Origin of the sequence: Paenibacillus amylolyticus, assembly GCF_003719335.1 — a bacterium.
Classification (GTDB): domain Bacteria; phylum Bacillota; class Bacilli; order Paenibacillales; family Paenibacillaceae; genus Paenibacillus; species Paenibacillus amylolyticus_D.
In genome coordinates this window covers 346,029-403,699 of the sequence record NZ_RIAS01000003.1, presented here as the reverse complement: position 1 = coordinate 403,699, position 57,671 = coordinate 346,029, and the positions used below count along the sequence as shown (strand labels likewise).

The following is a 57,671-nucleotide window of genomic DNA, read 5'->3' as shown; positions in this document are numbered from 1 at the left end:
GGATGGCCGCCGTCTGGAGGATGTGTTGTCGGCTGATGGGCTGATGCAACTAGCGAAGCGACATTGCTTAAACGACCCTTTGAGTTCAGACATGCAACCTGAGCTTATCTTCGAAGCGACACGAAATGGAGAGGTTTGGGCTATCGAGATTATAAAAGAGTACAGTCAGATGATCGCTTGGGCGCTGCGTCAGATGAGTACGTTGCTCGCTCCTGAATTAATCGTGCTTGGAGGCGGCATTGGTGGAAATGGCGATGTATTGTTGCCTTTGCTAAGGAACGCTGTTGACGAGCAATTTCCGGTGCAGCCACAGCTGATATGTTCGGATCTAGGAGAACGAGCGGTCGTTACAGGGGCCGTGCAAGTGGCTTTGCAGCATACATTGATGAAGCTTAAACAAGGAACACTTGAAGAGTAGAAGAGTAAAAGAGTAGAAGCCAAGGGGATTGAAAGTTATTGAATCCTTTTACTACAAATAATAAAGAACAGATCTGCCAAGGAGGACGTGTAATGACAGAAACAGTTCAGGGCAACGCGGCAAGTCAGCACACAGAGCACCAAAGTAACATGAAGCATGCACAGCTTGAAGGGTTCGACACGAAAGGTTCATGGGTTGCCGGTGTTGACATTGGAGGTACCAAAATACTGATGTTGTTATCCCATCAGAACAGTGGTGGAGAAGTTCATGAGCGAAGATTGCCAACGCAATCCGCGGAGCAGCCGGAACTATTTTTCCAGTGGTTATTCGCGGAATTAAAAACGTTCAGTGCAGAAGTTGGATGTGATTGGGATCAACTCGCGGGTGTGGGGCTAGGTTTCCCGGGTGTTATTTTGCAAGATGAAGCTGTGCTTCGGAACGCTCCCGCATTTCAGTGGCCCGAAGAAGATATTCGGCCGATCATCGCCAAGTATTACAGTGGAAAGATCGTTCTGGATAACGATGTGAACATGGCGGCCATGGGAGAAGTGGATCAGGGGGCAGCCAAAGGACATCGTCATAGTGTAATGGTAACTGTGGGTACAGGCATTGGCGCTGCGCTCGTTCTAAATGGAGAATTGCACAGTGGACAGCACGGGGCGGCCGGTGAGATTGGACATTTTATCACCGGTGATGAGGGACTAAATTCCGAATATGTAGCAGATGGTGATGCCTTCGGTGTGTTTGAACAAGTGACGTCTGGTACAGGCATTACAGAGCGGGCGAGACATTATTTTAAATCGGGTAAGGGAAGTGAACTATCTCTGATCTGGAGTTTGGCCGGAGGTGAAGTGGAACAGATTGAAGCAAGACATGTGTTCAGAGCGGCTGAGTCAGGCGATGTAGCTGCACTTGAAATTCTGGAACTGCCTATGCGTTATATGGCAAGAGGACTCGCGAATATTACGGCGCTGCTGAATCCTTCGATTATCGTACTCGGCGGCGGAGTAGCTGCATCCAATCCAACCTATTATCTGAATGAAGTTCAGGCCAGACTCAAACGTTATGTTGTGCTCCCGGTTCAAGTGGTCATTGCTGAGCTTGGCAATAAAGCAGGGGCAATCGGGGCGCTCGCTTCCATTAGACGTCACCTTGAACGTATATAGAGGCTAGAGTAATAGGAGTAAACCATACACAGAGACTACAGAAATAAAAGGATGGAGATCCGGATGAGTGATAGACATATGACGGCTAATACAAAAAAAACAAAAGCCGAATTCAATGAAGCAAAAGCTGTATTAATTAAATTGCAGGGTTTATATCTGTTTATGGGACTTGCCGGAGGCATATTTAACCCTTACATCAATCCGATTTTGGTTGCTCAGGGTTTTTCGAGTAAGGATACTGGATTCATCATGGCATTCGGAACATTAATATCCATCATTCTCCAGCCTGTCTGGGGGATTCTGGTGGATAAATTCAAAAAGACACGCCTTGTATTGGTGGTCAGCCTGCTTGTTCCGGCGGCGTTAGCGTATTTTTATAATATTCAGGTATACATTATTTTAATTTTGATCTATACTTTATGCACTATATTTCAAGTGACACAGATACCTGTAGCTGACTCCTATGCGGTAACGGCAGCAAGAGCGGCGAATACCTCTTACGGTATGATTCGGCTGTTCGGAAGCCTGGGGACAGGGCTTGGCGGATTCGCTGCAGGGATGTATCTCTCCCAGTTTTCCATTCATATGTTATGGTTGCCCTTTCTGCTTTTTAACATCTTGAGCGCGATACTGGCGGGCACACTCCCCAAGCAGACGAGCATTTCCTCGTCCTCGGTAACTTTCTCCGTAGGTTTGGCAAGATTACTTCGAAATCGCACGTTCCTTCTCTTTCTCACGGGTTGTTTTCTGGTGAATCAGACACTCACAGCATTTAACTCCTTTTTTGTTATTTCATTTCAGATGGCTGGTGGCTCGGTTGCCTTGACGGGTACAGCTCTTTTGATCGCTTCCATCACTAATGTACCCTCCATGCTGGTAGCCGCTTATGTGTTACGCAGGTGGGGGCATGAACGAACCATGTTGCTGGCGGCGGGAGCTTACATGTTGCGTTGGGGAATTCAATGGTTGTGGCCGAGTCCCGAAGTGATGATTGGTGTTCAGGTGTTGCACGGATTGTCGTTCGGATTTTTCTATATCGCGGCAGTGGAATATGTAGCGTCTGTTACTGGACGTGAAATGCAGGCGACAGGTCAAAGCTTATTTAACATGGTGTTTGCAGGACTCGGAGGCATTGTGGGGAATATGCTTAACGGCTACTTACTGGATACAGGCGGTCCGTCAATGATGTATCTGGCTTGTACGATCAGTGCGGCAATGGGGGCAATCATTCTGTACATCGTCAGCCGACAAGCCAAGGAACAGAGAAGAGCCTACCCGTTAGCGTAGAAACAAGTGTAGAAATAGACTATAAATAAACTACAGATAGATTAGAAACTAAAGTGAAACGGAAGGAACTGAGGCCTGTGAAGGTAAATCTAAAGCGGACTTGGCACACCAGGTTGATTTATTCATATTTCCCCCTATTTCTGCTTACGATTTCCATTCTGATCTTTCTCTCCTTCCTGATTGTTAACGAACTGTCACGAAAAGAAACCAGAAAAGCAGATATGATCTCCACCCATTACATTGTCAGCACATTGGAACGTTCGTTAGGCGATATCGAGATGAGACTGCTGGATGAAATTGTAACGAACAAAATGTACAGTCGTTTTTTGGAAGCCGAAAAAGGACAATTGTCCAGTCAGTTTATTTATGATGCAGCTAGTGATCTGAACCGTATGGTGGATCAACAGGGGATGGTGCAATCGATTTATCTCTACCGAATGTCGGATTCGAGCATTATTACACCTAGAGGAATGGTAAGTCTTGAGGATTTTGAGGATAAATCGTATATCGAACAGGCGTTGAAAAATAAACTGAATCTGGGCTGGAATCAACCCAGATCTTACAAAGAACGTTCATTTGATGTCCCTTCACAGGTCATCAGTATGAATAAATGGCTGCCACTGCCTTGGGGCGGTGAAGGTCTGCTTGTTATTACAGTACGGTTGTATGCCTTGGAGAGGCAAATTGACAACATGACGGATGCGAATCTCTCTTTTCTACAGGTGAAGGATACGCATGGGGATCTCGTATATTCGGCTCATCAGATTCACTCTTCAGAGGGGAATGTCCTTAATCAGGTTAAGGCTGAAAAGCTAGGGCTTACCTTTGAGAGCGGCATTCAGACAGGTCAGTTGTATTCATGGGTATCGCTGGTGTCCTATGTGTGGATTGGGATTGGTGTTCTCACCATTGCTGGTGCAGTCGCAGGTCTGATCTATATTACACGTAGAAACGTAAAACCCTTGCAGCTGATGATGAATCGCATTCAGGCGCTGCAGCCCCGTGTGCATGAAGAGAATGCCGCACCTTCTGTCAAAAACGAGCTTGCACTGATCGACCGGGCGCTGGAACATCTCATTGCTCAAACGGTAGATTACGAAAAACAGCATCATGAGAATCTACTGATTCATCGCAGGCAGTTGCTTGTGGATTTGATGGAGGGTGAACGTATAGATTCTTTTCGTCAGCGTCTTCGTCACTTGCAGCCGCTTGAGGAAAGGTTTCTTGAACCGCAGTGCGCCGCTGTATTGGTAGCGGAGATGAATGGGACAGATCTGCCCGCTCATTCCAATACGTTGAAAATGGCACTGATGAATGTGTTCAAGGAACTGGTGCAGAAAGAGAGCAAGTTTGGTGCGTGGGCAGAATGGTTTGGCAATCGTCGTCTGATCGTTGTGGTAGCCTCCAATGAAAAAGAAGGACTGAGCCGTGAACTGTTGATGGATTTGGCTAAACAGCTGCATATGTGGATTGCTGAGCATTTCCGGATTCGGTTTACATTCGGAATTGGGCAGACGGTAAATGGCTGGGAAGAAATCACTCGATCCTATAGCAGTGCAGACACAGCTCTGCGACACCGGCTTACCCTTGGTCAGAATGCCATTGTGCTCAGTGAACAGCTGCCAGGCCACATGGAACTGCATTCGTACAAATATTTGCAAATGCTCGCAGACATCGTTCGGGAGTTCAGGCTTACGGGGGATGGCTGGCGAGCGCAGCTCGACCAGATGTTTATTGCGTTTAACGAAGACCAAATGAACGATAAGGATATTCGTATGCTCTTGCAATCGCTGATTCAGATGTTAGCGCGTGAGTTTGGGGAGTTATCCGAACGTTTGCAGAACCAATTTGATGAGCCCGTTTTGGTGCGGCTTCGCTCGCAAATCCAGGAAGTCGACACACTCGAAGACATTCGGGGGATTTTGATGGAGTGGCTCAAAGAAGTCTATCGCAATTATGTTGCCGTTAACGAAACGAAAAGTCACCGTGCGATGATTAATGAGCTGCGCGTATATATTGAGGAGCATTTCGATGATCCGGATCTGTCGCTGAAACACCTGAGTGACCGTTTTCAAATCTCGGGTAAATATGCGAGTTATTTATTCAAAGAAGAATTCGATATGAAGTTCGTTGATTTTCTTGTGAAATTGAGAGTAGAAAAAGCATGCCGAATGCTGACTTCAACGGATACGGCTATTCAGGATATCGCCCAGCAGGTGGGTTACGCGAATGCGATCTCGTTTGGCAGAGTATTCAAACGTGTGATTGGCGTGACTCCGGGGGATTATCGCAAGCAGTATGGCAAGCAAGAAGAACTATAAACCGAAATAGGATGTTAGGTGGAGTGGAATAAATCTGTCGATTATGATATCGATGATCTCTTGCTCTCAATAAAATAAGATATTATTGAAAACTCCTCTATATGAGCAGATTTTGCTGCTGCGTAGTGGAGTTTTTTATGAGGATAAATAGGATAATAACTTAGAAACACAGTTAGAAGATAAACAACATGTTCTAAACTATACATAGGGATTCATGATGATCAGAAGTTGAATGTATTAATTCTGGAACATCTTGATAAGAGTAAAGGGTATGTGCTGAATGAATTCGGAGGAAGTGCAGTAGATCCACTTTTTGGAGAAGTACGTTTTAATCTTGCTCCAAGAAACTAGGCAAATAATATCATCATAGAGTGTTTAGAAATGACCGCGGATCAGGCGGTCTTTTTTATTTACACACAAAACGGGAAAATAGATTAGTGTTTGTCGTTGATTGTCGAATTAGGGAGAATTACCATCTGAAAAAGAGTGAGAATAACTCAAAAATGTGTTAGCTTATATAACATAATTGTTGTGAAAATAGTTTATTGTCAGGAATTTTGTTTAGAAGATAGGTTATTTGACGTATAAAATAGCTTTAACCTGTTTTGAAAATAGTTTATTGTCGATTTTCAGAAAATCATGTAATAATTAATGACATTCACAGGTGCAGCGAGTTGGACAACCATAACGGAGTGGCGTTCATGTGAATCATTACAGAATGAGTGCGAAAGGGGAAAGGTCAAATGAAATTATTTCAAAGACGCAAGGCAGGAAAGGCAAGTTCGATTCTCGCAGCGGTAACAGCATTCACTCTATTATTATCCGCGTGTTCTTCAGGTAGTGAATCATCAACTTCATCATCCGGGGAAGCGGGTGCGGGGAACAGAACCACGTTGAAAGTAGAAATTTTTGACCGGGGAAATACACCGGCAGGTTACACCATCTCCGATAGTTATCTGACACGTTTCATTCAAAAGGAATTTGGTGACCCGAACAATATTGATGTTCAATTTGTTCCCGTTCCCCGCTCAGAAGAAGTGCAGAAGCTTAACGTGCTCATGGCAAGTGGTTCTGAAGTGCCCGATATTGTATTCACTTATGATTCCGGTACATTTAATCGTTATGCCTCACAAGGAGGTTTGACAGAGTTAACCGATCTGCTGAACAAAGAAGGAACCAATCTGAAAACATTTTTGGGTGATGACACGCTGGCATACGGCCAGTATGATGGGCAACAATTCGCAGTTCCCGGTAAACGTCTGGTGTTAGGGAAGTACGCTTCTTATGTTCGGCAGGACTGGCTGGATGCACTTGGACTGCCTGCACCTCAAACGGCTGAAGAATTGCACACCGCCCTGAAAGCATTCAAGGAGAAAGATCCGGGCAAAGTGGGCTCAGGACTTATTCCTATGGGGATGTCGATCGCTTCGGCCCAATATGAGCCATTGATCTGGTCTTTCATCCAGCCTCTTACGGAAGAACAGAGATATACACTGACTCAGCAGCTAGGCTCTAATGATTATCCAACGTTGCTGCCTGGCTTCAAAGATGCACTGAAATATATGAACACTTTGTATAACGAGGGATTAATGAGTGCAGACTTCGGGCTGGATAAAGACAAGAAAAAACTGTGGGAAGATGTATCCAACGGCAAAGTAGGTTTCTACAGTGAAGATGCAGGAGAGATTTACATCTCAGGTACGTATAAAAACCTGCAAACGAATAAACCTGATGCGGTGATGACACCGATTGATGCGTTCAAAAATTCGGAAGGTAAATTTGCAAAGCCGGCATATGCACCAAATGCCATGTATGTCATGATTCCAAAAACAAGTCAAAACGCAGAAGCAGCCATGAAATATCTGGATTGGATGGCTTCTGGCAACAACCTGTTTGACCTGCAATACGGCGTGAAAGACGAAAACTATCAGCTGGTGGACGGTGTACCACAGATCAAAGAAGATGCTTCGCCTGAAATTGCTGGTCGGATCTACAACTCCGGTGACATTGCCATCATCGTAAACGGCAAATATGTGGGAGATGAAAATAAAAACGAAGAGGCTTATGTCGTTCAGGTGGATTCCAAATATCGGGATGATATGCGCAAATCGGTAGCCATCTCCAATACGGACACGATTCAACCCGTACGTTTCTCCAAACCCATTGAAGCGGAATCTCGTTACGGTAACGGCTTAAAAGATAAATTCTCGGAGTTTATTGTAAAAACAACGATCTCCAAACCGGCTGATTTTGAAGCCGTATATAACAGCATGATGAGTGATTATATGGCAAGTGGAGGCCAGGCCATTCTTGATGAGCGCACGGAGGCTTACAAAGCGATGAAGTAATCATCGTAAGGCGCAGGTTGGACAGGTCTGACCGCATTTGAACAGGACATTTCATGAGGGCGATGTAAAGATCGCCTTCCATGAGACATCCTTCACGACTTGGGGGGAGCGTTATGAAGACAGGCACTTATTTCCGCAGAAACTGGCAAATGTACGCATTACTTGTACTGCCAATGGTATACTTCATCATTTTCAAATACGGTCCAATGTATGGGGTACAGATCGCGTTCAAGGATTTTAACTTCTTCCAAGGGATTGGCGGCAGTGAGTGGATTGGATTCGATGCATTTAAGGAAGTGTTTCAAAATCAGGGATTCTACACCGCCTTGCGCAATACAATCGTTCTGAATTTACTCGACTTGCTTGTCTCCTTTCCGGCACCGTTAATTCTCGCTATCCTGCTCTTTGAATTACGGGTCGCCTGGTTTAAAAAGATGGCACAGACGCTGCTTTACATTCCACACTTTATTTCCTGGGTCATCATAGGTGGTATCGTATTGCAGGTGTTTGGCACTCAATCTGGCTTCATTAACAATATGTTAATGAGCATGGGGCTTGATCCGCTTCCGTTTCTATCGGATAAAAACTATTGGATCTTTACGTATCTCGCCGTAGGGGTGTGGCAGAGTGCAGGCTGGGGAACGATTTTGTATCTGGCTTCCCTTACAGGCATTAACCGTGAGCTCTATGAAGCAGCCGAGGTAGACGGAGCCAGCCGTTTGCGCAGAATTTGGCATATCTCCCTGCCAGGAATCAAAACGACGATTGTTACCTTACTAATCATTAACGTTGGCAATATGATTTCCATCAGCTTTGACCGGCCGTTCATCATCGGAAATGTAGCAGTTCGCGAATACTCGGATGTACTCAGTACGTTTGTATACCGTCTGGGTCTGCAATCCGGTCAGGTGACACTGGCGACCGCAGTGGGACTGTTCCAAGCTGTCGTTGGACTGATTTTCATCCTCGGTGCTAACTACGCATCTAAAAAATTGACAGATGAGAGCATTATGTAACGGAACGAATGCATCTGCGGCAACACGGTGTCCATCTATGATCTGTAAGGAGTGAGTGAGATGTCGGAAAACACGGCAAATCGAATATTCAACACAGTAAATGTAACTCTGATTGTCATTGCGATGGTATTATGCCTTGCACCATTCATCCATATCATTGCGATCTCGCTTAGCTCGAATCGGGCCATTGGTTCGGGAGAGGTTTCCTTTTTCCCAAAAGAGTTGTCCTGGGAGGCCTATGGTAAGGTGTTTGGTGATGGTTCCATGATTCGTTCCCTGATCTACACGATCTGGCTGACGGTTCTGAGTACGGTGCTAAGTATGCTTATGACGATTATGGCAGCATATCCCCTTGCCAAAAGCAGTCTGAGAGGACGAAAGTGGTTCATGCTGGTCATTGTTGTGACGATGTTTTTTAGCGGGGGCATTATCCCGGAGTATATTTTGATCAAAAATTTGCATCTGCTTGACAGCACATGGGGATTAATTCTTCCCGGCCTGATCAGCCCGTTTTATATGATTATTCTGATCACCTTTTTCCGAGGCATCCCGGAGAGTCTGGAGGAGGCTGCAGATATTGATGGCAGTACGCAGATTGGAACGTTGATTCGCATTATTTTGCCGTTGTCTCTTCCGGTAATGGCGACACTCAGCCTGTTTTACGCTGTAGGACGCTGGAATGGATTCCAAGATGCATTAATGTATATTACCAAACCGGAATTGTATCCGTTACAATTAAAGTTATATCAGATGATTCAGCAAAACCAAATCACCGAGCTGATGCAAAACGAAGGTATTGGCGCGGTTCATGTGTTACCGGAAAGCTTGAAAGCAGCCAGCGTAATATTTTCGACGTTGCCAATCCTGTTTGTCTATCCGTGGCTGCAGCGGTTTTTCATTAGCGGTGTAATGGTAGGTGCTGTAAAAGGTTAACGTCTCAGGAGGTCATAGGCATGACACAACCGATGGTTAAGAAGATGTCCAAGGAGCAGCAGCATCTAGTACACCAGTCCATGGTCATGATGGATCGTTTTTATGACGATGAATTCGCATTGCTTCGCAGCTTTGAAGACGATGCATCCGAGCACGGTACACGAGGCAGTGCACATTATGCGCTGGGCTTGCTGATTCGTCAGGAGCCCGGCGATGTGGAGCGGGCTGTTCGTGTACTACACAAAGTGCTGGATTATCAATATGATGCGCCGGAAGAAATCTATCACGGCACCTTTGCGACCCAGACAAATGAAGGGCACCCACCTGAGGGTCATTATGCATGGAAATCATTTGCGCCAGGCACAGCCTATTTCCTGGAACGCACCTTTGAGAAGGTGTCTGCGCAGTTTATTCATAATCTGCAGCAAGAGAATGATTTGCTTAAGGAAGGCGCAGACGCCAAGCAAATAAAAGAGCTGTTTTATGCGTCCGTGAACGCTGTTTTGCCCCCGGTCTGGATCAGTTATGATCCGAATTGGCGGGAATTTATCGCATGTGTGTGTGCTATAGCGACAGCCGAGTTTGCAGAAATGCTGCCGGGTAAGCTTATTCAGCGGATGGATGAAGCGATGGAACGAGCTGTTCAGGGCTCCGTGGAGCGCAGACGGTCAGATGTGATTCCGATGAACACCAACATTGAACTGATGCATATTTTCATTACCCATTATTATGGACATCGGTTCCAGCAGGCGGATTGGATTAAGCATGCGGATGAACAAGCCGAAGGTCTGTTACAGGAGTTTGAGCAGTACGGCGGCACGTTTGCGGAATTCAATACGACGACCTATTACGGGGTGGATCTCGCCGTACTTGGGATGTTCCGAAAGTATGCCATAACTGAGCGTATGACTGAAATTACTCACCAGATTGAGCATGGATTATGGAACAATATTGCGCTGTATTACAATGCCAATCTGGAGAATCTATGCGGGCCATTTGCTAGGGCATATGATATGGAAATGCGGGAACATAGCTCCATCGGCGTGTTTCTCTATCTTTTACTGGGAGAAGGTTACGAGTATTTAACAGGCATGAACTGTGAATCGGGGCATGATCCGATGATAGCGTTATTGGGTGTTGATGTCCCTAAAGAGGCTGTACCGTATTTCAAAGCCCATCAAGGAGATCGACTCGTGCAAAAACAGTTCATGGAGCTGTGTGAACGCAACGATCCCAAAGCAAACCGGAATTTGTGTACGGCATCGGCCTGGATTGGTGAGAAACGAATGATAGGAGCCATGTCCGGCAGTCGCAACACCAACGGTCAGATGCATCCTGCGACCATTCATTGGCAAACCGAGACAGGAGACCGGTATTACCTTCGTCTGATTCGGCGTGAAGCAGGCAGTGACTGGAACAGCCATTTGCGCGGCATTATTTTTGAAGCGGAAGTCACAGCGGAGTCATTGAATATCGAGGTGCAGCTGGATACGGCGGAGGAGATTGAGGTTTATTTTGAAATTAAAGGACCTCACCTGCATCCACAGCATTTACAACCAACACGTTGGACGCTTCCGGGGCTAACCTGTTCTGTAAAAGCCGAAGCCCCAGCGCCGACAGTGTTAATGTATACCGACTATGCTGAAGTAATTTACCGCTATGTTCCGGGCGTGACGGCAAACCGGATGAGGTTTGAACTCGGGATCAATGAATAGATAAAGGATGCAAGACGGTATCACAGGGTTAGGTAGAAGACTATGAGTGGACTTTTTTAGAAGGCTATTAGAAGGGCTATGATAGGGTTAAAGTACGGAAGGAGGCGGGCAGAGTAAATGTACACAGACAAAAAAGAGTACTCATTCTCGACATGCTGGAATATCAAGCGGCATACGAATGGCGAAGGCATGATCGAAGAGATTCTGTCGCTTGGATTCAGACAGGTAGAGTTAAACTATAATGTGACGGATGAGTTATTGCGGACGATTGAACCGATGATTGAACGCGGGCAAGTGGGTGTATCCAGTGTGCATAACACGTTTCCGCATGTACCTGATCCCGATTATGGTACTGATTCGGTGTTGCTCGGATTCGACGATGAGCCGCGGCGTAAAAGGGCGATTCAACTTTTGCTTCGTTCTGCTGAATATGCCCATCGCTACGGTGCGAAGGCAGTTGTTGTGCACCCGGGGGAAGTGCCGTTTGAGTATAACATCGATGAAGCTCTGAAAAAAATCTATAACGAGCAAGGCAAGGATTCACCAGCTTATCAAGCGTTGTGGCAGGAGATGTTGGAGAAGCGGCAGGCTGGAAGTGAACATTACTTGAAACGTATACAGGAAAGTTTGGAAGAGGTATGCAATCTTTCGGAGCAACGTGGATACGGTGTGAATTTTGGAATTGAAACCCGTTCACGCTGTTATCAGATGCCTACGCTACAGGAAGCGGGATCGCTCATTGGTGAGATGAAGGGGGCGCCGCTTGGTTTATGGTATGATATCGGCCACGGCATGATGATGGATCGCATGGGATTGTATGACAACGTGCGTGAAGCGAATGCGCTGATCGATCATGTTGTGGGGGTTCACATCCATGAAACGGTAGGGTTGTCCGATCACTGGTGTCCTTATATTCATAGTCAAGACATGATCTATTTCGATTCATTTCTGGATATCATCGATCGCTCTCCAGTGAAAGTATATGAGCTGAAAGCGGTCTGTACACCGGAAGAGATCGATAAAAGTCATGGATTGATTACGTCTCGCATTGCTGAACGTCACGCGGCGCGTCAGCGCGGATAAGGAGCAACCGCATTAAACATGAATGCACCTCAAAGGAAGATCTTATTGGAAAGTAAACCAACATATAGAGCGGTTCAGAACATACCTTAGGTTGCATTGAGAGGGGTTCTGCCGCTCTTTTGTTGTTCTCGTAAAATGTTCCGTGCTTTAATGTTTCTCAGGGAGTGTTACGTCACCGAGAATCCCTGCCTGATAGCCTTTGACTACAGCACCTTTCAGAGCAGACTTCACTTCAGGTTGGGCGAAGAATTGATTGATGAACGATTCAGTTTCCTGAGGTAGAGGGAGACTGCTCTCTGTCGATACACTGGTTATTGTGGTGAAACTCAGAGATGCAACCAGAAGGATGTTGGCTACGGTACGTTTCCATTTAGGATTAGATTTGTAGCTCTGTAGTTGAGTTGGATAAGTGACTACGTCAGATTTCATGAAATTCTCCTTTGTTTAAAGTTATGTATAATCTCTTACATTTGAGTCACATCTACAATCTATCAGTTCGACTACATTGGCGATTCCGTAGTGCACACTTATTTTTGCGTGATCCCGCAAACGTAGAGGATGCCAGAGTGCGTTTCGAATGATCTTAAATATATGAAAAGAGGTATTTGTCATGATGGACCCAACAGGTGTCTCGACAAATACCTCTTTTTGTTCCACCTCTTATTTTCTAAGGGTAGCTTTACAGTGCGAAGGGATCGGTAGTTAGATATGTAAGCTACTCATACATCCGTCGTTCAAGTTCCGCATAGGCGATGGCTGAGTCATTACTGGAATTGTTGATATAGGCGACGGATGAAGCAGGGAGTGGCCAGGCCACTTCCTTTCGGACGAGAGAAGCTGTGAACGAATCCCAGTTGGCTAACTTCCATTCATCTAATGGAGATTGTCTCGCTGTGATTCGCTTGTGATACAATGCTTCATTTTCCAGATATATATAGGCCACACGCACATCCGTATCATCCAGGGTACGTCCGATCTGTGCAAGTTCCTGAGCAATCCAATCGATGGTTCCAATTTCTTTGGTAAAGGGTCCTACAACGATGGTATCAATACCCAACTGAACGTTATCCAGAGCAGCGTCCATCGTAATGCGGTATCCAAGATCACGGCACAACTTTTTGTATTCAGGCGAATCTCGATCGGATGGATCAAGTCCCTGAAGGGTCATGATCGCCTCAGCCGCGGGACGAAGCAGAATGTCCATATCGAAGAAAGCAGCTTTATGTTTACGGGAAAGGGCTTTGGCAAGGGTGGTCTTGCCACTTCCGGCCCCGCCGAGAAAGAAAATTAGTTTGCTCATGAATGTAATGCCTCCTCAGTATGTTAGAAGATCGTATGGAATGTAAGTTATTTTGTTTATTTTAGCATAGTTCACATTGTAGTCTCACTTGATTACCTGCGAAGGAAACCAGATATGACGCAGGTTCACCCAGCCCTGGCTGTTGAAAGATAGACCACGCACAGAAGGCAGATAAGCGGTTTCTACCGGTTTCTCGGATAAATGGAACAGTAAGTTCTGACTTACCAAGAATTTCTCAATTTGATCTAATTCAGAAGTTCGATCTGCTGCGGTTGGAGAGGCGACGATGGTTTGCAAAATCTTATGAATCGTTATACGAGCAGAATCTTCCAGATGCTCAGATAACGTGGAGTAGAGATCATACCTGCGCAGTTCTTCGTCCCTGTCCCGAATGAGCGAGAAGAGAATCAGATCCGATTCCAGCCGCAGATTCCCTTTGAACTGCTCCATCGTAGCGGTACGGACGGTACAGGTGAAACCGCTGCGCTCCAATATGGATGCCAAATGTTGAGCATCCCTGCGATATTGTGGAATGGTTGCAATGTGCAGGGAAATGGGACTAGGCCAAGTGAGTCGTTTAATAATATCTCTAAATCCCTCTTGCTCAACCATCCCGATATTCACGGCAACAGAGTCAGTAGCGACAACCTCAGAGTCATACGCATGTCCGTCATCACTATTCATTCCAGCAAGGCATAACTGAAGGTAGGCTCTTACTTCCGGATCGTTTAACGGTCCGGATTTTTGCGTATTACACGTGAGTAATTTTTGAACCATTACACCTGCACTTATTTGTGTCCAGTCTGCACCCTCAGACGAAGACGGATTATGAACAAGATGAAAGAACGGAGTTTCGATATCTTGGCTATCGTCTATTTTTGCCGAGGCACTCCACGGAATTTGCAGGATATCTACACGGTCCATATGTGCTCTACCCTGAAAATACGATGAAAAGGCTTCAAGTCTGCACAAGTGATCATCCCAGGCAGTGACCTTGAACGGCCCCGTCCCGACAGGTTTTTGCATCCCGTGCGCATCACCCGAATGCTTTATCTTCTGTTCGTTTTTTCCGGGTGAGGGTACAATCGCCGCACGACTTGTTGTCAGAAAAGACAAAAACAATTCGTGAGGGTCTTTCAACTGGAAAATCACGGTTAAGGAATCAACCGCTTCAATAGAAAGAATCTGTTTATTTACATCACTGTACAGTGTCCGGCGATCTGTAGATTGCAGTCGTTCAAACGTATGTACAATATCATGGGCCGTCAGCAACTGACCATCGTGAAATGTAATCCCTTTCCGCAAATAAAAGATCCAGGTCTTTCGGTCTGCACTGACATCCCAGGTGTGAGCGAGACATGGAAGAATCTCTCCCTGTTCACCCCGTTGAACCAACCCGTCAAAGACATGGCTGGTAACAAAGGACTCAGCCAACAGATTAATGTACAGCGGATCAAGCGCATGAAGCTGTTGGCGCAGGGGCAGCCGAAGCGTATCAATCTGCTCATTGTTGGTGCCGGCTTCCGTATGATGACCCGAATACCCAAGCAACCACTGGTTTAGATGATCCTGCATGGTTGCTGAACTGGAAAATGCGCTCACCTGCTCGGCAGCTTCCTGCAACTCCCGGCGATTCATGGCCTGCATCATATATTCTGCGGCGATTTGATCAGCCGGAACAAGCAAGGTCAGTGAAGAACGCCGACCCCGGCCACGCTGGGAAACCCAACGAATCCAGTCATGGGCAACCATCTTTTTGACAATTGTTAACGTATTGCGGTGCGTACAATTTAGCAATTCAGCGAGATCGGCGAGTGTAAGTTCATGTTCTGTATGGTGACCGTAATGACGATGCAACAGCAGATATTGCTGATGTAATTTCAAGTGTTGATTCCCTCCTGGAGGTGAACTCTGATGCAATCCTCTAAAATAAGAAGTTTTATCGATTATAATTTCTATTTATATTCCTATTTTATCATCTAGAATATAGCATAGAAAGGTTAATGGAGGTTTTTCCCATGATTGATAAAATAATGTCTTCACCGCAACGCGCTCTAATCACGCTACTGTCCGCATGGATGTTGGCTATCATTCACCAGTATTTATTCTATGGTAATGAGCTTGGCGTATCGTATCCTATCTTTGTAATTCTCTTTTATGTGTTCATGTATCTGTTTGCACGTGACCGCATGAGGTCTTTCAAGTTCATTGATGCATTTGTGGCGGGTTTAGTGCTGTTGTTGTCGCTAACGTTCCTGTTCTACGACAATGAACTGCTGCGTGTTCTTAATTTCCTGGTTGTACCCGGCGTAGTTATCTTACATATGACGTATCTGATGGGCAGAAAACGGAAGCAGTGGTGGGAAATAGGGTTGATCGGTACGGCGATTGACCATGTGCTGCCTCAAGCGATACGTCATTGGGGGACGGTTGCGGCCATTGCTGTGAGAGCAGGCGGGCGCGGCATGGGCAAATCACAGAAAACGGTTGTTTTCAAAGTGTTCATTGGCCTTGTGGCATCCTTGCCTATCCTCATTGTAGTTATCGCATTACTGTCCTCCGCTGACGGCGTCTTTGATCAATATTTAGCCGGTTTTCCGGAGTGGTTGAATCAGCTGGCTTTTACTCCAGGGATACCAAGAATCATCTGGATTGTCATTGTGGGTATAGTGCTGTTCGGTTATGTATGGGGATTTGTGCAGCCAATGCAATATGAGGCAGAGAAGAGAGAGAACGCGCATTGGAAAAATGGAGCTGCATCCACGTCTATTACGCGTAATCATATGCAGGAAGTCTCTGCTGTGAACCCGGCTACTGAAGGTCAGTTTACGAATAAGATTACACCCGAGCCCGAACGCCCTCCGGTTCATCAGGAAGCATTTAGATTGGACCCCATCATTGTGGGTACGATGCTGATCGTTATCAACTTTGTGTACGTGTTGTTTGTACTTGTACAGTTTTCGTATCTTTTTGGTGCTGGAGAGGGACATCTTCCGGTAGAACTGTCTTACGCAGAGTATGCGAGAAGTGGATTTGTGGAGTTGATTCTCGTCACAGGTATTAACTTCTTTATTCTTATTGTTGCTTTGCAGTATACCCGTCCGAGTGGCAAAGCGGGTTCCATCGTGCATCAGGTACTTCTCCTGATTCTGGTCAGTTGTTCAGCAATTATGTTGTATTCCGCGTTTATGCGCCTAAATCTTTATGAGCAGGCATATGGATATACGTACATCCGCTTCCTGGTACACGCATTCATGATCTTCCTTGCACTCCTGTTGCTGATTGCTGGCCTTCGTATACGCTATACGTCAATACCGCTGATCCGCTGGTATATTGTGCTTGCGCTCACTGCATATGTTGCTGTGAACTATGTGGGCATGGATAAACGGATTGCCGAGCTGAATATTGAACGTTATCATCAGACTGGCAATATTGATGCAACCTATCTGGCGAGTCTGTCAGCAGATGCAGTTCCGTTACTTCGTGAGTTTGCTCTTGAGGAGTATCCTGATCTCAAGAGGGAAATGCTGGAACATCAAGCATATCTGGATATGGATACATCAGATCGTTCCTGGCCTTCTTATAACGTGGCAAGACACCGAGCTGAGCTAGAAATGTCCAAATTGAGAACGGAATAGCTGAATAGTAGTTGTTTTCACGTACGGATTTATGCAAAAACAATATGTAAGTGTTATAATATAAAAACTAACCTATAAAGGGGGTGAATCCCTTGTTTGAACTGCAGGAGTTATTACCATATTTATTCTCGATTGGACTCATCTTCACCGTCAGTTATGCCTATATTGCCCATCTTCATTGTGGCATGACGGAGTACTGGGTGGAAGGTGGCGCCGGTGGTGGACTTGAACCTGTACTTCCCGCCCTGTGTTTGGACAGACAGCACAGACAGGAAGACTGGAGCCGCATGATTAGACGAAGAGAAGCGCCCGATGAAGATGAACCAGATTGTCATTCCTCGTTGAACGATTGGTCAACAAATCAACGAGGAGGATATATATGGAACATAAGACTAACAAGGGGTTCACTTTTAGATCAGGCAAGGGACGGATCTATGGCCTGATTGCTATTTTGTTTGCAGTCATGCTGCTTGCCGGATGCAGCAATAACGTGTCGGAGATTACTTCATCGACACCGGGATTTTTTAATCACTATATTGTATTTCCGCTGTCGTACTTAATACAGCACATTGCCACCATATTTAGCGGAAGTTACGGGGTCGCGATTATTGTAATCACGCTGGTCATTCGATTAGCACTGTTGCCATTGATGATGCGTCAAGCCAAGTCCCAGCAGGGAACTCGAGTTATCATGAACGCCATGAAACCTGAAATGGATGCTCTCAAGAAAAAATATGAAGGCAAAAACGACCCTGCTGATAAGCAAAAGCTGTCTCAAGAAACGATGGAGTTATACAAGAAACATAAGTTCAATCCGCTAAATATTGGTTGCTTGCCGATGCTCATTCAGTTGCCTATCCTTTCAGGTATTTACACAGCCATCCGACTTACACCAGAACTTTCTTCCCATTCGTTCCTGTGGTTCAAACTGGGAGCGCCGGACTATGTTCTCGCTGTGGTGGTCGCGGTTATTTATCTGATTCAAGCCAAGGTATCACAAGCCAATATGGCACCTGAGCAGCGAAAACAGTTTGCCATTATGGGATATCTCTCCCCATTGATGATGGCATTCTTTTCTCTTTCGGCCCCGGCAGCCATGCCGCTCTACTGGACGGTTGGGGGTTCGTTCCTGGTACTACAGACGTTATTGTTCCGTAAAATGTACCCGGTGGAACACCCGCACGAGCCTGTGGTTGTGGAAGTAAGTCAGAAAAAGAATAAAAAATCGAGTTCATCCAAATCTTCTCGGAAACCTGCAAAGTCGTAATATATTCGGTCGCAGGTGACTAGGAACACATGGTGACTACGGAAACTTGTTGAAAACAAAAAAACTAATGAAGAAGCCTGATCCATATGGATCAGGCTTCTTTTTGTACTATCAAGTTTTCTTTTTTTAGTCTTTTTACGAAAGCTGATGAACAGCATAACGTCCGCTTCCTGTTCCCCAATATCACTTAATGATGATATACTTACCTGATGAAATATGATATTGATAATCAATATCAACTAATGGGTGATATATACATGGGAAAAAGTGAAATGAGGAGTGCGGATAGATGCAAGAGGAAGAAGCAAGACAGGGATTTACACCGGAGATGATTGATATGATGGCCAGCATATGGACACGTTCGATCATTACATTAATAGATGTACGCTTTCAGAACGTAGCGTCACAATACCCGTTGGAGCAATATAAAATGCCTAGTAGCATGTTTATCTATGCATATGGGGGAGAAGCGCAAATCCAACTGAATGAAACCACATTTGCAATGGAACGCTTTGGTTTAATTCACGGCGGCAAGGGGAGCCTGCTCAGTATCACACCTAAAGGGGAGATTGTGGAGACTTTTATGGTGTTTTATAGAGCAGAATCGCCTCTCTTTTTCAAGAAACATCTGCAACAATTACTGGAGCAAGTCAATCCATTTGTTCAACAGTTTGGATACACCCCAAGTAATCCCATTTTGCTACGCGATTGGTTCCAACGGATGATGAATGGCTGGAAACGTGGCAAGGCGATGGATCAGCTACAGGCCAAAAGTTTTTTTTATCATTTGATTCATGAGGTGTACAGGGATTTGGAGGGTGGTGAGATTCGATATCTCCAGCCAGATCCAGCCTGTTCTGCCAAGAAATATCTCGATAAACATTACAGGGAACCGATTATGTTTCAACAAATTGCCGATATGTTTGGGATCAGTGGGGGACAATTGACGCGGTTGTTCAAAAAAAGGGAAGGGATGAACTTACAGGAGTATCTCATTCAGAGAAGGATTGAAGCTGCCTGTCATGACTTGAAACATACAGAAGCGACGGTTAAAGAAATCGCAACTGGAGCTGGTTTCGCAGATGAGAAAAACCTGTTCCGAATGTTTAAGAAACATTACAAGATGACCCCAAGTGATTATCGGAAAATAAACGCACTATCCATGCAGGTTGATGGTATTGATAATGATTCTCAATTAAATTACGATGAGAGGGAACTAGCGAGTCTAGTCAAGTCTTATAGAGATGGGGAATCAATTATGTTTGGATCATTAAGAAGTAAAGAAATGATTTTGGCAGCGGCGATAAGCATGATGATGTTATTGACGGCATGTACGTCAGGGACGCCAGCGAATAATGGGGGAACGGTGAATACAACACCCGCGCAGACACAGCAGACGACACAACAGGAAGGGGCGGAGACAGGAGCTTCGGAAGCAGTCTCGCAGACCAGAACAATAACCACAGTAAAGGGTGATGTTGAGGTACCTAACAATCCTCAGCGAGTTGTAGTCGATTATTTGGTTGGTGATGTGGTAGCCCTAGGTGTAACTCCTTTAGGTGTGGCAAGAGCGGCAAGGGGCGAGATGGAGCCTGTTTATGCTAACCAGATTACAGACTCCGTAAAAGTAGCCATGGAGCCGGAAGATATCATGACGCTTGAGCCTGATCTCATCATTTTGGCATGGAGCGATGAGTCATATGATGATTTATCCAAAATTGCCCCGACCATTTATGTTCCTTATGGTGATATGACTACAGAAGAGCGGATACATTTTATTAGCGATGTTTTGAACAAGCAGGAAGAGGCTAAGGCTGTTTTGAATGCTTATAACGGAAAAATCGAAGAATCCAAGCTAGCCTTTCAGAATGCGGGTCTATCCGATGTGAAGATTACGGTTGGAGAATTCAGTGATAAAAGTAACTACATAGCTGGAGCCAAGCATGCGGTTGGTGAGCTTGTTTACAATGAACTTCAATTGCAGGCACCTCCAAAGGTCCAAACGGATATTATCGATGCGGATAAATATTGGGGTGATGTCTCCATGGAAGTATTACCCGCTTACTCTGGGGATTATATGATCTTTTTAGGAGATGGAAACGTTGCTGCTGATAATGCAGTGTGGAATTCCATACCTGCTGTGCAACATGATCGGATCGTAAAGGTGGATTCTTCGCTATCTTGGTCCACGGACGTAATGACTTCCAGTGCATTGATTGATTATATTGTTAGTCAGTTGCTGGCATTAGCTAAATAAGAGTTGAACGAAATTTCAAATGAGAACTCCAATTATCAAACATGACCAGTCGAATTTATGGACGTTAATTTCCATATTCGTTTGGATTGTCAATAGGTGATGAAAGGGAAACGAGATGAAAAGCAAGCCTGAACAAAAACGCCGTGGGGCGATGAACTTCACCATGTACATGGCTGTAGGGCTTGGATTAACGGTTCTCATGTCGGCGGCATCGATTATGTTTGGTGCCGCTGATATGAGGTTAGCAACGGTATGGGAGGCTATTTTCCGATTTGATCCAATGCTCACTGAACATCAAATTATTCAAACCATGCGTCTTCCGCGTACCGTAGCAGATCTCATCGTTGGGTGCAGCCTTGCGGTATGTGGCGCTATCATGCAGGGGACAACGCGCAATCCGCTGGCCGACTCCGGGCTCATGGGGATTAGCTCTGGCGCAGCATTTGCAATTGCACTATGCCTGGCCTTTCTGCCGGGTTATTCGTATTGGCAGATGATGTTGTTCGCTTGTCTGGGAGCGGCGATCGCCACCGGTATGACTTACTTTACCGCGTCACTGGGCAATCGCGGAATGACGCCTCAGCGGCTTGTGCTGGCAGGTCTGTCTATTTCAATGTTGTTTGGCGCACTCAGCCAGTATTTGGCGATCAATTATAACCTGGGCCGAGCATTGACATTCTGGACGGCGGGTAGTACAGCGGGGGTCAAATGGGGAGAATTGCTGATTATCTCACCGCTCTTTGTTGGTGGTATACTGCTGGCACTGGCGCTATCCCCTTCCGTTACATTGCTCAGTTTGGGTGATGATGTGGCAAGTGGACTCGGCATTCGCAGCGGACTGGTCAAGATTTTATCGACAATTATTGTACTCGTGCTGACGGGATCGGCTGTTGTTGTGGTTGGCCCGGTTGGTTTTGTGGGTCTGATTACCCCGCATATTGTTCGATATATGGTAGGTGTCGACTATCGATACATTATTCCAGCAGCGGCGTTATATGGTGCGTTGCTGACCGTATCGGCCGATTTGGCTGGACGTTTGATCAATAAACCGTTCGAAACGCCGATTGCGATTATATTTTCCATCATTGGTGTACCGTACTTTCTCTTCTTGGCTCGAAGACAAAGGAGGGAATACGAATGACCAAACGGCGTTATACGGTGAAACGAGGCATTATCATCAATGTAGTGTTTATGGCACTCATCGTTGTGTTTGCGATCATTAGCATGAATTCTGGCAAGATGAATCTTTCACCGCTAGAAGTGCTGAACGTTCTCATAGGAAACGGTACCGATAAGCAGAATCTGATTGTGTTTGATTTTCGTTTGCCACGAATTCTACTTTCGATCTTGGTAGGTCTGGGAATGGGAGCGGCCGGGGTCGTGATGCAGAGTTTGCTGCGCAATGACATGGCTAGTCCGGGAACACTGGGAATTAGTTCGGGCTCGGGTTTGTTTGTCCTGTTCTTCGTTGTATTCATTGCACCAACAGGGAAGAGTTCCTTCATTGCTCTGCCTCTGTTGGCTTTTGTTGGCGGACTACTGGCGGCGGGTTTGATCTTCTTATTATCGTATCGCCGCGGACGAGACATCTCGCCAATCGGTTTGATCTTGACCGGGGTCGCGCTAGGAAGCGGGTATGGAGCGCTGACGACTTTCTTGACACTCAAGCTGGATGATTCGCAGATGAACTTCATGCTGTATTGGCTGGCGGGGAGCCTATGGGGCGATGATTGGGGCTATATTTCCATACTGACACCATGGGTCTTGATCTTACTCGGCTATATTTTTTACAAGGCGCGCATACTGAATGCCCTCCATCTGGGCAATCAGACAGCACAGGGGCTTGGTGTTTCCGTGAAGCGGCAGTTTTTGGGGTTGTCAATCGCTGCTGTTGCTTTATCCTCTGGCAGTGTAGCCGTGGGAGGAAGCTTCTTTTTCGTTGGCTTGATCGCTCCGCATATGGCGAGAAAACTGGTCGGTCCCGATCACAAATTGCTCATTCCGGCTGCCAGCTTGGCCGGGGGACTAGTCGTGGTGATGGCTGACACGATTACGCGCACGGTTAGCCTCGTAGGAGATGTGCCGACAGGAATCGTTATTACAGTCATTAGTGTTCCATATTTTCTTTATTTACTAGCAAAAGCCAAATAACACAATCAATGAAATAGTCTTGATATTTTGTGGAAAAAGGGTTGGTATAACTGCACGCTGCGTTTTAAAGCAGAATGCACGGTATCAAAAGTTCAACGATCGAAGTTACCCTGTATTACCGCTATGCTTTTTAATCAATAGGATATAGAAAAAGGATGCCATTACGAGGAATCGTATTGGCATCCTTTTGATTTTTTCTCATTCGATAGTCAATTTGATACTGGGAAATTACTGAGGATTTATATCGCGGGTTTCATCCGACAGTTGGAAACGGGAAACGAAATACCAGATGAGCTCGCGACGTGAGGATACTTTGGTTTTGGCAAAAATGGATTTCAAATGATCCTGAACGGTGTAGACAGAAATATGCATGGCGGCAGCGATCTCTTTGGACGAATAGCTGCGAAGCACATATCCAAGCAGTTCCCGCTCTCGACTGGATAGACCATGGCTCTCGGCGAGCAAGGGAAGCAAATCCTGCGGCATCGCCTGCTCCAAACGGATGGCAATCTGATGCGGTCCCGCGAGCTGTTGCATAAGACTGGCATGAAGTAGGAGGTAACGCCCATCCGGAAGTTGGATACAGACTTTGGAGGGCGAGTCAGGAGCGACCTGAGTATCTTCAGCCCGTTCTGCCCGATTCTTGCGCTGCAAGTGGGAACTGACTGCACGTACCGGACGTGGCAGAACATCCGGCCCTACATGTTCCAGCGTGCGTAATTGGGACAGCCAATATTGAGCCGGGGCGTTCAGCGATAAGAGCTGGAACGTGTCCGATGTGATCAAAATTCCGGGTTCCTCAGGACTGCCACTCGTGATCTCATCCACAAGCGTCAGACTTGTGGACCGCAGCATCGATGCAATAGAAGCAGTCCAGGTCTGAATCAGCAACCGTTCTTCTTCTGTAAAAAAAGAATTCTCAGTCTTGCGGTACAGCGTTAGGTATCCCCAACAAGCATCTCCGCTGACTAATACAGCGCGCAGTTCATCACCAAACCCCGCTGGCTGAAGAATGTTGATATAACGTGGGCTTTGTTCAGGTTGTGCGTTCATGGACGTATGAAGAGTAGCTGTATGTTCACCGCTGCGAATTAATTCAGCGTATTTATGTATATCTTCTTCCATGTATTCATTGATGAATAACCGATCATGTATGGCTTCAATACCGTCCTCTGTCACGGCTCCTGTGGAGAGAAGAGTCAGAGGATCAACGGTGGTGAAACAGTATGCGTCGTAAGGTACAACCGAATGGATCTGCTTCAGAACAGCTTCCCGGTAGGTACGTGAGGTCCAGGTTCGTTTTTCAAGAGAAGTGATAAGTCTGTGGCTCCGATCAATACGTGATGTCAACAAAGTTTCTCCTCTCTCTGTGCGCATATCCCAATCTTCTGGGATTGTAGGCTCGGCGTATCCTTCTATAATGAAATTAGACGAACAACGAGTCAAGTCTAACTTCAATTCAAGAGGAGTGCGGTGTCCATGAATCACAATCCATCACCGATGAGCTGGAAAACGGCAGATGTTCATCGTTACGAACAATCGATAGCCCTGAAAATTCCGGGTTATTCTCATATGCATGATCTAATGGAACGGCTGCTTGCAGCATCGCTTGCGGATAACAACGATATTCATATACTTGTAGCCGGAGCGGGAGGGGGAAAAGAGATTGCTCTGCTTGGCTCACGCCATACGGAGTGGACAATGACCGGTGTTGATCCTTCACTGCCCATGCTGCAACTTGCTGAGAAACGAGTGGCGGAAGCGGGTATTGGCTCCAGAGTGACACTGCAACCTGTCACAGTTGAACAATTACCGGAGGATGTTGTATATGATGGGGCGACAAGTATGCTCATGTTACATTTCCTTCAAGGGATGGAGGCCAAGAGAACGTTTCTTACCAGCCTCGCAGCGAGACTTAAACCGGGTGCACCATTGATTATTGCGGCTGTAAATGCCGATCTTCGTTCACCTGCACATCCAATCATGATGCAAGCTTGGAAGGATCACATGTTGAGTGTGGGAGTGCTTTCTGAAGAGTGGGAGCGTTTTGCTGCTTCCTTGGGCCGTGAATCCGATCCGATATGCTCTGAAGAGATGACTCAGCTGCTGACGGAATGCGGTTTCTCACATAGTACACGTTACTTCGGGGCGTTCTGGGTGGAGGGGTATTATGCAATTCGAAACTAACGTGAAGCCTACAAAAGATCAAATCTGGGTAGTTGGCGGTTATGGTCAAGTGGGGCAGATGATATGTACTCAACTGGGGAAATTGTTCCCGGGCAAAGTATGGGCTGCGGGTACGCGTATGAACCGTGCGGAAGAGTTCAGCAGATCTACAGGTGGTGCTGTACTACCGCTTCAACTGGATGTGACAAAACCTGTAGAGCCGTCCATGTTAAGACCTGTGAAGCTGGTCATCATGTGTGTTGACCAGAGCGATACCCGGTTCGTTGAAGCCTGCGCAGAAGCCGGAACCGATTATATTGATATTTCTGCAAAATATGATTTTCTTGCTCAGGTTGAACAGCTGCACACCAAAATGCAACGTTCCAAATCAACCGCGTTACTCAGCGTAGGACTATCACCGGGAGTGACTAATCTGCTTGTACGTGAAGCAACCATGCATATGGATCAGGTGGAGGAAGCAGATATTACCGTAATGCTGGGACTTGGCGAGAAACACGGGAAAGCTGCCGTGGAGTGGACCGTTGATCAGATGAATGCCACCTACCAAGTGATGCAAAAGGGCAAACCTGCTGAGGTCCAAAGTTTCGGAGATGGCAAATGTATTAATTTTGGAGCAAAACTGGGGCAGCGGAAGGCGTATCGATTTAACTTTTCGGATCAGCATGTGGTTGCTCGTACGTTACGTATTCCAACCGTATCGACCAGACTCTGTCTGGACTCTCGCTGGATCACAAGATCCATGGCAATCTCCAAACGTGCAGGGTTGTTTTCGTTCTTGCGTATCCCGTCTATTCGGAATGGAACGGTTAAGGCATTTGGCCTTATTCCCGGAGGAGAGCCGATGTATGCGGTCAAGGTTGATGCCGTAGGATGGGAAAATGGTGAGCAAATCCGCGTCGAACAACTACTGGTCGGCGCTAAGGAAGCAGATGCAACAGCAGCGGTAGCTGCAGCCGTGGCAGAACGCGTGTATAGAACAGCATTGCCACATGGTGTGTTTCATATTGAACAGGTTCTCTCTTTACAGGACATTCAGGATGCGCTTCATAAGCCTCTAAAGGTGACGACCAAGATCACCTAGTTTCATGTTCTTTTGCTGGCACCCTCCGATCTGCTATGATGGAACAATAATCATAGTATGAATGGAGGGAGATCATGAACTGCGTTGCTGTATTACCTTATTACAAAGTACAGAGAGAAGTGACGGGTCTCACCCAAGAGATTGAGATGAATGCCCGCTCCATGATTCTGTATTCAGATAAAATCGTGACCAAATACCGCGAGTTCAACATCACGGAAGTTTTTGATATGTCTTTTCGCCGGATGGGGGATACAGGTGGGTTTTTCTATCTGCATACGAGTACAGGCGTGTATCCCTATATGGTGGAGATAGATCCCAGGCCATTTATCCAGACATTCCACCAAATGGCGATTGCACGATTAAAATGATTGACCTTGCCGCTGCGTGAAGCCTTACGCTGGATTGGACACAAATCAATAGTTCCAATTCAGAGGAGTGAAAGTACATGAGTATTTTAATTCAGCAAGCAACAATTCTAACGATGCAAGAAGCCGAAGCCCCCTTTACGGGGGATATTCGTATTGAAGGAAATCAGATTGTACAGATCGCCAGTCATATCATGCCTCAACCTGAGGATGAGGCAATCGATGGGCGAAATAAAATAGCGATGCCCGGTCTTGTGAATGCCCACCAGCATTCGCCGATGAGCCTGCTTCGAGGTTTTTCCGACGATTTGAAGCTGATGGACTGGCTGGAGCACAAGATGCTGCCTGCCGAAGCAAGGATGACACCTGAAGATATTTATTGGGGAGCTAAGTTGGGCATTGCAGAGATGATTCGTTCAGGAACGACGGCTTTTGCCGATATGTACATTCATATGAATGAGATCGCGGAAGCCGTCACAGAAACAGGCATACGTGCATCGTTGACTCGTGGTATGGTCTTTATGGAGGATGATGGAGGACGCAGGCTGCAGGAAGCGATCGATCTGGTGCAGCGCTGGTCAGGGAAAGCAAATGGTCGAATCACAACGATGTATGGACCGCATTCTCCTTATACTTGTCCGATGGAACCGCTGCGTGAAGTCATTGCGATGGCTGTTCAAGACGATATTCCACTGCACATTCATCTGGCGGAGACAAAGGAAGAAGTAGAGAAGATTCATAGTCGCTATGGCATGACACCGACGGAATATTTGGAGGAAGCAGGTATGTTTGAGCGAGCACATGTGCTACTGGCTCACGGAGTACATCTGAATCCAGAAGACGTCAGCAGGCTGAAGGGCATGCGCGGCGGTGTCGCCCATAATCCGGTGAGCAACCTGAAGCTCGGGTGTGGCATTGCTCCGGTTGAGGCGATGATCGCTGAGGGGATCACGGTAGGCATCGGCACAGATGGAGCAGGGAGCGCAACGACGCTGGATATGTTCGAAGAAATCAAGGCTGCATGCTGGCTGCAAAAGCTGGACTACGGTGATCCGACCCGGCTCCCAGCACGTCAAGTGATCGATCTGGCGACCCGTGGGAGCGCTAAATTGTTATCGCTTCAACATGAAGTGGGGGTGCTTGCACCTGGATACAAAGCGGATCTCATTCTGATTGACCTTGCCAAACCTCACCTGCAGCCCATTCATAATGTAGAGTCGCTGTTGGCCTATAGCGTGAATGGGGCGGATGTGCACACCACCATTGTAAATGGGCAGATCCTGATGCAGGACAGAAAGTTGCTTACCATAGATGAGGATGAGTTATATCGGGAGGTAAGCACTCGCGCGAGGCGAATTGTGGAAGGAATTTAAAAATATTTTTTTGAAAATTAAATTGAATATGGAAATTTTTTGATGATTGAAACGCTATGGGAGCTTATCCCATGGCGTTTTTTGTCGATTGTTAACTGGTAATAGTTCTATAGACCTGTTCAGAATCGGTTCAGAATAGGTCGTTATACTTGCTATGTATCTATACAAAAATCAGATAAACACGAGGAGGAACATGAATTGAAGGGGAAAAATAAACACAATAAATTAAAGCCGATCATGAAAAAAAGCATGTTGGCCGCACTTAGTCTTGGTATTGCCTTGCCTGTAGCCGGTTCACTTCCTCACGCTCTGGCGGGAGCAATTGAGCCGACCATTAACATCTCACGACCGGTACTTAATGATGATATTTATTGGCTAAGCCATTCGTCTGAGCAAGTGGATGCACTACCTATTATGCCTTCTATGCCAATCGGAGTTGATAATAATACGATCATAATTGATTTGAGTACTCATTTTTCTTCTGATAGGTTTACTCAACTCGGTGCGATTTCAGAGAATACGAATGTCGCTCGTGCTTATGTAACTAATGACAATAAACTTGTTGTTGTTCCTTACCGCAGCGGCAAGATCAACATTCAATTGCAGGCTAAAAATGCACTATCCCCAGAAGGAGAAATGATTAGAGACAATATAGAGCTCTATATCAGCAAAAAAGGAGATCTAAACGGTGACGACAAAGTTGATTCTGCGGATGCAGTTCAGCTATACAATTACCTTCGTAACATGGTAACCCGTCGTGGCTTCTCTTATGTAGAGAAGAACCAAGCGGATGTGGATCGAAACGGTGAACCTGAATTGGCAGACATGAACGCTTTGCTAAGTGGTTACGCTAACCAATCACTTGGTGCTAAGGATAATAGCTATGTGTTAACTTTCAAGCAAGTCGATGACGCTCCTTATGCGTTGAATGGCAAGTTAAATGGGGATTTGAAAGTCGGCGCTACGTTAACAAGTAACATCGAATTCTTTGACCCTGATGGTGATACACCCAGATCGATGCTCTATCAATGGTATCGGGGTTCCGAAGCAAGTGGAGAAGGTAAAACAGAAATCATCGGAGCTACTGAAGCCGTATATAAGATTACTGCTGCCGAGCAAGAGAAATATCTCTTTTTACAGGTTACGCCTCAATCGTATTCATCTGATCGTCCTCAAGGCAACCCGGTAGTCCTTCGTAGTGAGTCAACTGTTGCGGTAAAACAGGAGGATATCGTAAGTCTTTCGCCATCGAATGGTTCTACGGAAGTTAAGACTAATGCGCCATTAGTAATTACGTATAATCGGCCTGTAAAAATAAATATGAACAGTTTCTCCAGCATTATCATTAGGAATCTCACTTCTAATCAAATTGAGGCTAATTATATCTTTTTTTTGGGAAATAATTTCAGAGCAAATGATAATAAGGTCATTATTGACAACCCGGGTTTAAAATACGGTGCTAATTATTCTATTGAAGTCTCAAATGATGCCATCATAGCTGCGGATCCGGATGATAATGCTTATATGCAAGGGACTGTCGTAGAACAAAATGGTGTTCAATGGACATTTACAACACAGATACCACAATAATTTAAAATTCTAGCTTGCTCAAAAATGATATCTACCCATTATTGATTCAGACATGGAGGTTATTAGATGATTCAACTGAAAAAGAAACGTCCAAAATTAAGAAAAACGATGTCAGGCCTGATTATGTTGACGTTATTCTCGTCACTTGTTTTGCCGGGCTCCGCAGGAGCTACACCTCCTCAATCATCACAAGTCGAATTGGCGAATGTGAGTGTACAGGCAGGTCAAACCGTTCATGTGCCTGTTGTTATGAAAGCGACGGAACTTCCGATCAAAGCTTATAATATGCAAGTTGACTATGATACAACATCGTTGGAGATTGTACGGATCACTCCAAGAACGATCAATGCAATCACTTCATCCCCAGAACTAAATACTCCATCCGATTTCCAGTACGTTATTAATAACGAGGAAGGATGGGTGCGGATTATCTGGATGGATCTTAGTGAAGTAGAGCATTGGATCGATACAGGTGACCAAATGTTCGATATCGAATTTAAAGCTAAATCCACTGCTACTCCAGGGCAAAAACAGCTCATAGTGAATCAGGATGATTCAGAACACTTCCATTTTGAAAACGTAGACTATGGTACTGATGCCCAATTGTCTGGAGGAACAATCACCATTACAGCAGCTAGCTCAGGCGGTAACTCCAGTTCGCCTTCAACGGGTTCATCAGGTGGAGGGGGAGCGGCACCATCTGCTGCACCATCTGTGCCGACCACATCTTCCGCTCCAGTGGCTACTAAAGGTGTAGACATTTACGTGAATGGACAGAAGCAGGAGCAGTCTGCAACGGCATCAACATCCACGATTGATAACAAGGTGACTACAACGATTCAAGTAGATAACAACAAAGTGATTAATCAGGTGGGGAACGGACTTCGTACACTGTTGCTTCCGGTTACAGGCACAGGTACCAATTCGGTTGTCGGTGAACTGAACGGCAGACTCGTGAAGACGATGGAAGGCAACAATGCACAAGTTGTTATTCAAACGGATACAGGAACGTATACCCTTCCAGCCAGTCAAATCAAGATAGATCAGGTGGTTAAAAAGCTTGGCGCCTCAGCACCATTGGAAGATGTTAAGTTCCAAATTGCGATTACTCCAAGCAATGACACTAAGAAAGCAGCGATTGCGGCGGCAGCAAGCAAAATGGATAATACAACGGTGATTGCTGCTCCGGTTGATTTCGAGGTCAAAGCCGTTTACCAAGGACAACAGGTCGATGTGAATCGCTTCAATTCTTATGTAGAGCGCACGATCACCTTGCCTAAAGACACCGACGGCTCCAAAATTACCACGGGTGTTGTGCTTCAAGCGGATGGTACGATGTTGCATGTGCCAACTAAAGTGATCAAAGGAACAACAAATGATTCCGCGGTAATTAACAGCTTGACGAACAGCACATATGCGTTGATCTACCACCCGGCAACATTCACGGATATTTCCAATCACTGGAGTCGCACGGATGTTGAGGATCTGGCTTCTCGTCTCGTTGTAGAAGGTGCGGGAGATAACACATTTGCACCGGATCGCAGCATTACGCGTGCAGAGTTCACAGCCGTATTACTCAGAGGTCTTGGTCTGCATTCTCCTGAAAGTGCAGTTACGAGAACATTTACAGATGTGAAGTCAGACAGCTGGTATGAAAATGAAGTTCAAACCGCAATTTCCTACGGACTGATCTCCGGTTACACGGATAACAGCTTCCGTCCGAACGACGAAATATCCCGTGCCGAAGCGATGACCATCGTTGCACGTGCCATGAAACTCGTAGACTTGGCTAAAGCGGATGCTTCCGAGACGGCGAATCTGCTTGGTGGATATATTGACGGTAGCAAAGTCCAAGCATGGGCTGTGGAGCCTGTAGCCTCAGCAATTAAGCAAGGTCTGGTTCAAGGCGCTGACGGGAAACTGATGGCTGATGCTGACATTAGCCGTGCTCAGACAGCGGCGATTGTGAAACGTTTGCTGGCAAAGGCCGGATTGATCTAATTTATTTTCAAATGATTGTTCATTAAAATGTAATCCTAACAACAATAGAACACCTGCCTCTCGTTTAACGTTATCGTTGAGTGAAAGACAGGTGTTTTTTATTTCAAACGAAAGCTTTGTTTAGAGGCAGATCATTTGATAAAATAGAAGGGACGCCTCAGTACACTTTTAATAGAAAAAGTATATTGGCACATTTTTAGTTTCTTTACTGTGAGCCTTGTCGTGCGTCTATGTGAATATATGAACATAATCTATATAGTTTGAACATTTTATTTACACAATAACGGAGAGGACAGAAAAAACCTGAAAAAGCGAAGCGCTCGCCTAAAAGCTTTCTGCAAGAAAGCTACATCGGAAGCATACGCTTATCACCGGATTTTCCCTTAGGAAAAAGGGAATCAAAAAATCTGGGGATAACAGCTACCCTCAAGGTTATTCTGTCATTGGAGTGCTTCGTGTAAAGAACTTAAGTTCAACATAATCTAGCGATTTTTATTATACACAGAATGGAGCCATACGATGAAATATCGCAATATGGAAGATTGTATAAACGATCTGGAGCAGCATGGTCATCTGATCAGGGTTAAGGAAGAGGTTGATCCGAACCTGGAGATGGCTGCGATTCACATGAAGGTGCACGAGGCTAAGGGCCCGGCGCTGTTATTTGAAAATGTTAAAGGTTCCAAGTTCAAAGCCGTATCGAATCTATTCGGCACCGTTGAACGAAGTAAGTTCATGTTCCGCGAGACACTGGAAGGTGTACAGCGCGTTATGGATGTGCGAGACGACCCTATGAAGGCGCTCAAGACGCCGTTCAAGCATATTCGAACAGGACTTGCCGCCTGGCAGGCCTTGCCGAAGCAAAAATCCATCAGCCTTCCGGTATCGGCGCAGGAGATTCAGATTTCCGATCTGCCGCTCATCAAACACTGGCCGATGGATGGAGGAGCATTTGTGACCTTGCCGCAGGTGTATTCGGAAGACCCGGACAAACCGGGCATTATGAATTCCAATCTGGGCATGTACCGTGTACAGCTGAGTGGCAACGACTATGAGATGAATAAAGAGATTGGATTACATTATCAAATTCATCGTGGAATCGGAATCCATCAAGCCAAAGCTGTGAAAAAAGGCGAACCGCTGAAAGTTAGCATTTTCATCGGCGGCCCACCAGCACATACATTATCCGCAGTCATGCCACTTCCGGAAGGATTAAGTGAGATGACCTTTGCCGGCCTGCTTGCCGGACGCCGCTTCAGATATAGCTACAAGGATGGGTACTGCATTAGCAATGACGCGGATTTTGTCATTACGGGGGAGATTTATCCTGGTGAGACCAAGCCGGAAGGTCCTTTTGGCGACCATTTGGGTTACTATAGCCTGACTCACGAATTCCCGCTTATGCGTGTTCATAAAGTATATGCTAAACCGAACGCGATCTGGCCATTTACGGTTGTAGGACGTCCACCGCAAGAAGATACGGCATTTGGCGATCTTATTCATGAAATTACGGGAGATGCCATCAAACAGGAAATTCCGGGTGTGAAAGAAGTGCATGCTGTAGATGCTGCTGGGGTTCATCCTTTGTTATTCGCCATCGGCAGTGAGCGTTATACTCCTTATACCGATGTGAAGCAACCAACCGAGCTGTTGACCATTGCCAATCGAATTTTGGGAACAGGTCAACTCAGCTTGGCGAAGTATCTGTTTATTACGGCTGAGGATCAGCAACCACTGGATACGCATAAAGAAGTTGAATTTCTGACTTATATTTTGGAACGGATGGATCTGCAAAGGGATATTCATTTTCATACGCATACCACGATTGATACACTCGACTACTCAGGTACGGGGCTCAACAGTGGCAGCAAGGTGGTTATGGCGGCTTACGGAGACAAGATTCGTGAATTGTGCAAAGACGTGCCGGAATCGTTGAAGAATATACGGGGTTATGACAATCCGCAACTGATCATGCCGGGCATGGTTTCCATCCAGACATCGGCCTTCACTACGTATGAAGATACTGCGCGGGAGATGCGAGAGTTTACAGATGTTCTGCAAGAGCGTGGGGGACTGGAATCATGCCCTGTGATTATCGTGTGCGATGACAGTTCGTTCCTGAGTGCAAACCTCAGTAACTTCTTATGGGCTACGTTTACGCGCAGCAACCCGTCACATGACATGTATGGAGTGAATAGCAGTTATAATCACAAGCACTGGGGCTGTGACCAGCTCATTATCGATGCGCGGGTGAAACCACATCAGGCGCCGCCGCTCATTCCCGATGCATCGGTGGAGAAGGGCATTGAACGTTTTTTCGTAAAAGGTGCAAGTTTGGAATCCATTAAACTTTAAGAGACGCTCTGGACGGTTGAATCGTTCTCAAATCGTAAGTCGCATTGTAATAAATTGGTCATGAATCAGGGGTCCAAACCATGTGTTGGGACTCCTTTTTTATTAAGGTTGTTTCGTTTTATTTGCTTGGGGACACGTGAAAAAGTTATAAAATCTCGTATACGCGAAATTAAAAACCGGGATAATACCTTATTACCTATGAGGATAAAGTCTTAGGTGTTCATTTTTGTCTAAATGATTAAGGTCGTTTGGACTATGTAGAAAATGCGGGATTCAAACGATATAAGATGTATAAGTATGTCTCGGCCCCGATCATCCGGGGTTGTTAACTATAATCATTTGTTCAGGGGGAGTTCCGATTGAGAATCCATATTATGAACCTGCAAGACGGGGACCGTCTGACAGCGGATACGTTTAGTGATGCAGGACTGCACATTCTCGGAAAGGGGACTGTCATTCGAAGCGAGGATATTACCTTGCTTATGCAACATCGGGTAGATTACGTAGACATTGAATTGCGTGAGGAAGGAATTACCGAAGCAGAGTTTTTCGCAGCTTCCATGAAACACGCATCGGAATCCAGAAGTAACAGTAGTTCTAGCGGGACAAGCACTGGTGAACAACCTCCTGAAGAAGAGATGAAGTCTCAATTCCTTCAGACTGTACATAACTATCAGAATGCATTTCTGGAAGCGCTGACCGTGGGCAAGTTTAATGCGACGATGGTAGATGATGCGCTGCAGCCTATGGTGGACGGACTTGATGAGCAAAAGGACGTTGTACATCTCCTGATGATGCTGGAACGCGATGACGTTAACAACTATACCCATTCCATACAGGTAGGTCTGTTATCCTTCTATATTGCGAGCTGGCTAGGGTATTCTCAGGAAGAATGTTACAAGATCAGCCGGGGAGGGTACTTGCACGATATCGGCAAGTGTAAGGTTTCACTCCGAATTCGAAATAAAACAGAACCGTTGACTGCAGAAGAACAGCTTGAATTGCAACGTCATACGATCTACGGACATGAAATCATTAAGAACTCCATGACAGATGAAGCCACGGCTTTGGTTGCTTTACAGCATCATGAGCGTGAAGATGGATCAGGGTATCCAATGCAACTCGGAAAAGGTGAGATTCATCCGTATACTCAAATTGTGTCCGTAGCTGATATCTATATTGGTATGCGGACCGGTAAACATGGAGCGAGCAATCCGAACCTGATTAACAATCTCAGAGATATCTATGGCATGGGATTCGGTAAATTGAATGAAAAGGCGGTTCAAGCACTAATGCAGCATTTGCTGCCTAACTTTATTGGCAAACAGGTGCTGCTAAGCAATGGAGAGAAAGGCGTTATTGTCATGAACAATGCGTCCGATATTTTCAAACCGCTTATTAAAGTGGAGTCCGAACAGTATCGTGATCTGTCCAAAGAGCGCACTCTTTCCATTAACGAATTGCTGATTTAAGCCCAAAAAAAGAAAACAGTCAAAACGAGCTTCTTGTCATTGAATGAGAAGCTCGTTTTTTGATGAAACAATTTCAACCATTGTTAGTGATCACGCCTCGCTGCAACGAACCGTTCCGACAGACGATCCGCGATCCATACCAGCAAAGCCGTTATACTGACGCCCGCACCTAATATACACACTCCCCTCCAGCCTGACGAGGCATACACTTGTGTAGAAATAATGGAACCAACTGCGCTGCCGATGGAATAAAAGATCATATACGAGGCAGTTAATCGGCTTTGAGCTTCCGGACGGACTTGATAAATCAGACTTTGATTGGTCACATGTACAGCTTGCACAGCAAGATCAAGCAGGATCACACCTACAACCAGAAACCATAATGAAGTATGTAACAAGCTGGTAGGAATCCAGGATAACACTAAAATCATGAGGGAAATACCGGTTGTTTTCTGTCCAGAACCTTGATCGGCTTGTTTGCCTGCTTTGGCGGCAGCGAGTGCTCCAGCAAGGCCTGCAAAGCCAAATGCGCCTATAGCAGCGTGGGATAACGATATTGGGGTCGCACTGAGTGGTAACACAATGGCAGTCCACAATATGCTGAAGGACATAAAAATCAACATGGCTAGCAACCCGCGGATTCGAAGTACATGCAACTCTCTATATAGTCGCAGCGTGGAAGCCAGCAATTGCAGGTAGCCAAGCTTGGACTGTTTGAACGATCGTTGAGGGAGCATGCGCCCTAATACAAATACACTGATCAACGTGAGACTGGCTGAAAATAAATATACAGATCTCCAGCCAAGCCAGTCGTTCATCAAACCGGCCACAGATCGTGCAAGCAAGATGCCAATAACAATTCCACTGGTTACCCGGCCTACGATGCTCCCTCGCTGGGAGTCGGCTGACAAATGGGCCGCATAAGCAACAAAGGTTTGTGTGATAACGGCTAGTAATCCAACCATGGCAATAGCTGCGAATAAAAGGGATGGTGAAGCAGAAGTACCTACAACGATTAAAGCGAATGCGGATAAAATCATCTGGATCAGGATCAGTTTTCGGCGGTTGACGAGGTCTCCGAGTGGAACAAGCAGTAAGAGGCCAAGCGCGTAACAAATCTGAGTAATGGTAATTACGAGGCCAATGGTTGCAGTGGATAGATGAAATTCGAGTGCGATGGAATCCAGCAAGGGCTGCGCATAATAAATATTCGCTACGGATAGACCGCTACACACGGCAAATACCCATGCCAATGCTCCTGTCATGCTCTGTTTTGTTGAAGATTCCTTATTTGAATGTTGCATAGAATGTTGCATTTGTGTCGAATTCCTTTCTCATTTTATTTTGTACTGATTGGTATGTTATAGATGGAATTAACCATATATTTTATCTTTCTGAATGTCAATAGGGCTCCTGATTAGAAAAAGAGGACACGGTTATTGAGCCATTGAAATGTAATGTAGAATGTAATGTAGATTGAAGGGGTAGGGTGAGTTGATGATTGAAATACATTTTGACTTTTCGAATCATTGCGTTAGTATATAACTATACTGTTCGATAAATAAAGGAGGGGTGTTATGGTTAGAAAGAGAGAGTTTAATACAGAAGAAGCACTGGATGCTGCTATGCATGTATTTTGGCTTAAAGGGTTCGAGGCAACTTCACTAACCGACTTAACAACGGCAATGGGGATTCAGCGACCCAGTTTGTATGCGGCTTTCGGAGATAAATTGGAGTTGTTTGAACATGTGCTTCGTAGATATACCACTTTACATGCTGCGCAAATTAGAGCAATGTTAGGTCATGGTAAGTCCGTCCAAGAAGATTTGCGCGCTGTTTTTGACTGGATTACATCAGAGGAGAAGAAAGTTAATGCTAGTCACGGTTGTTTTTGTATCAACACCATGGTTGAACTGGCTCCCCATGATCCAAAGTTTGCTGTGTTAACACGTGAGCATCAGATGTATTTGGCGGTCATTTTCAGAGAAGCACTCGAAAAAGGTCAGCGGAATGGAGAGTTATCAGATGAGTTAAACGCTGGGCTTGTGGCACAAAGCTTAGTCGTTTCGATGATCGGGTTAACCGTGCTAATGAAATCGGGACCGGATCGTTCGTTCATCGAGCAAAGCATTCAGGCGGCGTTATCTATATTGGAGAACAACGACCATAGAAACGAGCCTCTTATTTGAAAATAAGAAGCTCGTTTTTGTATCTCCATCATGGAGCATCATGATTGCTCTCCATTGCAGAACGTAAATTACATATTCATTCAACGAATGGATACTGCGATAATTGTGTACGGATCAGTTTGTACTCATTCTAGGAACGGGTATTGTTTATCGCGTTTGACGAGCGAATCATAGCTACGCTGGACTCGCGGACAATCAAGCGCGGTTCGAACTGGATATGTTCGTAATCGGAAGTGCTCATCTCACGAACCCGTTTAAGCAACAATTCCGTTGCGAGACGAGCGACCTCCTCACCCATGATCGAGACGGAACTAATCTGAGGAGACGACACCGTTGTCCATTGATTGTTATCCACGCCTACCACAGCAACATCCTCGGGTACTCGTACGCCCAACTCTTTAAAGCGGTTCACAAGTCCAATGGCAACCATATCATTGATTGCATAGACCGCATCCGGCATATGGGTCAAACCGTAGAAATAATCCGCTGCACTTGCTCCCGTAGCAAGTGAGAAGTCCTCTCCGAAGTAAACGAGGGAAATATCCACATGACCGACAGCCTGCTCGTAAGCACGATAGCGCTCCTCAATAATATCTTTGGGAGCTCCGGCATAAGCAATACGGGTTCTTCCGATTTTAAACAGATGTTCCATAACCAGTTTTCCTTCAGGTTGCGACAAAGAGACGATGTCGGCATGAATGCCAGGCTCCAATTTTTTTCCGTAGTTAATAATCGAGATTGGAAGAGGTGCTTTGTCAATAAGACCGGGCAGTGTTTTTGGATAGGCAAGCGGCATGAAAATGAGACCATCGACGTGTAATTTCTTCACATTACGTATCGTTTCAAGTTCTGTTCTGGCATTGCCAGCTGTGTTAATCTGCACAACATGGTACCCGTGCTGTTTCGCGGTCTGCTCAACGGACCAGGAGATTTCAGGAATGATGGCGTTACGGATATCCGGAACAACAAGTGCAATCTGATGCGTTTGCCTGATTTTGAGACTCTGTGCAGAGGTGTTCGGAACAAAGCCTAAATCTTCTATGGCACGCATAACCTTTTCTCGTGTTGCACTGCTGATTCCATCCGAGTTGTTAATAGCCCGCGATACGGTAGCAATTCCTACACCAGCGCGTTCAGCGACATCTTTAATCGTGATTTTCTGCTCTTTACTCACTTTATCATTGACCTCACTTCATCGGAAACGATTCCGTATTTTCGGCTTATGTATGTATTGCAAAGTATGCATATAACTTGATTATACCATTGCAGAAACCCAGTAGCCCGTCAACAAACTGAAAATGATGTAAGTTTATGCATTTTTATGTTTAATTTTCTAATTTATCATCAAGAATAAACGAAATCTTAGAAGAACTAAATTGTTTATTCTCCATATCAGCGCAAAACAGCAGATTAATCGACGAATTTACTCACGAGATTGACATATTTATGGAGAAATATGTTTGACAGGGTATCTCAAATGTGACATATTTAATTTACGGAAACGTTTCCGATATTATACGAATCAATTATTTGGGAGATGAATGAAATGAAAGCATTGCGTTGGCACGGTGTCAAAGATCTTCGTCTGGAACATATTTCTGAACCTCAGATTGAACAGGGTAAAGTGAAAATAAAAGTGGAATGGTGCGGGATCTGTGGCAGCGATCTACATGAATACACAGCTGGGCCGATTTTTATCCCTGCTCAGGATCCGCATCCGCTAACAGGGGAAAAAGCACCTGTGGTTATGGGGCATGAGTTTTCCGGACAAGTGGTTGAAGTGGGTGAAGGGGTGACTCGTTTTCAGGCCGGTGATCGTGTGGTTGTAGAGCCGATTTATGCATGTGGTCATTGCGAAGCTTGTAAACAGGGCAGATACAATTTGTGTGACAAGATGGGATTTTTAGGTCTGGCCGGGGGTGGAGGGGGATTCTCCGAGTATGTAACAGCAGACGAGAAGATGGTTCATGCCATTCCCGATTCCATTTCCTATGAGCAGGGCGCTCTGGTTGAACCTTCTGCAGTAGCTCTGCACGCTGTACGCCAGAGTAAACTGAACGTTGGGGATACGGCAGCGGTATTTGGTGCAGGCCCAATTGGACTGCTGGTGATTGAAGCGCTCAAGGCATCCGGAGCATCCGATATTTATGTTGTGGAGCTGTCACCGGAGCGTAAAGCAAAAGCGAAAGAGCTTGGTGCCATTGTGATTGACCCAACCGAGGTTCAAGTGGTTGAAGAGATTCACCAGCGTACGCAAGGGGGAGTCGATGTAGCCTACGAAGTAACAGGTGTGCCTCGTGTGTTGCAACAAGCGATTGACTCAACACGTATTGGTGGCGAACTGATGATTGTAAGCATTTTTGAACAAGAGGCGCCAATGCAACCAAACTCCATTGTGATGAAAGAGCGAACAGTGAACGGCATCATCGGTTATCGCGATGTGTTCCCGGCTGTCATCCGTTTGATGGAGAAAGGATTTTTCCCGGCCGAGAAGCTAGTGACCAAACGAATTGTACTGGATGAGGTTGTAGAACACGGTTTTGAAGCACTGCTTAAAGAAAAAAATCAGGTGAAAATTTTGGTTAAGGCAGAATAGTTCTTCAATTCTTATAGTAGACCTCATATCTTCGGATACGAGCGTCTACTTTTTTTGCTGAAAAGGGCGAAATTTGTTGCAGTGTACGCACCTTTTACATACTATAAAAAGATACAATTTGTATCTTTTTTGAACGTATTTAAAGTGATTATGTTGAAGGAGGATGCGGATATGCAAAGGAAAGCAACCTGGGCAGCGATTGGGCTGGCTCTTATCGCCGGAGCAGGCTGGATGCTCATGGGGAACCCCAAACCCAAGACGAACACACCGGCTATAAGACCTGCGGCTACAGAGCGAGGGGATGTGCAAGTGTCAAATGCCCCGCTCCAATCCGTTGATGTGACAAGCAAACTGGAATTATTAGGGAGGGCTTTTAACAAATCACCTTATGCCAACAACGTATGGGACATGCAACTATACAACGGTAAAATTTATTTAGGTCATGGAAACAGCAGCAATACGGGACCTGCACAAAATGCGGGACCGATCCCTGTCGTATACTATGATGCAGCGAATGCCAAGTTTGAGACACAGGCGGTGACGAACAGTAATCCGAGCATTATACCCTCGACAAAAATGTACGTGGATGAAGAACAGATTGATCTCTATAAGGTTTTAAATGGAAAACTGTATATCCCTGGTCATGACTCCGATGGTGAAAGCTGGGACTTTGGCAACTTTTACCGCTTAGATGAAGGGGTGTGGACCAAATATCGCAATCTGCCCAAGGGTGTTCATGTCTATGATCTCGCATATTATCAAGGCAAGCTGTTTGCTGCACTTGGCACAGAAACCAAGCCGACCGTCTTAATCTCACATAATGATGGGCAAAGTTGGCAGCAGTATGCAACGATCAACACATTTGGCTTTAGAGCTTATACCCTGTTTGAAATCAAGGGGAAATTGTATGCCTCCGGAATGATGTACCCCGCCAATAAAATATGGAATGACAAAACGAATATACTGGAGATTAATGAGCGTTTGGAAAAAAGAGATGTAGCCGTCTACGGCAGCAAAATGTTACCTGGGTTAACCTATCAACAAGGTACAGTTCCGTATAACAAAATCGGTAAAAATATTAATTTTAACAATAAGCTGGTGTACATTGCTGGCGGTGTCTTCAATGATAGTCAACTGTTGCCGAAGTCTTTGAATGTGATGACGGATATCAACCAGGCGAGTCGTGTCAATCTGGCAGATGCGAATGCGTTGCCAACAGACCTACTTGTGCGTGATGATAAAGTTTATGTGTTAACGTACACTCGCAAGCAGGCCAATGTCTACGTGAGCAGAGTCTATCAAACCAATGATCTGACAACATGGAATGAAATCTTACGCTTCACACAGGACACGTATGCCAAGTCATTTGAGGAGCTTGATGGCGATTTTTATTTTGGATTAGGTACAGACCCTGATGTTCTATCCCCCTCATCTGGAAAACTATTACGAGTAAATCGAGTGGATATTCCCGTGAATTCGAATTAAAATAGAAGGAAGATTATGGATTATATACTATGCTGCATCCACATTGTTGGTGACCCGGCGATGTGCTGATGATATTCATCGTGCAGACAATCTGCAGCACCCAGGTCAACGGACAGCGGCTCTTCCGAAGCTGTTCTTTTTTTTTGTGGTTCAGTTTCGTGTGAGAAATTTGTTTGAAAATAAAAATAAGAATCTATAAAATGGATAAAGAGAAATATTCATGACAGTCTACAGGCGTAGACCACTGCTTAATGTATCAAAAGCATGTCACATCTCAAGGTAAGTGCGAAATGTATACTTCACATTGCAAAGGAGACTAAATCATGAACATACCTTTATCATTGTTTAAACCGTTTACATCTGACAAACTTACCTTGCCCAATCGAATTGTTATGGCACCGATGACGCGGGGATTTTCACCGAGCGGTGTGCCAGGGCCCGATGTGGCTGACTATTACCGCCTTAGAGCGGCTGGCGGCGTGGGACTTATTATTACAGAAGGCACAGGGATAAACCATCCCTCCTCAGTAAGTGGTGAGAACATTCCACTTTTTTATGGTGAAGAAGCACTGCAAGGATGGGCGAATGTGGTCAAGGCTGTTCACGATGCTGGCGGGAAAATAATGCCTCAGCTCTGGCACGTTGGCACTGCAAGGCGCTCTGGAGATTTACCTAATGCAGAGGCTCACCCGGTTAGTCCGTCCGGAATCAGTATGGCTGGTGAAGCGGCTTACGAACCATTAACGGAAGAGGAGATCCAAGAGCTTATACAAGCCTATGCTCAAGCAGCGGCTGATGCGAAACGTATCGGTTTTGATGGAATTGAGTTGCATGGTGCGCATGGATATTTAATTGATCAATTTTTCTGGGCGCAGACGAATCGTAGATCTGACAAGTATGGTGGAGATTTAGTACGCCGAACACAGTTTGCAGTCGAAGTGATCGAAGCTTGCCGTGCTGCAGTGGGACCTGACTTTCCAATTGTTCTTCGTTTCTCGCAATGGAAAATGGGCAGTTACGAGGCAAGACTGGTCGAATCGCCAGAGGAGCTGAAACAGTTTTTGGAACCGCTCAGCGCAGCGGGGGTAGATATTTTCCATTGTTCCACACGCCGCTTCTGGTTGCCGGAATTTGAAGGTTCTGATCTCAATCTTGCGGGCTGGACCCAGAAAATAACAGGCAAACCCGCGATTTCGGTTGGTTCAGTAGGTTTAGAGGCAGAGTTTGTTGAACGTGGCAGTGAAAAGCAAGAAACAGGAGATGCGCATCTTGATTTGCTGAATGATAAGATGGAGAATGGGGAATTTGATCTCATTGCACTGGGACGTGTGCTACTGAGTGATCCGGAATGGCCGCTTAAAGTGAAAGAAGGTCATAATGCTGATATCATTCCTTTTACAAGTGAAGTTTTATCCAAATTACACTAAAAAATTTCATTATATGAAAAATTCGAAATAGGAATACTTAATATGTGATTACATCCATAACAACGGGATAAAAAGGAGTTTAAAATCAACAGCAGAGCCGCCGCAGGGCGGTTTTTTATTTTTCTAATAACCATCCTCTTGAACATCAAACTTAATACCCACAATCTTCGATTAATAAATATTTCATTATATGAAAAATTCACAATAGAAAACAGAAATCCGCATTTACTCAGAACATATCCATTACGTTAACGTCCGCGCACTGTTAAAAAGCTATTTATGCCACATCCAGATCCAAGGAGCAAGAATACTTTTCACATCTATATAAGTTGAACTATTCTTTTACACAAAAACGGAGAGGACAGAAAAAACCTGAAAAAGCGGAGCTGAAAGCTTTCTGAAAGAAAGCTACATCGGAAGCATAGGCTTCGCCTTTATCACCGGATTTTCCCCTTTGGAAAAGGGAATCTAAAAAATCTGGGGATAACCGCTACTCTCCAGGTTATTCTGTCATCGGAGTGGGCCGTGTAAAATCTTTAGTTCAACCTATATAAGACCTATTTTGAAAATCATTTACCTTATGGTAAGGTTAGGCCTGAACGAACTCCAAAATTTCCAGAACAGATAAGATATAGGGAGGAAGAACATCCTTGAACATGAATACAAACCTGCGCTTCAATCGGCAGTTCAGATTCGTACTGATGCTGTCTGTGATTGTTGCTCTGAGCCTGTTACTGGCCGCATGTGGACAACCCCCAAAGCCTTCAACTGCAACAGATAACAATAATGGAACAGAAGCGAACCAAAATCATTCACCTTCTGGGAATAACGCCACTCCTCCTCAAGATGAAGTACAAGAAGAACCTCAGGATGACACACCAGCGGAAGAGACTGACCTAGTAAAGGAACAGCTTCAGCAACTAACGCTGGAAGAAAAAGTGGGGCAGATGATTCTTGCTGGTGTGCAGGGAACAACGCTAGATGATCAGGCGAAACAGATGATTGCGGGCCAGAAGATCGGCGGCATTATTTTCTACGCCAACAACGTAACGACACTTCAGGGAACGGCTGCTTTTGTGCAATCGATTAAAAAGGCGAATCAGCAAAACCCGGTGCCCATCTTGATGAGTGTCGATCAAGAGGGTGGCAAGGTAAGTCGGATGCCAGACTCGGTTGAGTCCATTCCTTCCAATCGAAAAGTAGGCAAAACCGATGATACCAAGCTTGCTGAGAAGATGGGAGCTTTGCTAGCGAGACAGATCAAGCTTGCCGGTTTTAATGTTGATTTTGCACCGGTGCTGGATATTAACAGTAATCCGAAAAATCCAGTCATCGGGGATCGATCCTTCGGTTCTAATGCTGACCTGGTGACACGTATGGGGATCGCCGAGATGAAGGGGCTCCGCAGTGAAGGAGTTATTCCGGTAGTAAAACATTTCCCTGGGCATGGCGATACTTCCGTCGATTCTCATCTGGACTTGCCTGTGGTGAACAAATCGGAGAAACAGCTTGCAGCGCTGGAGTGGATTCCATTTCAGGCGGCCGTGAAAGAACAGGCGGAAGCGGTAATGGTTGCCCATATTTTGTTTCCCAAGCTGGACCCCGATTACCCAGCATCTCTGTCGAAAGTAATCATCGGGGATCATCTAAGAGGAAAGTTCAAGTATGACGGTGTAGTGATTACCGATGATCTGAGCATGGGAGCGATCTCGAAAAACTACCCATTGAACGAGGCTGCAATCGCAACGGTTCAGGCCGGAAGTGATATTTTGCTGGTGGCTCATAGTTATGAGAGTGCCAAAACGATTTTTGATACATTAATTAACGCAGTCAAGTCGGGCAAAATCAAGGAGTCCCGTATTGATGAGAGTGTGTATCGTATTCTGGCATTGAAACAGCATTTCAAGTTGTCTGACGACCAAGAGGCCACTGGAGATGTTAAGCAGTTAAACGCAGATATTCGAAGCTGGCGCAAGCAAATCGATGCCCGCTAATCTATCCTGTGTTATGATTTGGCTATGGATAGAGGGGAATTTGCCATCATAACAGGTTAGAGGAGAGAGCTTTTGATGTATACCATTATGATTATCGAAGATGATCCCAAAATTGCGGGACTACTGAAATCACATATCGAGCGCTATGGGGACCGAGCTGTATTCGTCGAAGACTTTGAGCAGGTGACGGAACAATTCAAGCAACTCCAGCCTCATGTTGTATTACTGGATATCAACTTGCCGAGCTATGACGGGTTTTACTGGTGCAGACAGATTCGGACGATATCGACATGTCCGATCCTGTTTATTTCCGCGAGGAGTGGCAAGATGGATCAGGTCATGGCGCTGGAGAACGGGGCCGATGATTATATTACCAAGCCGTTCGAACATGAGATTGTTATGGCTAAAATTCGGAGTCAGCTGCGCCGGGTGTATGGAGATTATGCTGCCCGAGATGAGGAACGTAAGGTCGAACTGGACGGACTCGTGGTGTACTTGGAAAGGCTCGAGATCGAACTCGGCGATCAGAAAGTACAGCTTACCAAAAAGGAAACCATTCTACTGGAAACGCTGATGCGTCGCAGTCCAAAGCTGGTCAGTCGGGAAACCATTTTGGAGAAGTTATGGGATGACTCGTTTGTGGATGATAACACCCTTAGCGTTAATATCACGCGGGTACGCAAACGTCTTGCCGAACTGGGTATTACCGATGCGCTGGAAACGGTGAGAGGCTCCGGATACAGGCTGATTAATAACTGGAAAGTAGCCCCCTCATTATGAAGCTGTTTATCCGAGAACATATCGCTCTGACATGCTGGGTGTTTGCGATCATGTTCACCGTGGTTGCTGTATTTTGGTACGATGGATACGATCATTGGAAGACCGCGCTATATGCCGCAGGACTGGGCTTGTTTTTGTATACTGGTTATCTGGTGTATCGTTACTTGTCACATCGAGCCTTTTACAACCGGATGACACAGCCAGTGTATTCGCTTAATGAATTGGTAGCACTACATGAGACAGCACCGTTATCAGCCTCTTTGGAAAAACTGCTGGATTCCCAGTACGGTCAATATCACGCGCATCTGAGCCGGCTCGAACAAAAACAGCAGGAGTATCTTACGTTTATGAACCAGTGGGTGCATCAGATGAAAACACCGTTATCTGTCATTGAGCTGACTGTGGAAGAGCAGGAGGACGATGATGCTCGATTTCGCAGTATTCGTGAGGAAGCAGATCAGATGCGACGGGGGTTGGAAACGGTTCTATATGTCGCAAGGCTAGATACCTTCGAGCAGGACTTCAGCGTTGAGCCGGTTGAACTCCGAGCGGTAGGTGAAGAAGCGATTCATGAGTTGAAACGATTTTTCATTCGTAACCATGTGTATCCCGAGATGCAAATTGATGCTTCGCTAGTGGTGCAATCCGATGCAAAGTGGGTTCGATTTGTGCTCGTACAGCTGTTATCCAATGCCATCAAGTATGCCGCGGGCAGTGGACAGAAAGTGCATGTGCGCGCCTACGAAGCGGAACATAAGATTGTACTGGAAGTTGAGGATCATGGGATTGGCATACCCAAATCGGACCTGAACCGGGTGTTTAGACCCTTTTTCACCGGGGAGAACGGAAGACATTTTAAGGAATCTACTGGCATGGGGCTGTACATCGCGAAGGAAGTGCTGACACGTATGAATCATCAGATTGAACTTGAATCGGTGCATGGTGAAGGAACGACAGTCCGAATTACCTTTTCGGTTTGAATGCAGGAAAATAATAATCGAACCTGAATTTATATATGAAGTTGAATATGAATTAAGTGTGAATGATAACGACGCCTTTTACCATACTGGGAGGAGGCGTTTTTTTCTTGCGATCTTGGAAGGGTACGAAACCTTACAATATTGTCATGTTGGTGAAAGGTTAACCCATAGGAGAATGAGTGGGGTTTCGGGTAGACTGTAGTCAGAAGGTTAGCTAAGAAGTTGAGTACGAAGAAGTTAAAATTAGACGTTAATCGTTAAAGGAGTTGTACGTATGGAGATATGCTCCGTCAAACAGATCAGCAAAATTTATAAAGGGATTGTATCCTATGAAGCGTTGTCAGGCATTGACCTTAGTATTCAAGAAGGAGAGTTTGTGGGCATTATGGGACCGTCCGGTAGTGGCAAAACAACGCTGCTCAACATGATTTCAACCATTGATCATCCGACATCAGGTGAGTTACGGATCGCGGGTCAGAACCCATTTGATCTGGATTCGGATCAGCTGGCTTTATTCCGGCGCAGAGAACTGGGCTTTGTCTTTCAATCTTTCAACTTGCTTAACACACTGACGGTGAAGGAAAATATCGTACTCCCATTAACATTAGACGGTATTTCCGTTCGGGAGATGAATGCGCGAGTAGTAGAGCTTGCAAACAAATTAGGCATTGAAGGAATTTTAAACAAACGCACGTATGAAATATCGGGAGGTCAGGCGCAGCGTACAGCGATCGCTCGAGCGTTAATCCATTCTCCCAAGCTGATTCTGGCGGATGAGCCGACAGGTAATCTGGATTCCAAGGCTGCCAAGGATGTGATGGAGATTCTTGAACAGCGCAATCGAGAGGATCAGGCGACGATGTTGCTCGTAACCCACGATGCTGTTGCGGCCAGCTATTGTAGCAGGGTCGTTTTCATCAAAGATGGCAAGTTATACAACGAAATTCATTACGGTGATAATCGGGCGGCCTTTTATCAGAAAATTATTAACGTATTATCCCTGATGGGAGGCTCTGGACATGAATTTTCGCCAGTTCGCCATTAATAACGTTGTTCGAAACAAACGGATTTATCTGGCTCATTTTCTAAGCAGTACGTTCTCCGTGATGATCTTTTTTATCTATGCGTTGCTGTTGTTTCATCCGGATTTAAAAGATGGTTTGAAAGGTTCTTCCCAAACGGTGACGGTGCTTGCTAACCAGGGTCTGATGATTGCCGAAATCATAATTTTCATATTCTCTTTTCTGTTTCTACTGTATTCGGTCGGTTCCTTTCTGAAGACTCGGAAGAAGGAATTTGGTATCTTCCTGATCATCGGCATGACTCGGAAACAGATGAACCGACTTTTATTTATGGAAAATATGTGTATCGGCCTAGCTTCCATCGTGGCGGGTATCGGACTTGGACTCATATTTGGTAAATTAGTTTTGCTCATTTGCGGTTCCATGCTTGCGGTGGAGAACAGTCTGAAATTTTATTTTCCACTCAAAGGAATTCTCTTAACAGCTGGAGCATTTCTGTTGCTCTTTGTGGTTATTGCTCTATCGTCGTCGTTGTTGATCCGTAAGGGAACGCTGATTGATCTCGTGAAATCGGAGGAGAAACCGAAGCCTGAACCTAAGGCGTCGCGTTTGCTGTCGCTGCTCTCAGTAGTATTGATTGGTGGAGGATATACCGGCGTATTTATTTTTGCTTGGGGTTCGTATATTTTCCCTTTGCTTTTTGGCAGCGTGCTAAGTGTTATTGCAGGTACGTATCTATTGTTTACGCAGCTTAGCGTGTATGTCATTCGGGCACTGAAAAAGAATGAAGGGTTATTTTTACGTAAAACCAATCTGCTCTTCCTGTCCGAGCTTACCTATCGTATGAAAGATAATGCCGTGATGTTTTTTATGGTCAGTGTTATCTCTGCTTCCGCGTTTACAGGCATTGGCAGCATGCTGACTATAGGTGATCCAAGGCTGTCTTCCATGACGAATCCATATGCTTTTACCTATACGAATTCAGGCTTTACGGATTCAGCGGTTGTTGATCGTCAGATCCGAAAAATTGAAGAGACGCTGGTTAATCGCGAAGTTCCATATGTGAAAGGTAGTTATCAGCCACTTTATGAGAACAATAACAACTACATCGTAAAACTGAGTGATTATAACCGTCTTGCCAAAGCGCTTGGCTATGAAGAACGGGTGCTGGACCGTAATGATCTGGCGTTTAATACAGCACCCAATATAAGTGCGCGTAATAAACTGTTAGATACGAAAGAGGACAGTTACCCATACTCCGCTGACTTGTATGTTGGTGAACAGCAGCATTTACAAATGCAGATGTTGCCACCGGCAACCGATATCGTGTTTCCGATGGATGGTGAGGCGGGCGTCTACGTTGTTTCTGATGACCTGTATTCCAAGATTCGAGAAGCATACATTGCAGAGATTAAGATGGATATTGATTTTTACTCCGATCAGACGACGTTTTTTGTGGTAAAAGACTGGATGTCGACGCGCAGCTTTGCTCCGGAATTGCTGGATACGATTCAGAAAGACCGTCCGGAGAAGGGATATGTTCAGTTCACTTCTCTTGTCGTAGATTGGCTGAATAATAAACAAACCAATGGCATTATTCTCATCGTCAGCGGATTGATCGGTATTGTGTTCTTCACCTTCGCGGCGAGCTTCACGTATTTCAGGCTGTATGCAGATCTGGAGCGAGACGAGGCACAGTATCGGATGATTGGGAAAATGGGACTCAGCCGCCCCGAACTTCGCAAAATCGTAACAAGACAGCTCGTGTTGATGTTTTTCCTTCCGCTTCTGGTGGCTTTGATTCACAGCTCGGTGGCATTTGCGGCACTCTATCAGCTGGTTCAGTTTTCTGTTCTGGAACACAGTCTTCGTATCTTCATGGTGTTTGTCTCGATGCAGGTCGTATTCTTTGCACTGGTGCGCTGGCGTTATCTGCGTCATATGTATTCGAAGCTCGTGTAAAAACAAGCTCACCTTGTATTAGTTGCTTTGAAATTTACACACGGACTCCGATGACAGAATTAGTATTCCACCTTATACATTTCACTGCGTTTTATCAGCCTTGGCCGGTAGGTCAGGGTTTTCTTTTTTTAGTTAAGAAAGATTTAAGATAGAAGGATTAGCAGAAATGAAGGGACTTGATATATAGTAATAATAATATAGAGAGAAAAGAAAAATTCAAAGCAGAAGAACGGCGATATGGAGGGAAATCTATTGTTTAAAGGTAATTCATTTGTCCGGTTCAGTATTGCACTGGCCCTAGTATTGGTTAATATCTATTTATTATCCCGTGTGAGCTTTATCTTTCAGCCGCTTGTCACAATGATTACGGTGATTACCGTACCAATGATGCTGTCCGTATTTTTTTATTACTTGTTGCGGCCGCTCGTGGGTTATTTGGAGAAATTAAAATATTTGAATCGAACGCTAAGTATTCTGCTAATCTACGTTGTGGCTATTATGCTGGGTGTGGCGTTTATCGTGGGGTTGTGGCCTTCTTTGCGAGAGCAACTGGTGAACCTGGTCGAGAATGCGCCTAATCTATTGAACGCACTTAGTCTGCAATTAAAAGATTTGGAGCAGAATGGTGCGATTCAGGCGTTGTTTCCGAACGACTCCACACCATTATCGCAGGTTACAGAGTATGTGAATAAGGGATTTACGTTTGTAACCAACTATGTGAGTGGCTTCATTTCGTTAATTTCCAGCTTTGCAATCATTCTGTTTACGTTCCCGATCATTCTTTTTTACATGCTGAAGCAGGACAAGCTGTTTGGACGCAAATTGGTGAAGATTGCCCCTAAACGATTCCAGAAAGACAGCCGTGAAGTGGTGCTGGAGATTGATCAGGCTTTGAGTGGGTTTATCGTAGGCAGAGTGCTCGTCAACCTGGCTCTTGGTGTACTCATGTATATTGGCTTTCTGTTAATCGGCCTTCCGTACGCACTGCTGTTGACGGTGGTCGCAGTCATCCTGAACTTTATACCGTTTATCGGAGCGATTGTTTCTTCCATTCCCATCGTCATTATGGGTCTGGTTGTATCGCCGTCGGTTGCCATCTGGTCACTTGTAATCATTCTCGTATCGCAACAGATCCAGGATAATCTTGTTGCTCCGTACGTATTCGGCAAAAAGCTGGATATCCACCCGCTGACGACGATTATTCTGGTGCTTGGTGCTGGAGACCTCGGTGGAATCATTGGTATCCTTGTTATTATTCCCGTCTATATGATTGTGAAAATATTGCTGGTTCGAATCTATCAGATGTTTTTCAAAGAGAAATGGCAGAATGCTTAGGGCGTATCTGAAAACGCTGAAGAAAGCAGATTTTGCCGAATTTTCGTTCCAAGCAAGGAAGTTTCCCGCAGGCGTGCCGGGGCACTTCAAGGGGAAGTGACGTAGCAGGGGGCGAAAAGGGGGTAAAAGATGCACTTCAGTAGGTTTCGAGACACGCCCTAGAATCCTTAGGAGAGCTACTCATAGGGCAGAAATGTAACTGCTCGTAAACCATGGTAGAATAGAAGGGATAACATCCATACTTAGAACAACAAAAAAAGATCATAAGGAGAGGAACTTATGTCTGAAATGATTGAAAAAAGTGTAACGGAAGCAGAATATATTGCGCCTCCAGCGGTGCAACTTGGAACAATCCATATTTCTAATGATGTTGTGTCCAAAATTGTTGGCATGGCCGCACAAACCACTCCAGGAGTGTCTTCGATGTCAGTTGGCCTGACGGAAGGGCTTGCCAAGAGCATCAGCGGCAAAAGTCTTCAAAAAGGAATTGACATTCATATTCAAAATGATGAAGCATCGATTCAGTTGCGTATTAATGTGCAGTATGGCCGCAAGATGCACGAGGTCTGCCAGGAACTGCAACATAATGTACAGCAAGCTGTGGAGCAGATGGCAGGTGTAATCGTCAAAGAAGTTAAAGTACAGGTTGTCGGCATTGCCATGCCTGAGAACGTGTAAATCGTATAATCTTATTAATTAGGTAAGCACCTTCCTACACATGGGATCATGAGGGAGGTGCTGTTTTGTGTTTGCGATAGTAAGTGGGAGCTTCACCCACCACTTTTTTGAACATTTTGGAGAAAAGAAGCTGGTCTGTATATCCCACGGAACGGGCAATATCCCCGATACTCAGGTTAAGATCAAGCGTCAGCTCGGCTGCTCTGCGCATACGATAATGGACGAGATAAGATTGAATGCTGCTTCCGATCTGATCTTTAAAGAGGGAACACAGATAACTTCGCTGCAAGCCGATGTGAGAGGCGATGGACTGTACTGTAATGTTGTTGGCATAGTTCATCTCGATAAAATCAATCACCTGGGTCACATAAGCTTCTTTGCCATAATCTGCGGTGGGCTGCGCGTTTTCGTCATGCGCATGATCGATCAGAATCGCAAAGAATTGATACAGCCATCCGGTCATACTAATCTCCCAGCCTTTATGAGTCGTGCGAGAGTGAACGATGCGGTGCAGACAGGAGCGCATCTCGTCGTCTTCGTCACCGAGATCAAAAATGGGGTGTTGTTCCGATAAAGAGGCTTGATGTAAAAAGGAAGCACTGTGCGTGCCCTGAAATGCAACCCAGCTATACTCCCAAGGATCATCTTGATCAGCCTTATAATGTACCACCGAATGGGGCACGATCAGGAAACCTTGGCCCTTTTGTAGATGGTAGGTCTTCCCTGCAACTTCAAACGTGCCTTTGCCGTTCAGAACATAATGAATTTTATAGTAATCTCTCATTGCTGGACCGAAGTGGTGCCCAGGTGTGCAGGCTTCCGTACCATAATGAAGGAGCTGCAACTCCTGAAAATGCGTGTTTTTGAACATATACGTAATCATTGCGTTCACTCCTATGTGAATCAGTTGATTCATGCATTTTAACATATATGAAGATATATATGATATATAAATTAAAGTGTGAGTATAAATATAACAATCATTTTTACATATCAATGTAGTGATAAACCATATCGTTTATGCAGAAAAATGACTAAGATAAAAGAGTGTTAACGGTCTTGCTTAACCAACTTTACAGAAAAGAGTGAATGAACGATGCCTTATATTGCAAATGAACAACGTTATGATGATATGAGCTATTCTCGCTCAGGAAAATCCGGCATTAAGCTGCCACAGATTGCGCTGGGATTATGGCAGAATTTTGGCGGCAATCGCACGCTCGATATTCAAGAAGAAATGATTTTACGTGCGTTTGATCTCGGTATTAACCATTTCGACCTGGCGAATAATTATGGGCCGCCCCCAGGGTCAGCAGAAGAGAACTTTGGGGTGATCTACCACAAACATCTGCGTCCTTACCGGGATGAGCTGTTGATCTCTTCTAAGGCGGGGTATCATATGTGGAGCGGCCCTTACGGCGAGTGGGGTTCCCGTAAAAATTTGATTGCCAGTCTCGACCAGAGCTTGCGCCGAATGGGATTGGATTATGTAGATATTTTCTATCACCATCGTCCAGATCCAGACACGCCATTGGAAGAAACGATGACAGCGCTGGATCACATCGTAAGGCAAGGAAAAGCGTTATATGTGGGCTTGTCCAACTATAATGCACAACAGACGCAAGAAGCAGTGACCATGCTGCGCCGGCTCGGAACACCTTGTCTCGTTCACCAGCCGAACTATTCCATGCTGAACCGCTGGATCGAAGATGGTTTGCAAGATGTGCTGGGCGAGCAAGGTGTAGGTTCTATCGCGTTTTGCCCACTCGGTCGAGGTCAGTTGACGAACAAATACGTGGACAAAATCAAAGCGGAACGGGCGAATCCTACAGGAAATCTGAAAAAAGAATCTTATACCGACGAACGTATCGCGAAATTTGAAGCGCTGCAAGCCGTGGCAGAACGACGAGGACAGACGATTTCACAGCTTGCACTCAACTGGGTATTACGTGGTAACCGTGTAACGTCTGCATTGATCGGAGCCAGCCGAGTATCGCAGATTGAAGAAAATGTTGCTGCGCTCAATGCTCCTGAATTAACAGCTGCAGACCTGAGTGAGATGGATACGATTTTGGACGGCATCGGCAACATCCCTTGGTAAACGTCTTGTATAGATAATATTTTATATTGAGTACCTTTTCTCTATATAGAGAAAAGGTACTTTTTATGTTCAGAAGGGAAGAACTGGCGTATCGAGTAGCATAAGGTTTATACTGGAATGATTCGTTATTAGGTTATCAGATGAGCAAGAAAGGGAGATGCATCATGGAGTTTTATCGATTTGATCGCGAGAGCGGCAGGCCAATCACGAAATTTGATTCGAATTTTGTGATGTCTCGGATCATTCAAACGAGCGGTAACGCGCATATAGGCTGTATGCATATCCCCGCTAACGGTGTGGTTGGATACCACCAGGCCGTATCACCGCAACTGATGCTCATTATGACAGGAGCAGGAAAGGTCCGAAGCGGGAACGATGATTTTATCGAAATAAAAGCGGGAGAAGCTGTTTTTTGGGAAAAGGGAGAATGGCATGAAACCATATCAAAGATCGGTCTAACAGCGATTGTTATCGAAAGCGAAGAATTGAACCCATCAGCATACATGACTTCCAGAGAAAGTGACCTCTAAATAATCACGAATGGAATGAGAAAGTCCTGTTCTTATTATAAAAAGGTTGTTGTTCATAGTACCTGGTCATAGGATTTGATGTATAATATAAAGACGTTATATAAATGAACTATTTTTACACATAAACGGAGAGGACAGAAAAAACTGGAGAAGCGAAGCTAAAAGCTTTCTGTAAGAAAGCTACATCGTAAGCATAAGCTTCGCATTTATCACCGGATTTTTCGCGTTAAAAAGGGAATCAAAAAAATCTGGGGATAACAGCGATAGGAAGGTTATTCTGTCATAGGAGTGAATGTGTAAACTTGTTCAATTTATATATATTAGATGATAAAGGAGAGGCTCCATTTGAATTTTGAACAGTGGATTGCGCCTGAAAACTATAACCTGACATCCGAGATGGAGAACCACCCGTCAGATCGGATTGCACTTAGATGGCTCAGCGATCAGCAAGAAGTAGAGGAGATTACGTACGGTGATTTGTTAAAACAGGCTAACCGTCTCGCTGGAGGACTGCGTGAACTTGGTTTGGTAAGAGGGGATCGGGTGCTGGTCATGGTACCACGCCGGATTATCGCTTATGTAATATATATTGCATGTCTGAAACTTGGCATTGCTGTGATTCCATCTTCAGAGATGCTGCGTGCGAAAGATTTGGAATATCGTCTGCGGCATTCATCGGCGAAAGCAGTCATTGTCTGGTCTGAGACCACATCGGAAGTGGAAAAAATGAATTCCGATCTGCCAGCACTTGCCCATCGTATCGTTGCATCACCTAACGGAGACCATACTGTTCCTGGAGAAGACTGGGTTAACGTGCATCAATTGATGCAGAATCAGCCGGAAGAAATGCATGCTGTTCAGACGCATCGTGATGATATGGCCATTCTCGCGTATACTTCGGGCACGACGGGGAATCCAAAGGGCGTCGTACATAGCCACGGCTGGGGTTACGCACATCTGCGGATTGCATCCACGTTATGGCTGGATATCCAGCCGACCGATATGGTGTGGGCAACAGCAGCACCTGGATGGCAAAAATGGATCTGGAGCCCGTTCCTGTCGGTACTCGGAAGAGGGGCAACAGGTTTGGTATACAACGGCTCATTCCAGCCGAAGCGTTATCTGGAACTGATGCAGGCGCATCAAATTAACGTGCTCTGCTGTACACCGACGGAATACCGCCTGATGGCAAAAACGGATGATCTCGGACATTTTGATTTATCCCATCTTCGCAGCGCTGTATCGGCGGGCGAACCACTGAATCAGGAAGTGATTGAAATCTTCCAGCGTCATTTCGATCTTACAATCCGCGATGGTTACGGACAGACGGAAAGCACGCTGTTAATCGGCAGTTTGAAGGATGCGCCTGTGCGCATCGGTTCCATGGGTCAGTCCATTACCCCGGGACTGATCGAGATTATCGGCGAAGATGGACAACCACTACCTGCCGGCGAAGTCGGAGATATTGCTGTGCATAAGGACATGCCGGCGCTGTTCCGTGCTTATTATGAGGACGAGGGTCGCAAGGAAGCGAACCAGCGCGGGGAATATTTTGTTACAGGTGACCGGGCAAAAAAAGATGAAGAAGGTTACTTCTGGTTTGAAGGTCGCAGTGATGATATCATCATCAGTTCGGGATACACGATTGGGCCGTTTGAGGTAGAAGAAGCGCTTATGAAACATGCGAGTGTGAAAGAATGTGCTGTCGTTGCAAGTCCCGATGAAATTCGGGGCAACATTGTCAAAGCCTTTGTTGTGCTGCGAGACCCTTCCCAAGCCTCAACGGGACTCGCGCATGAACTGCAAAGACATGTGAAGGAATGGACAGCGCCTTACAAATATCCACGCAAAATTGAATTTGTATCTGATCTGCCAAAGACCAATTCAGGTAAGATTCGCCGCATTGAACTGCGGGAGCAGGAAAAACGCAACGGTTAGTTTGCGGACTGTGTATAGAGCAATATAGAGGCTAAAGAAGAAATAGCATCTTATATGATGATGTTTGAGAATACAGCAATTTGAATCTTACCGAAGCAGGAGTGAAGCTAACATGAGCTCGTTTGAACAATCTTTTGCAACATCATTGGAACAATACGCTGAATTAGTAGTTAAAGTTGGTGTAAATATCCAGAAGGGACAAGACCTACTGGTAACAGCCCCGATTGAAACACTGGAGTTTACGCGTCTGATCGCCCAAAAAGCATACGCGGCCGGAGCCAACTATGTACAAGTCGATTTCGAGGACGATAAAATTACACGCAGCCGGTTTGAGCATGGTTCGGATGATAGCTTTGATTATTATCCGAAGTGGAAAGGCGACATGATGGAACGGTTCGCCGAAGCTGGAGGAGCAACACTGACGATTAAAGTACCTGATCCAGATTTGTACAACGGAATCGAAGCGACAAAAGTATCCCGTGCGACCAAAGCAGCAGCAGAGGCACGCAAAGGATATTCCAAATATACACGTAATCATGATATTAGCTGGTGTCTGATCAAAGCGCCAACCAAAGCATGGGCCAATAAAGTATTTGCCGATATCCCGGAGGAAGATCGCATCAACGTGATGTGGGATACCATCTTCAAGATGAATCGTGTAGACGGCGGAGACGCTGTACAGAACTGGAAAGAGCACATCGAAACGCTGAACAAAATGAGTGAATTACTCAATCAGAAAAATTATAAGAGCCTGCACTATCGTGCACCAGGTACGGATCTGAAAATTGAACTGGTGGACAACCACATCTGGGGCGGTGGTGGCAGTGAAAACAAACAAGGGGTCTACACCGTCGCGAATATGCCGACAGAAGAGGTATTTACGATGCCGAAGCGTAGCGGTGTAAACGGTTATGTTAGCAGTACGATGCCGCTGAACCTCAATGGCCAGCTCGTAGATCAGATGCGAATTACATTTAAAGATGGTCAGGTTGTTGCGTATACAGCAGCTTCTGGCGAAGAGCATCTGAAGAACCTTTTTGCGACAGACGAAGGTGCTCGTTATTTGGGAGAAGTGGCGCTTGTACCACATAATTCGCCAATCTCGAATTTAAATCGTATTTTCTATAATACCGGCATTGATGAGAATGCATCCTGCCATCTGGCTGTCGGAAGTGCGTATCCCTTCAACATGAAGGGCGGCACAGCGATGTCGAATGAAGAACTGTTGAAACATGAATGCAATGTAAGTCTGACACATGTTGATTTCATGATTGGTTCTGCGGAACTGGACATCGACGGGGAGTTGCAGGACGGTACGATTGAGCCGGTG

45 protein-coding genes (2 of these 45 cut by a window edge) are annotated in these 57,671 nt (G+C 45.5%); 38 read left to right on the top strand and 7 right to left on the bottom strand.

Annotated features, from left to right (window positions below; genetic code table 11):
* The 9 genes from EC604_RS08475 to EC604_RS08435 form a co-directional block, all read left to right on the top strand.
* Window positions 1-418: the final stretch of an ROK family transcriptional regulator gene (locus EC604_RS08475; protein WP_123063732.1), read on the top strand. It extends 821 nt beyond the left edge of the window; 418 of the gene's 1,239 nt are visible here — the last part of the coding sequence; its start codon lies off the left edge, out of view; the stop codon is at window positions 416-418.
* A gap of 92 nt (window positions 419-510) precedes the next feature.
* A complete protein-coding gene (locus tag EC604_RS08470; protein ID WP_123063731.1) occupies window positions 511-1,584 on the top strand; it encodes an ROK family protein in 1,074 nt (357 codons plus the stop codon).
* Window positions 1,585-1,662: 78 nt separating this feature from the next.
* On the top strand, window positions 1,663-2,871 hold the full coding sequence (locus EC604_RS08465; RefSeq protein WP_123063810.1) for an MFS transporter: 1,209 nt from the start codon (window positions 1,663-1,665) through the stop codon (window positions 2,869-2,871).
* A 77-nt stretch (window positions 2,872-2,948) separates the two neighbouring features.
* On the top strand, window positions 2,949-5,192 hold the full coding sequence (locus tag EC604_RS08460) for a helix-turn-helix domain-containing protein (protein WP_161556886.1): 2,244 nt from the start codon (window positions 2,949-2,951) through the stop codon (window positions 5,190-5,192).
* A 743-nt stretch (window positions 5,193-5,935) separates the two neighbouring features.
* Entirely contained in the window at window positions 5,936-7,540 is a 1,605-nt protein-coding gene (locus tag EC604_RS08455) for an extracellular solute-binding protein (protein ID WP_123063729.1), read from the top strand.
* A gap of 113 nt (window positions 7,541-7,653) precedes the next feature.
* Complete coding sequence (locus EC604_RS08450) at window positions 7,654-8,556, top strand: ABC transporter permease (protein ID WP_123063728.1); 903 nt, start codon at window positions 7,654-7,656, stop codon at window positions 8,554-8,556.
* 60 nt (window positions 8,557-8,616) lie between these two features.
* On the top strand, window positions 8,617-9,489 hold the full coding sequence (locus EC604_RS08445) for a carbohydrate ABC transporter permease (protein WP_123063727.1): 873 nt from the start codon (window positions 8,617-8,619) through the stop codon (window positions 9,487-9,489).
* Window positions 9,490-9,509: 20 nt separating this feature from the next.
* Window positions 9,510-11,204: a hypothetical protein gene (locus EC604_RS08440; protein ID WP_123063726.1), complete on the top strand. Its 1,695-nt coding sequence runs from the start codon at window positions 9,510-9,512 to the stop codon at window positions 11,202-11,204.
* A gap of 117 nt (window positions 11,205-11,321) precedes the next feature.
* Window positions 11,322-12,287 carry a sugar phosphate isomerase/epimerase family protein gene (locus EC604_RS08435; protein ID WP_123063725.1) on the top strand — a complete coding sequence of 322 codons (966 nt, stop codon included), beginning with the start codon at window positions 11,322-11,324 and terminating at the stop codon, window positions 12,285-12,287.
* 147 nt (window positions 12,288-12,434) lie between these two features.
* Here EC604_RS08435 and EC604_RS30120 read toward each other — a convergent pair whose 3' ends face one another.
* From EC604_RS30120 to EC604_RS08420, 3 genes are all read right to left on the bottom strand, one after another.
* Window positions 12,435-12,716 carry a hypothetical protein gene (locus EC604_RS30120; RefSeq protein WP_192895074.1) on the bottom strand — a complete coding sequence of 94 codons (282 nt, stop codon included), beginning with the start codon at window positions 12,714-12,716 and terminating at the stop codon, window positions 12,435-12,437.
* Window positions 12,717-13,002: 286 nt separating this feature from the next.
* A complete protein-coding gene (locus EC604_RS08425; RefSeq protein ID WP_123063724.1) occupies window positions 13,003-13,587 on the bottom strand; it encodes an AAA family ATPase in 585 nt (194 codons plus the stop codon).
* Between the two features lie 84 nt (window positions 13,588-13,671).
* Window positions 13,672-15,471 (bottom strand): ABC transporter substrate-binding protein, encoded by a 1,800-nt coding sequence (locus tag EC604_RS08420; protein WP_123063723.1) that lies wholly within the window; start codon window positions 15,469-15,471, stop codon window positions 13,672-13,674.
* Between the two features lie 134 nt (window positions 15,472-15,605).
* On the opposite strand from EC604_RS08420, the gene EC604_RS08415 reads away from it, so the two are divergent.
* From EC604_RS08415 to EC604_RS08390, 6 genes are all read left to right on the top strand, one after another.
* Window positions 15,606-17,225 (top strand): DUF4153 domain-containing protein, encoded by a 1,620-nt coding sequence (locus EC604_RS08415; RefSeq protein WP_161556885.1) that lies wholly within the window; start codon window positions 15,606-15,608, stop codon window positions 17,223-17,225.
* A 92-nt stretch (window positions 17,226-17,317) separates the two neighbouring features.
* A complete protein-coding gene (locus EC604_RS08410) occupies window positions 17,318-17,668 on the top strand; it encodes a hypothetical protein (protein ID WP_240036721.1) in 351 nt (116 codons plus the stop codon).
* Entirely contained in the window at window positions 17,605-18,492 is an 888-nt protein-coding gene (gene yidC / locus EC604_RS08405) for a membrane protein insertase YidC (RefSeq protein WP_123063721.1), read from the top strand. The genes EC604_RS08410 and yidC overlap by 64 nt, the downstream gene beginning before the upstream one ends.
* A 289-nt stretch (window positions 18,493-18,781) precedes the next feature.
* Window positions 18,782-20,749: an AraC family transcriptional regulator gene (locus tag EC604_RS08400; RefSeq protein ID WP_123063720.1), complete on the top strand. Its 1,968-nt coding sequence runs from the start codon at window positions 18,782-18,784 to the stop codon at window positions 20,747-20,749.
* 115 nt (window positions 20,750-20,864) lie between these two features.
* Complete coding sequence (locus tag EC604_RS08395; RefSeq protein WP_123063719.1) at window positions 20,865-21,890, top strand: FecCD family ABC transporter permease; 1,026 nt, start codon at window positions 20,865-20,867, stop codon at window positions 21,888-21,890.
* Window positions 21,887-22,900, top strand: coding sequence for a FecCD family ABC transporter permease (locus EC604_RS08390; protein WP_123063718.1), 1,014 nt, complete (start codon window positions 21,887-21,889; stop codon window positions 22,898-22,900). The genes EC604_RS08395 and EC604_RS08390 overlap by 4 nt, the downstream gene beginning before the upstream one ends.
* Before the next feature lie 228 nt (window positions 22,901-23,128).
* Here the strand turns inward: EC604_RS08390 and EC604_RS08385 are convergent, their stop codons facing one another.
* Window positions 23,129-24,250, bottom strand: a complete 1,122-nt coding sequence (locus tag EC604_RS08385; RefSeq protein ID WP_240036720.1) for a helix-turn-helix transcriptional regulator — start codon at window positions 24,248-24,250, stop codon at window positions 23,129-23,131.
* Between the two features lie 129 nt (window positions 24,251-24,379).
* Between EC604_RS08385 and EC604_RS08380 the strand changes: the two genes are divergently transcribed.
* The 8 genes from EC604_RS08380 to EC604_RS08345 all read left to right on the top strand — a co-directional run bounded on the left by EC604_RS08380 (window position 24,380) and on the right by EC604_RS08345 (window position 35,324).
* Window positions 24,380-25,087 (top strand): class I SAM-dependent methyltransferase, encoded by a 708-nt coding sequence (locus EC604_RS08380; protein ID WP_123063716.1) that lies wholly within the window; start codon window positions 24,380-24,382, stop codon window positions 25,085-25,087.
* A complete protein-coding gene (locus EC604_RS08375) occupies window positions 25,071-26,168 on the top strand; it encodes a saccharopine dehydrogenase family protein (RefSeq protein ID WP_123063715.1) in 1,098 nt (365 codons plus the stop codon). The genes EC604_RS08380 and EC604_RS08375 overlap by 17 nt, the downstream gene beginning before the upstream one ends.
* A 74-nt stretch (window positions 26,169-26,242) precedes the next feature.
* On the top strand, window positions 26,243-26,536 hold the full coding sequence (locus EC604_RS08370; RefSeq protein WP_123063714.1) for a hypothetical protein: 294 nt from the start codon (window positions 26,243-26,245) through the stop codon (window positions 26,534-26,536).
* Between the two features lie 77 nt (window positions 26,537-26,613).
* Window positions 26,614-27,906 carry an amidohydrolase gene (locus EC604_RS08365; protein ID WP_123063713.1) on the top strand — a complete coding sequence of 431 codons (1,293 nt, stop codon included), beginning with the start codon at window positions 26,614-26,616 and terminating at the stop codon, window positions 27,904-27,906.
* A gap of 198 nt (window positions 27,907-28,104) precedes the next feature.
* Window positions 28,105-29,496: a dockerin type I domain-containing protein gene (locus EC604_RS08360; RefSeq protein ID WP_123063712.1), complete on the top strand. Its 1,392-nt coding sequence runs from the start codon at window positions 28,105-28,107 to the stop codon at window positions 29,494-29,496.
* Between the two features lie 66 nt (window positions 29,497-29,562).
* A complete protein-coding gene (locus EC604_RS08355; protein WP_123063711.1) occupies window positions 29,563-31,497 on the top strand; it encodes an S-layer homology domain-containing protein in 1,935 nt (644 codons plus the stop codon).
* Window positions 31,498-32,016: 519 nt separating this feature from the next.
* Window positions 32,017-33,852, top strand: a complete 1,836-nt coding sequence (locus tag EC604_RS08350; protein ID WP_123063710.1) for a UbiD family decarboxylase — start codon at window positions 32,017-32,019, stop codon at window positions 33,850-33,852.
* 359 nt (window positions 33,853-34,211) lie between these two features.
* Window positions 34,212-35,324 carry an HD-GYP domain-containing protein gene (locus tag EC604_RS08345; protein ID WP_090923975.1) on the top strand — a complete coding sequence of 371 codons (1,113 nt, stop codon included), beginning with the start codon at window positions 34,212-34,214 and terminating at the stop codon, window positions 35,322-35,324.
* Window positions 35,325-35,407: 83 nt separating this feature from the next.
* Here the strand turns inward: EC604_RS08345 and EC604_RS08340 are convergent, their stop codons facing one another.
* Window positions 35,408-36,628: an MFS transporter gene (locus EC604_RS08340; protein WP_240036719.1), complete on the bottom strand. Its 1,221-nt coding sequence runs from the start codon at window positions 36,626-36,628 to the stop codon at window positions 35,408-35,410.
* Between the two features lie 273 nt (window positions 36,629-36,901).
* Here EC604_RS08340 and EC604_RS08335 point away from each other — a divergent pair, with 273 nt between their 5' ends.
* Complete coding sequence (locus tag EC604_RS08335; protein ID WP_123063708.1) at window positions 36,902-37,513, top strand: TetR/AcrR family transcriptional regulator; 612 nt, start codon at window positions 36,902-36,904, stop codon at window positions 37,511-37,513.
* A 130-nt stretch (window positions 37,514-37,643) separates the two neighbouring features.
* Here the strand turns inward: EC604_RS08335 and EC604_RS08330 are convergent, their stop codons facing one another.
* Window positions 37,644-38,687, bottom strand: a complete 1,044-nt coding sequence (locus tag EC604_RS08330; protein WP_123063707.1) for a LacI family DNA-binding transcriptional regulator — start codon at window positions 38,685-38,687, stop codon at window positions 37,644-37,646.
* Window positions 38,688-39,059: 372 nt separating this feature from the next.
* Between EC604_RS08330 and EC604_RS08325 the strand changes: the two genes are divergently transcribed.
* The 10 genes from EC604_RS08325 (at window position 39,060) to EC604_RS08280 (ending at window position 51,772) form a co-directional block, all read left to right on the top strand.
* Window positions 39,060-40,109: a 2,3-butanediol dehydrogenase gene (locus EC604_RS08325; RefSeq protein WP_123063706.1), complete on the top strand. Its 1,050-nt coding sequence runs from the start codon at window positions 39,060-39,062 to the stop codon at window positions 40,107-40,109.
* A gap of 171 nt (window positions 40,110-40,280) precedes the next feature.
* Entirely contained in the window at window positions 40,281-41,594 is a 1,314-nt protein-coding gene (locus tag EC604_RS08320) for a hypothetical protein (protein ID WP_123063705.1), read from the top strand.
* Between the two features lie 323 nt (window positions 41,595-41,917).
* A complete protein-coding gene (locus tag EC604_RS08315) occupies window positions 41,918-43,021 on the top strand; it encodes an NADH:flavin oxidoreductase (protein WP_123063704.1) in 1,104 nt (367 codons plus the stop codon).
* 656 nt (window positions 43,022-43,677) lie between these two features.
* Window positions 43,678-45,015 carry a beta-N-acetylhexosaminidase gene (nagZ, locus tag EC604_RS08310; RefSeq protein WP_240036725.1) on the top strand — a complete coding sequence of 446 codons (1,338 nt, stop codon included), beginning with the start codon at window positions 43,678-43,680 and terminating at the stop codon, window positions 45,013-45,015.
* A 75-nt stretch (window positions 45,016-45,090) separates the two neighbouring features.
* Window positions 45,091-45,795: a response regulator transcription factor gene (locus EC604_RS08305; RefSeq protein WP_123063703.1), complete on the top strand. Its 705-nt coding sequence runs from the start codon at window positions 45,091-45,093 to the stop codon at window positions 45,793-45,795.
* The gene (locus EC604_RS08300; protein WP_192895073.1) at window positions 45,792-46,775 is read left to right on the top strand and encodes a sensor histidine kinase; all 984 of its coding nucleotides are present in this window, start codon (window positions 45,792-45,794) and stop codon (window positions 46,773-46,775) included. Before EC604_RS08305 ends, EC604_RS08300 begins: the two co-directional genes overlap by 4 nt.
* Before the next feature lie 274 nt (window positions 46,776-47,049).
* On the top strand, window positions 47,050-47,820 hold the full coding sequence (locus EC604_RS08295) for an ABC transporter ATP-binding protein (protein ID WP_123063701.1): 771 nt from the start codon (window positions 47,050-47,052) through the stop codon (window positions 47,818-47,820).
* On the top strand, window positions 47,795-49,759 hold the full coding sequence (locus EC604_RS08290; RefSeq protein ID WP_123063700.1) for an FtsX-like permease family protein: 1,965 nt from the start codon (window positions 47,795-47,797) through the stop codon (window positions 49,757-49,759). The genes EC604_RS08295 and EC604_RS08290 overlap by 26 nt, the downstream gene beginning before the upstream one ends.
* Window positions 49,760-49,996: 237 nt before the next feature.
* The gene (locus EC604_RS08285) at window positions 49,997-51,094 is read left to right on the top strand and encodes an AI-2E family transporter (RefSeq protein WP_192895072.1); all 1,098 of its coding nucleotides are present in this window, start codon (window positions 49,997-49,999) and stop codon (window positions 51,092-51,094) included.
* 279 nt (window positions 51,095-51,373) lie between these two features.
* Complete coding sequence (locus EC604_RS08280) at window positions 51,374-51,772, top strand: Asp23/Gls24 family envelope stress response protein (RefSeq protein ID WP_123063698.1); 399 nt, start codon at window positions 51,374-51,376, stop codon at window positions 51,770-51,772.
* A gap of 46 nt (window positions 51,773-51,818) precedes the next feature.
* Here the strand turns inward: EC604_RS08280 and EC604_RS08275 are convergent, their stop codons facing one another.
* Window positions 51,819-52,655: an AraC family transcriptional regulator gene (locus EC604_RS08275; protein WP_123063697.1), complete on the bottom strand. Its 837-nt coding sequence runs from the start codon at window positions 52,653-52,655 to the stop codon at window positions 51,819-51,821.
* Between the two features lie 213 nt (window positions 52,656-52,868).
* Between EC604_RS08275 and EC604_RS08270 the strand changes: the two genes are divergently transcribed.
* From EC604_RS08270 to EC604_RS08255, 4 genes are all read left to right on the top strand, one after another.
* On the top strand, window positions 52,869-53,873 hold the full coding sequence (locus tag EC604_RS08270) for an aldo/keto reductase (protein ID WP_123063696.1): 1,005 nt from the start codon (window positions 52,869-52,871) through the stop codon (window positions 53,871-53,873).
* A gap of 164 nt (window positions 53,874-54,037) precedes the next feature.
* Complete coding sequence (locus EC604_RS08265; RefSeq protein ID WP_123063695.1) at window positions 54,038-54,403, top strand: cupin; 366 nt, start codon at window positions 54,038-54,040, stop codon at window positions 54,401-54,403.
* Between the two features lie 396 nt (window positions 54,404-54,799).
* Window positions 54,800-56,341 carry an acyl-CoA synthetase gene (locus tag EC604_RS08260; RefSeq protein WP_430538756.1) on the top strand — a complete coding sequence of 514 codons (1,542 nt, stop codon included), beginning with the start codon at window positions 54,800-54,802 and terminating at the stop codon, window positions 56,339-56,341.
* A 112-nt stretch (window positions 56,342-56,453) separates the two neighbouring features.
* Window positions 56,454-57,671, top strand: partial view of an aminopeptidase gene (locus EC604_RS08255; protein WP_123063693.1) — the 5' portion only. The gene runs 27 nt beyond the window's last position; 1,218 of the gene's 1,245 nt are visible here — the first part of the coding sequence; the start codon lies at window positions 56,454-56,456; its stop codon lies beyond the right edge, outside the window.

What these genes read in the sequence shown, in the direction of transcription:
- EC604_RS08275 (WP_123063697.1), bottom strand. Translation starts at nt 52,655, where the DNA reads ATGATTACGTATATGTTCAAAAACACGCATTTTCAGGAGTTGCAGCTC.
- EC604_RS08320 (WP_123063705.1), top strand. Translation starts at nt 40,281, where the DNA reads ATGCAAAGGAAAGCAACCTGGGCAGCGATTGGGCTGGCTCTTATCGCC.
- EC604_RS08400 (WP_123063720.1), top strand. Translation starts at nt 18,782, where the DNA reads ATGCAAGAGGAAGAAGCAAGACAGGGATTTACACCGGAGATGATTGAT.
- EC604_RS08350 (WP_123063710.1), top strand. Translation starts at nt 32,017, where the DNA reads ATGAAATATCGCAATATGGAAGATTGTATAAACGATCTGGAGCAGCAT.
- EC604_RS08440 (WP_123063726.1), top strand. Translation starts at nt 9,510, where the DNA reads ATGACACAACCGATGGTTAAGAAGATGTCCAAGGAGCAGCAGCATCTA.
- EC604_RS30120 (WP_192895074.1), bottom strand. Translation starts at nt 12,716, where the DNA reads ATGAAATCTGACGTAGTCACTTATCCAACTCAACTACAGAGCTACAAA.
- nagZ (WP_240036725.1), top strand. Translation starts at nt 43,678, where the DNA reads ATGAATACAAACCTGCGCTTCAATCGGCAGTTCAGATTCGTACTGATG.
- EC604_RS08375 (WP_123063715.1), top strand. Translation starts at nt 25,071, where the DNA reads ATGCAATTCGAAACTAACGTGAAGCCTACAAAAGATCAAATCTGGGTA.
- EC604_RS08355 (WP_123063711.1), top strand. Translation starts at nt 29,563, where the DNA reads ATGATTCAACTGAAAAAGAAACGTCCAAAATTAAGAAAAACGATGTCA.
- EC604_RS08390 (WP_123063718.1), top strand. Translation starts at nt 21,887, where the DNA reads ATGACCAAACGGCGTTATACGGTGAAACGAGGCATTATCATCAATGTA.
- EC604_RS08380 (WP_123063716.1), top strand. Translation starts at nt 24,380, where the DNA reads ATGAATCACAATCCATCACCGATGAGCTGGAAAACGGCAGATGTTCAT.
- EC604_RS08335 (WP_123063708.1), top strand. Translation starts at nt 36,902, where the DNA reads ATGGTTAGAAAGAGAGAGTTTAATACAGAAGAAGCACTGGATGCTGCT.
- EC604_RS08270 (WP_123063696.1), top strand. Translation starts at nt 52,869, where the DNA reads ATGCCTTATATTGCAAATGAACAACGTTATGATGATATGAGCTATTCT.
- EC604_RS08395 (WP_123063719.1), top strand. Translation starts at nt 20,865, where the DNA reads ATGAAAAGCAAGCCTGAACAAAAACGCCGTGGGGCGATGAACTTCACC.
- EC604_RS08340 (WP_240036719.1), bottom strand. Translation starts at nt 36,628, where the DNA reads ATGCAACATTCAAATAAGGAATCTTCAACAAAACAGAGCATGACAGGA.
- EC604_RS08280 (WP_123063698.1), top strand. Translation starts at nt 51,374, where the DNA reads ATGTCTGAAATGATTGAAAAAAGTGTAACGGAAGCAGAATATATTGCG.
- EC604_RS08285 (WP_192895072.1), top strand. Translation starts at nt 49,997, where the DNA reads ATGGAGGGAAATCTATTGTTTAAAGGTAATTCATTTGTCCGGTTCAGT.
- EC604_RS08265 (WP_123063695.1), top strand. Translation starts at nt 54,038, where the DNA reads ATGGAGTTTTATCGATTTGATCGCGAGAGCGGCAGGCCAATCACGAAA.
- EC604_RS08455 (WP_123063729.1), top strand. Translation starts at nt 5,936, where the DNA reads ATGAAATTATTTCAAAGACGCAAGGCAGGAAAGGCAAGTTCGATTCTC.
- EC604_RS08470 (WP_123063731.1), top strand. Translation starts at nt 511, where the DNA reads ATGACAGAAACAGTTCAGGGCAACGCGGCAAGTCAGCACACAGAGCAC.
- EC604_RS08370 (WP_123063714.1), top strand. Translation starts at nt 26,243, where the DNA reads ATGAACTGCGTTGCTGTATTACCTTATTACAAAGTACAGAGAGAAGTG.
- EC604_RS08425 (WP_123063724.1), bottom strand. Translation starts at nt 13,587, where the DNA reads ATGAGCAAACTAATTTTCTTTCTCGGCGGGGCCGGAAGTGGCAAGACC.
- EC604_RS08445 (WP_123063727.1), top strand. Translation starts at nt 8,617, where the DNA reads ATGTCGGAAAACACGGCAAATCGAATATTCAACACAGTAAATGTAACT.
- EC604_RS08465 (WP_123063810.1), top strand. Translation starts at nt 1,663, where the DNA reads ATGACGGCTAATACAAAAAAAACAAAAGCCGAATTCAATGAAGCAAAA.
- EC604_RS08325 (WP_123063706.1), top strand. Translation starts at nt 39,060, where the DNA reads ATGAAAGCATTGCGTTGGCACGGTGTCAAAGATCTTCGTCTGGAACAT.
- EC604_RS08435 (WP_123063725.1), top strand. Translation starts at nt 11,322, where the DNA reads ATGTACACAGACAAAAAAGAGTACTCATTCTCGACATGCTGGAATATC.
- EC604_RS08415 (WP_161556885.1), top strand. Translation starts at nt 15,606, where the DNA reads ATGATTGATAAAATAATGTCTTCACCGCAACGCGCTCTAATCACGCTA.
- EC604_RS08290 (WP_123063700.1), top strand. Translation starts at nt 47,795, where the DNA reads ATGAATTTTCGCCAGTTCGCCATTAATAACGTTGTTCGAAACAAACGG.
- EC604_RS08295 (WP_123063701.1), top strand. Translation starts at nt 47,050, where the DNA reads ATGGAGATATGCTCCGTCAAACAGATCAGCAAAATTTATAAAGGGATT.
- EC604_RS08315 (WP_123063704.1), top strand. Translation starts at nt 41,918, where the DNA reads ATGAACATACCTTTATCATTGTTTAAACCGTTTACATCTGACAAACTT.
- EC604_RS08300 (WP_192895073.1), top strand. Translation starts at nt 45,792, where the DNA reads ATGAAGCTGTTTATCCGAGAACATATCGCTCTGACATGCTGGGTGTTT.
- EC604_RS08305 (WP_123063703.1), top strand. Translation starts at nt 45,091, where the DNA reads ATGTATACCATTATGATTATCGAAGATGATCCCAAAATTGCGGGACTA.
- EC604_RS08260 (WP_430538756.1), top strand. Translation starts at nt 54,800, where the DNA reads ATGGAGAACCACCCGTCAGATCGGATTGCACTTAGATGGCTCAGCGAT.
- yidC (WP_123063721.1), top strand. Translation starts at nt 17,605, where the DNA reads ATGGAACATAAGACTAACAAGGGGTTCACTTTTAGATCAGGCAAGGGA.
- EC604_RS08365 (WP_123063713.1), top strand. Translation starts at nt 26,614, where the DNA reads ATGAGTATTTTAATTCAGCAAGCAACAATTCTAACGATGCAAGAAGCC.
- EC604_RS08450 (WP_123063728.1), top strand. Translation starts at nt 7,654, where the DNA reads ATGAAGACAGGCACTTATTTCCGCAGAAACTGGCAAATGTACGCATTA.